The sequence below is a fragment of the Streptomyces iranensis genome, assembly GCF_017874715.1.
GTDB lineage: Bacteria > Actinomycetota > Actinomycetes > Streptomycetales > Streptomycetaceae > Streptomyces > Streptomyces iranensis.
Window position 1 is genome coordinate 1 of the sequence record NZ_JAGGLR010000009.1, and the last position, 56,709, is coordinate 56,709.

Sequence of the window (56,709 nt, forward strand, 5' to 3'; positions counted from 1 at the left end):
CCCCTCCGGCAATTGAAGAGCGGGGCCCGGGACGAAGCCCCGCCTACCACCCCCTCCGGCAATTGAAGAGCGGGGCCCGGGACGAAGCCCCGCCTACCACCCCCTCCGGCAATTGAAGAGCGGGGCCCGGGACGAAGCCCCGCCTTCCAGCCCCTCCGGCGATTGAGGAGCGGGGTCTGGGGCGGAGCCCCAGTTGAGGGAAGGGGCGGGGAGGGGGAAGCATCGATATGCGGCTCCGCCGCGTGGCTCGCCGCAGGCGTCACGATCCGCCCGCCCCCACGGCCCACGGCCGACGGCCCACGGCCCACGGCCGACGGCCGAGGCCACAGCCGCCCGTATCCCCGCTCGCCCGCACCACCGCGAGGGGGATACGGGCGGCTTTGTCGTAACGGGAGCGCATACGGGCCATCATGTGGACAGCGGTTGACGGAACGCACCCCTGAGGTGCTGAATGATGCGAGTGAGGACTGAGCTGGCCCTGGTCACCCGCGACCACATCGACTTCGGTCGGGTGTGGTCCGCCTCCTGTTCCGGCTGACCCGGCAGCGAGCCGCCCGACCGGCCGCCCTCCTCTGAGCCATCCCGGGCCCCTCGCCCGTCGCCTCCCGCGCCTGACGCGCCATCACCCCCGGTAGGCCAACGCCGCCTTCCGGGTCCGTGGCGCTTCCCGCTTTCTCGCCTTCCTCGGCTTCTCCGCCTTCCGAAAGGTCACCCCATGCCCGTGGAGTTCCTCGGCATCGCCGCCACCAACGACGGCTCCGAGACCGGGCCGCGCTCCGGCGCGGCCTTCGACAAGGAGTACACCCTGCGGCTCGCCCGAGCCCATGAGGACCACGGCTGGGACCGGGTGCTGTTCGCCTACGGCTCCGGCTCGCCCGATCCCGCGCCCGCCGCCGCGTACATCGCCGCCAGGCTGGACCGGCTCCAGCTCCTGCTGGCCCACCGGCCCAACGTCTCCTATCCGACGTACGCCGCCAAGACGTTCGCCACGCTCGACCGGATCAGCGACGGCCGGCTGACGGTGCACTTCATCACCGGTGGCAACGACCACGAGCAGCGGCGGGAGGGCGACACCCTCACCAAGGACGAGCGCTACGCGCGCACCCGCGAGTACATACAGATCGTCAAGAAGATCTGGACCACCCATGAACCCTTCGACCACAAGGGCGAGCACTACCGCTTCGACGACTTCGTCAGCGATGTCTTCCCGGTCCAGCAGCCGCGGCCGGGCGTCTCCTTCGGCGGCTCCTCCGCCGCGGCCTACGCGGCCGGCGGGGCCGAGGCCGACATCTACTGCCTGTGGGGCGAGCCGCTGGAGCGGACCGCCGAGCAGATCGCGGCGGTGAAGGCGGCCGCCGCCGCGGCCGGGCGGAGCGATGTGCCGAGGATCCAGGTGGCGTTCCGGCCGATCATCGCCCCGACCGAGGAACTGGCCTGGGAGAAGGCGCACCGCACGGTGGACGCCATCCGCGCCCGCAAGGAGCGGGGCGAGGCGACGACCGTGCGCCACCACCGCAGGGGCACCCCGGAGGCCCCCTCTCCGCAAAACACGGGCTCTCAGCGGCTGATCTCCATCGCCGAGTCGGGCGAGCGCTACGACCGGGCGCTGTGGACCCCGACCGCCGCCGCCACCGGTGGCGCGGGCAACTCCAACGCCCTGGTGGGCACGCCGGAGACGGTGGCGCAGGCGCTGCTGGACTACTACGACCTGGGCGTGGACATCCTCTCCGCGCGCGGCTACGACCTGCTGGGCGACGCGATCGACTTCGGCCGCCATGTCATCCCGATCGTCCGCGAAGAGGTCGCCAAGCGGGACGCCGAGCGCGCGGCCCGGGGCCCGCAGACCCTCGCGGCGGTGCGCTGATGACCTCCGTGGCCGAGCCGCAGCCCCAGCCGCAGCCACAGCCACAGCTGACGGTGGTCCGGGTGACCGTGGACGACCCACGGGTCGAGCCACTGCTGCGTGAGCTGGCGCATGAGTACTCCACCCGCTACGGCAGGGCGGCCGACGGTGAGCTGAACCGCTATCCGGCCGAGGAGTTCGCCCCGCCGCACGGGGACCTGCTACTGCTGCTGGACGGCGGTGAGCCGGTCGCCGGGGGCGCGTACCGGCGGTACGACGAGCGGACGGCCGAGCTCAAGCGGATCTGGACGCACTCGGGCCACCGGCGGCGCGGGCTGGCCCGCCGGGTGGTGACGGAGCTGGAGCGGTCGGCCGCCGAGCGCGGCTACCGCCGGATCTACCTCACCACCGGGCCCCGCCAGCCGGAGGCGCGCGGGCTGTATCTGGCCACCGGCTACACCCCGCTGTTCGATGTCTCGGCCGATCCGGAGAGTATCGGTCCGCTCCCGTTCGAAAAGGGGCTGTAGGCCCGGCGGAGCGCCCTCCGCCAACGGGTGTCCGTCCGTCCGCCCGGCCAATCCGGGCGGACGGGCGCATTCCCCCGTTTACGGTTGACCGTTCTGTGTCAACTGTTGCGGGGCGCCCGTGGGTGCGGTTTTAGGATGCGGTAATTCTGCCGCGACCCGACCGTCCGAAGGCATGCCATGACCAAAGTCCTGAACGTCGATGCACTACCCGAGCCGTCCGTGCTCAAACGCGTGAAGCGACGGCGTCCCGGACTTCTGGTGGCCAATGCGATCGTGCTGGTACTGGCCGCTATGGCGGTGACCACGATATTCACCAACCCTCGTTTCGAGTGGGAAACCGTCGGCAAATATTTCTTCGAGATCCGGGTGATGAAGGGCATCGGGGTCAGTATTGGAATGACCGCGGCGACCATGGTGCTCTCTTTGGTGTCCGGCACTCTGGTCGCGTTGATGCGCATGGGCGACTCCCGGCTCATGTCCACGGTCGCGGCCGCCTTCATCTGGGTTTTCCGCAGCATTCCCATGCTGGTGCAGCTGCTTTTCTGGTACAACCTCGCGGCCCTCTTTCCGACGCTGTCCCTCGGTATTCCCTGGGGTCCGCGTTTCATCACCTTCGATTCGAACAGCGTGATCGGCCCGCTGACCGCCGCGATCATCGGCCTGACCCTGCACGAGACCGCATACATCGCGGAGTTGATCCGGTCCGGGCTGCTCGCCGTGCCCGATGGACAGCGTCAGGCGGCATCCGCACTGGGGTTGACGCCGGCTCAGATCTTCTTCCGCATCACCCTCCCCCAGGCCCTGCGGGTGATCGTCCCCCCGATGGGAAATGAGCTGATATCTCTCCTCAAGGCCACCTCCCTGGTCAGCGTGATCACCCTGGCCGACCTGCTCTACTCGGTCCAGCTGATTTACGCCAAGAACTTCCAGACCGTTCCACTGTTGATCGTGGCCGCCATTTGGTACATGATCATCACTGGCGCCATTACTCTTCTTCAGCAGCGCCTGGAGCGACGTCTGGGACGACACACCCTGATTTCGGCCGACAAGGCCGGGAAAGTGAAGAGGATCGAGCACTCGGTATGACCGCGCCATCGCAAATGGAATCGCAGGCCATCGTCTCCCTGCGCGGGATCCGCAAGTCGTTCCGCGGCACCGAGGTGCTGCACGGCATCTCCCTGGATATCCACCGAGGTGAGACGGTCTGCCTGATCGGTCCCTCCGGCTCCGGGAAGAGCACGCTGCTGCGCTGTGTCAACCACCTCGAAGTGCCCGACCAGGGCGTGGTGGTGGTCGACGGCAGCGTGATCGGCTATCAGCTGCGCGGGCGCACTCTGCATGACCTCGGCGCCCGGGAACTGGCCGCCCAGCGCTCGGCGATGGGCATGGTGTTCCAGAGCTTCAATCTGTTCCCGCACCTCACCGCCCGCGAGAACATCGTGGAGGCCCCGCGCCGGGTCCTCGGGCTCTCCAAGGCCGCGGCGGACGCGCGGGCCGTGGAGCTGATGACCCGGGTGGGGCTCGCCCACAAGCTGGACAGCTATCCGGACAAGCTCTCCGGCGGCCAGCAGCAGCGGGTGGCCATCGCCCGCGCGCTGGCGATGCGCCCCAAGGTGATGCTCTTCGACGAGCCGACCTCCGCCCTGGACCCCGAGATGGTGCAGGAGGTCCTCAGCGTCATCAAGGACCTGGCCCGCGACGGCATGACGCTGGTCGTCGTCACCCATGAGATGCGCTTCGCCGCCGATGTGGCCGACCGGATCGTCTTCATGGACGACGGCCGGATCGTCGAGGAGGGCACCCCGGACGCGCTGCTGCGCGCTCCCTCACACGACCGCACCCGCATGTTTCTGTCGAAGGTCAGCCCATGAGCACCGAACTCCCCCTGCCCGCCAAGACCGCCCGGCGCCTGAAGCTGTGGGACTCCTACCGCTCGTACCAGTACCTGGCGGCCGGGGAGGACTACCGCGCCTTCGAGCTGGCGCCCGCGCTCGGACGGGTCCCCGGGGCCGCCCTGGAGTGGAGCCAGGACGTCGAGGTCCGCGCGCGGGACTTCGAGGAGCGCCATCTGGTGATCTCCGCCCATGACCACCTCTCGCTGCGCCCCGCCGATCCGGGCGACTTCGCCGCGTACCGCCGCCAGGGCCGGGAGTCGATCCCCTACGAGGGGATCGCCCACTCGGGGGTGGACCTGTTCTTCGACGGCGGCCCGGCCGCGGTGAGCATGATCCGCTCCCATGCCCCCTGGGACTGGGACGACGCGGTCAGCGACCTGGCCATGCGCCAGGCGGACCTCGCCCATCAGCGGCTGGTGGCGCCCGTCCGCACCCTCGAGGACGCCGACCGGGCGCGGTCCGGCCACCAGGTGGGGGTGGTGCTGACTCTGGAGTCTGCCTCCCCGATCGGCAATGACGTCGACCGGCTCGATCTGCTCTACGGTCTGGGCGTACGACTGCTCGGCCTGGTCTACAGCGAGAGCAACCAGCTGGGTTCGGGGCTCGCCGACGCCGGGGACACCGGTCTGACCCTGCTCGGCCGCCGGGCGCTGCGCCGGATGAACGACCTCGGGATCATCGTCGATGTCTCGCACAGCGGGGACGCGACGGCCCTGGACGCCGTGCGCCGCTCCACCGCCCCCGTGGTGATCACCCATGCCGGGTCCCGGGCGCTGTGGCCGACCCCGCGGATGAAGCCCGACGACGTGATCCGGGCCTGCGCCGGGTCCGGCGGGTTCATCGGCGTCGAGGCGGCGCCGCACACGACCGTCACCGCCCGGCACCCCCGGCACGATCTGGACTCGGTGATGGAGCACATCGAGCGCTGTATCGATCTGGTCGGCATCGACCACGTGGCCTTCGGGCCGGACACCAATTTCGGCGATCACACGGCCTGGCACCGGACGTTCGCCCCGCTCTTCGGCAAGGACGACGCGCACGACGGCAAGGCCCCCGAACTGCCGCCGCACGAGGAGGTCGAGTACGTACGGGGCTGCGAGAACCCCGCGGAGGCCGTGGGCAATATGATCCGGTGGCTGTTCGACCGCGGCTACTCCGAAGCGGACGTGGCCAAGCTGGCCGGGGGCAACGTACGGCGCGTCGCCGAGACCGTCTGGGGCCGCTGACCGGTCCCGTACTTCCGCACCCCCACCTCCCGGAATGGAGCACCCATGCGCAACCGTCCCCATGTCGCCGCATGCGCCCTGCTGGCCTGTCTGACCCTCGGCCTGTCGGCCTGTTCGGTGGACGACACCCCCGAGGACGGCAAGGACGGCAAGAGCAGTCCGGCGGTCACGCTCGCCCCTGAGCCCAAGGACAACGCGCTGGCCGCCGAGGTGCCCCAGGCCTACACCAAGAAGACGCTGATCATGGGCGTCAGCGAGTACGCGCCCTATGTCACCTTCGAGTCCGACGGGAAGATCACCGGGCTGGTCCCCGAACTGGCCGCGCAGCTCTCCTCGTTGCTCGACATAAAGATCAAGGTGGAGCGGACCAACTTCGACGCGGTCATCCCGGGGCTGAAGTCCGGCCGGATCGACCTCAGCGCGCCCTCCGGTGACTTCACCGAGCGCCAGAAGGAGGTGGACTTCGCCGACTTCGCGCAGAGCAGTGTGACGATGATGGTGCTCGCGGACGGCTCCTTCCGCCCCAAGAACGGCCTCGAGGTCTGCGGCCACAAGGTCGGCGTCGAGAAGGGCGCCGGAACGCAGAACGTGCTCGCGGCGCAGAACAAGCGCTGTGCCGCGAAGGGCAAGCCGTCGGTGGACGTGAAGCTCTACACCGATCTGCCCGCCGCCTCGCTGGCGCTGCAGAGCAAGCGGGTGGAGGCGGTGGCCGCGCCCAGCGCCTCCAACACCTCGGTGAGCCAGAACTCGCACGACCGCTTCGAGACGCTCGAACTGAAGGACATGATGGATCTGCCCGCCGCGACGGCCATCTACGGCATCCAGGCCAAGAAGGGCGTCGGGCTCGCGCCCGTGATCGTCAAGGGGCTGCGGAAGCTGTACGAATCGGGCACCTACGCCAAGCTCTTCGGCCAGTGGGGGCTGCCGCTGTCCACCGTCACCCGGGACCAGATCGCCCTCAACGGCTCCAAGCAATCCCAGACCCAGTGAGATCTTCCATGGCACGAACCAGTCAGACCGAAACGACCGGCGACAGAGGGCGGGCGGCCCGTGAGGAGCCCGCCCGCCCGCTGGACGAGCGGGTGTGGCGACGCACTCTGCGCGTCCCGATGCGGGACGGGATCGTCCTGGCCGCCGACCTCTTCACCGACCGGGAGCGGCCGGGGCCCCGCCCGGTCATCCTGGAGCGGACCCCCTACGGCCGCCGGCAGCTGCGCGACTCCGACCGCAGCCGCCACGACGAGCCGGTGCCCACGCCCGAGGAGACCTCGGCGTTCTTCGTCCGCGCGGGGTACCACGTGGTGCGCCAGGACTGCCGGGGCCGCGGGGACTCCGAGGGCACCTTCGTGAAGTACCTCGGCGAGGGGCCGGACGGGGCGGACACCATCGACTGGATCGCCGCCCAGCCCTGGTGCGACGGCCGGGTGGCCATGATGGGCGTGTCCTACTCGGCCCACGCCCAGACGGCCGCCGCGGCCGAGTCCCCGGCCGGGCTGTCCGCGATGTTCATGGACTCCGGCGGCTTCGCCAGCGCCTACGAGGCCGGGATGCGGATGGGCGGCGCCTTCGAGCTCAAGCAGATCACCTGGGCCTTCCGGCACGGTGAGGAGAGCCCCGAGGCGGAGCGGGACCCGCTGGTGCGCAAGGCGTTCGCGGGGACGGATCTGCGCGACTGGTTCACCGTGCTGCCGTGGCGGACCGGTGTCTCACCGCTGCGCCAGGTGGACAGTTACGAGCGCTATCTGCTGGACCAGTGGCGCCATGACGCCTTCGGGGCGTACTGGCGCCAGCCGGCCATCTACGGGCGCGGCCACTACGACCGCTTCCCGGATGTACCGACCCTGCACATGTCGAGCTGGTACGACCCGTATGTCCGCTCCACCATCGAGAACTTCACCGCCATGGGCCGGCTCAAGCGGTCCCCGGCGTATCTGGTGATGGGGCCGTGGAAACACGGGCTGCGCTGTGTCACCTTCGCCGGTGACGTGGACTTCGGGCCCGCCGCGACCCTCAGCGGCAATGTGGACACCTCGTATCTGTCGTTCCGGCAGCGGTGGTTCGACGCGGTGCTGGGGGGCGGCGACCCGGAGTCGATCCCGCGGGTCCAGTACTTCCTGATGGGCGGCGGGGACGGCCGGCGGGACGCGGCCGGGCGGATGCGGCACGGCGGCCGCTGGCACACCGACACCCAGTGGCCCCCGGCCGGGACCCGGGAGACCGCGTACTACTGCCGTCCCTCGGGCGAGCTGAGCCGGGAGCGGCCGACGGCGACACGGGCCTGGGTGGAGTACGACTTCGACCCGAACGACCCGGTGCCCACGCTCGGCGGCCAGGTCACCTCGGGCGAGCCGGTGATGGTCGGCGGCGCCTTCGACCAGGTGCCGGACGAGCGGTTCTACGGTGCCCGCCCGCCGTATCTGCCGCTGAACTCCCGGCCCGATGTGATCTCGCTGGCCACCCCGCCGCTGGAGGAGCCACTGGTGGTGGCCGGGCCGGTCACCGCGCGGCTGTTCATCTCCTCGTCCGCGCCGGACACCGACTTCACGGTGAAGCTGGTCGATGTGCATCCGCCGAACGAGGACTATCCGCACGGCTTCGCGATGAACCTCACCGAGGGCATCTTCCGCTGCCGCTTCCACAAGTCCTTCGAGCGCCCGGAGCCGCTGGAGCCGGGCGAGGTCTACGAGATCGAGATCCCGGCGCCGGACACGGCCAACCGCTTCGAGGCCGGGCACCGGCTGCGGGTGGACATCTCATCGAGCGACTTCCCCCGGTTCGACGTCAACTCCAATACGGGGGTGCCGGAGGCGGTGAGCCGCCGCAAGGTGGTGGCGACCAACCGCGTCCACATGGACGCGGACCACCCCTCGGCGGTGCTGCTGTGGACCCAGCCGGGCTGATGGGCGGCCGGCGTACGGCCGTCACCGCATGATGGTCGTCAGCACGTCCTGCCCCAGCCGGAGCAGGGTGCTGGTGGCCAGCCGGTGGTAGACGTACTTGCCCTCGCGCTCGGACTCGATGAGCCCGGCGTCCCTGAGCTGGCGCAGGGTGCGGGAGACCTGCGTATCGGCGAGCCCCAGCCGCTGGGCCAGTTCGGAGGTGGTGATGGGCTCGCCCAGCAGATGGCGGCACAGCTCCATCCGGCCCAGGGAAGCCAGCGCGGACATCCGGGCCCGCAGCTCGGCCTGGGTCAGCTGATCGGTTGTGCCGCCCTCCTGGGCGGCGAACTGGAGCACCACGGGGTGGCACTCCTCGTCCTTGACGGTCAGATGCGGCCAGACATGGACGGAGGGGAGCAGGAAGAGCGGGCGCGGGCCGATCTCGATCTCGGCGACGGCCAGCTTGTCGTAGCGCACCCGCGAGCCGCCCCGGGAGACCACCGCGGTGGGGCTGAGCCCGGCCAGCACCTCGGCCAGACCGCGCCGCCGGATGTCGGCACGGACCCGGCCGGCGGCCGACTCCAGCCGGTCGCGGACCGCGCGCCACTCGGAGGCGAAGAACGCCTCGGCGCAGGAGTCCAGGAAGCACAGGAGCCGGTCGCGCAGCCCCTCGGGCGAGGCCACCAGGTCGTGGGCCAGCTCGCCCCGCCGGAAGGAGCGCCGCTCGCACTGCTCCACATAGCGCTCGGCGGCCTCCGGATCGGTGAGCAGGCTTCCGGCCGGGGGCACGGCCTCACGGAAGCCGAGCACCCCTTGGGAGCACAGGCCCACGAACTCCTCGAGCGGCAGTTTCTCCAGATGGCGCAGCTCGTCCTCGAAGGGCTGGTCCAGCGGGAGCTCCAGCGGGAACAGCAGCCGGCAGCGGAGCCGGGCCCACAGCGGGGACAGGGCGCTCATCTCATGGGCGAGGGAGGGGGCGAGCGCCGTCCCGAGCCGTCGCGTCCAGCGCTGGGCCTCGGGGTGGTGGTCGGGCTCGGCCATGATGTGCAGCGTTGACATGAGCTCGGCCAGCGGTGACCGGCCGACGTGCACGTCGGCCGGTTGGGCGCGCTGGAGGTTGAGCGTGATCCCCACACCCGCACATTACTCGGCGGCTGCCGGACCCGGCCCGGGTGTCTCGCGAATCGGCACCGGACTGCCTGGTCAGCGGCAGGTCAGGGGCGGTGTTCGGGACTGGCCGGGCGGTCGGGGGGCTGGGAGCCGGTCAGCGGTCGCGGGGCAGCAGGGGGCCCAGTGGGCCCAGGTCCAGGTTGAGGTCGTCCTCGGTCAGCCCGAAGTGCTCCCGCAGCTCGGCCATGTTCCGCTCCAAAGCCATCAGCGTCAGCCCGAGCTCCTCGATCTGCTCATCGCTGATGCCGCCCTGCTCGACGCGGCGCAGCGCCTGCCGCTCCATGAGTTGCCGCAGCAACTCGACGATGGTGAGCACCAGACCGGCCAGGCTCCTGCGGACCGACTCCTCGTCCACCTCGATCCGCCGGCCGGGCCGCCGGGGAGCGTGGTCATCCGTCATCGCAGTCCCCCTTCGTGGCGATCATGGCGATCCCCCTCCCCTCCCTCCTCGTTCTCCACCCGTACGGAGGCGATCAGGGCGCGCAGCGAGATCCGCACCAGGTCGATGTCGGCGATGCTCAGGGTGATCTCCCCCGCGATCACCACACCCCCGGCGAGCACCCGGTCGAGCAGATCGACCAGGGCCACCTCCCGCCGCTCGATCGCCCGGGTCACGACGGCGTCTCCTCCGGCTGGGCCTCTTCCACCCGTTGCGGCGGGGCGGTGAAGGAGTACGGCGGCCAGGGGCCGCTGACCTCCAGGGTGATGGCGGGGTAGCGCTCCCCCAGGTCGGCCACCAGGGCGGTGAACTCATCCCCGAGGGCGTCGGGCACCAGATAGGAGTTGTTCAGCACCATCCACCCCTCGTACGCGGCCAGCGCGGTGTCCTGCGGCGGATGGGCGGCCGTGGCCACCGCCAGCGCGGCGAGCGAGGCATGGACCTCCTCCGCCCGCTCGGTCGCGCGCAGATGCGCGGTCTCCTGGTCCTGCCGCTGGGCCCGCCGCCGCAGCAGATAGGCGGTTCCGGGGCTCTCCTCGCCGCCGGTGGGCTCGTCCGGGTCGGGCAGGAAGGATCTGGGGTCGACATACGCCTTGACGCCCCACTCGGTGCGGCCCGCCACCCGCCGCAGCGTGGCCGTGAAGTCGTCCCGGCGCTCCTGGAGCATCGCGCGGACCCGGTCGTCGTCGTGGTAGAGCGTGGCGAAGCGCAGCGGGATGACCTGGCCGTGGCGGGCCGCGCCGTTGATCACCCGGTGGTGGGCGCGGGCGGTGCGCTCCAGCCACTCCAGATCCTCCAGATGGTCGCGCAGCGCGTCCTCGCCGAAGTCCTCCAGCGGTACGGAGCCCACGACGGCGGCCAGCCCCGCGCTCTCCACCAGGCGCACCGGCTCGTCCGCCACACCGGTGAGCCCCCGCGGCGGGGTGCCGTCCTCCGGGGCGGCCGTCACCGCGTACAGCCAGCTGGCGAGTGAACCGTTCACCGTTCGTCCTCCCGCTCCGCGCCGAGGGTCCCGTGGTCGTCCTCTTGGCGCGCGCCGCGGCCGTCCTCCAGCTCGCCGACGCGCCGCCGCAGCCGCTCGTTCTCCTCCAGGACGTCCCGGGCGCCGGAGGACAGCGAGGGGTCGTGCTCCCACCAGTCGATGCCCATCTCCTTGGCCCGGTCCACGGAGGCGACCAGCAGCCGGATCTTGATCGTCAGCAGTTCGATGTCCAGCAGATTGATCTGGATGTCGCCCGCGATGACGATTCCCTTGTCGAGCACCCGCTCCAGGATGTCGGCGAGGCTGGACGGCTCGGCGCCCCGGCGGGCGGGTTCGCTTGCGGCGCCGGTGCGCCGGACCGGTGGGTTCCAGTCGGAGCTCTGGTTCATGTCCGGTTCTCCGCCCTGCCCCGGTAGTAGCGCTCGGTGCGGCGGTAGGAGACGAGTTCGCCGCGGTCGTCCAGCTCGACCTGGTACTCGGCGAGGAGGTCGGTGGAGTCCGGGATCCGGTGGGTCTCGACCACCTCGATGCCGATGGTCCAGCCGTCCTCCGTGCGCTCCAGCGAGGTGACGCCCTCCGGGGTCCGCCCGGTCAGCGCCTGCACATGGCGGGCCGCGCTGCGCGCGGCGTCGCGGGCCACGAGGGCGGGACGCCGGGGGCGGGGGCGCTCCCGCTCGGGCTCGCGCCGCTCGGGCTCATGCTCGCGCCGCTCCCGCTCGGGCTCATGCTCCCGCCGGTCACGCTCGGGCTCATGCTCGCGCCGGTCGCGCTCCTCGCGGGGCCGTTCCTCACGGGACCGGGGGCGCGGCCTCTCCTCGCGGTGGCGTTCCTCGCGGGGCCGTTCGCGGGGCACGGCTCATACCTCCAGGCCCCCGCCGGGCGGCCCCTGGGACATCAGCCTGCGGACCAACTCGTCCTCCTCCCGGGCCGCCTCCTCCTCGGTGAGCTCCCCGCTCTCCCGGGCCTCCGCGACCTCCTCCAGCCGCTGCTTGATCACCTCGGGGTCGTACAGCTGCCGATGGGCCTCGTCATGGATGCGCTCGGCGATCCAGACGACGCCCCGCACCGGGGCCAGCGGCAGCGTGGCCAGGCCGGTGAACAGTCCCATGGCTACTCGTCGCCTTCCTTCCCTTCGAGTGTCGCGTCGGCCACGAAGTCGTACGGCGCCAGCGGGCCGAGCAGACGCATCCGGACCCGGCCGTGCCAGTGCGCGGCGAGCTCCTCCGCCGCCTCCTCGAACGCCTGCCGTTTCGCGTCCTCCACCAGGAACGAGGCGTTGACCAGCCCTTCGGAGGACGCCGGCTCCTCCGACACCGAGCCCAGCGCGTACGGCGCCAGCCGCCGGTCGAGCTCCAGCGCGTCCACGCTCCGCTTCGCGGCGATGCTGTCCATGACGAGCTGACCGAGCTCGATCCGCTGCTCGTAGCCCGCGTCCTCCGGCAGCCCCCGCAGCTCGTCGCGGAGCCGTCTGGCCTCCGGCTGTTCGGTCACCACCTCGCGCAGCACGGCGTCCTCGTCATAGCGGGCCCGCACGGTGAGCTGCGTACGGCCGCGGAGCCGGTCGAGGCCGCGGGCGAAGTCGTCGTGCCCCTCGGCCAGCAGCTCGTCCGCCACCGCCGCGGTGTCGCGCACCACGGTGCCGAAGCGGAACGGCAGCACCGGTGAGCCCTGCGCGGCCAGGTGGTCCAGCACCCTGGCGTGGGTGCGCAGATCCTCGGGGGTGCCCAGCGGCTTGTCGACGGGCACCTCGCTGACCACCGCGGCCTGGCCGCCCTGGCGGACCAGGGTCACCGGGGCCTCCGGGTCCCCGACGGCGGGCAGGTCCTTGACCGACTCATCGGGCCGGTCGTCCGTGACGACCCCGTAGACGTAGCAGGCACGTTCGTCCTCGGCCATCACCGCTCGCGCTCCCTGTGGCTGGGGGAACCCCTGGTGCGCCGGGGCCGCTCCCGCTCCTCGGCCTCGGGTTCCCGGTCCTCGTCGTCATCATCGTCCCGCAGCAGGTCCGAGACCGATTCCTTGACGCCCTCCAGGGCGCCCTTGGTCTTCTTCTTGCCGCCGCTCTCCTGGATCTCGTCCATGAGGCCGGGCAGACCATGGGTTTCGGTGCCGCTGCGGGCGAGGTCGAGTCGGTTGGTCGCCTCCGCGAACCGCAGATACGTGTCCACGCTGGCGACGACGATACGGGCGTCGATGGTCAGAAGCTCGATGCCCACCAGGGACACCCGCACATACACGTCGATGACCAGGCCCTTGTCCAGGATGAGGTCGACCACGTCGACAAGGGCGCTGGAACTCGCCCGGTCCAGATGCTGACTCTGCTGCTGCCGTGCTACGGTCACCGCGCTCACCCGTTCCGGGGGCGGGGTCCGTCAGCGACGCGCGCGGCGCCGTGCGGGCTCCTCGTCCTCGTACTCCTCTTCGTATTCGTCACGGGGCTCTTCGTCCTCGTACTCCTCGGGCTCTTCGTCCTCGTATTCGTCGTGGCGCTCGTCGTCCTCCTCGCCCTCCTCGGGCTCTTCCTCCTCGTTCTCCCGCCCCTCTCGCTCGTCGTCCTCCACGATCTCGCCGTCGCGCACCACACCGCGCCAGCCCACGACCTCGTCGGGGTCGAGCAGCACCTCGCGCATGAGGTGGCGGCGGAAGTGCTTCATCTCCAGGCGCACCCGGCGGCCCTGGGCGCGCCAGAGATTGCCGGTGCGCTCCATGAAGCCCTGCGGCCAGTACTCCAGGACGAACAGGATGCGGGTGAGGTCGGGGGCCAGCTCATGGAAGGTGATCGTGCCGTCCACATGGCCCTTTTCGGCCCGCGACTTCCAGATGATGCGCTTGTCCGGCACCTGCTCGATGACCTCGGCGCGCCACTTGCGGTGCGACCAGAAGACCTGGGCCTTCCACTCGGATTCCGTCCCGGCCTCGTCCTCGCGGTCCTCCTCGGCCTCGTTCTGGACGTCCTCGACCTTCTTCATGTACGAGGGGAAGTTCTCCCACTCCGTCCAGAGGTTGTAGGTGAGGGAGAGGGGCGCGCCGACGTCCATCTGCTCCACGATGTTGGTGACCTTGAGCTTCTTGCCGCCCTTGCCGCCGCCGTCGCCGCCGCCGCCGAGGCCCGGGATGATGCTCTTGGCCTTGTCGACGACCTTCTCCTTGATCTGCTCCTTGACCTTCCCCTTGACCTGGTCCTTCATCTGTTCCTTGGCCGTGTCGACGACCTTGTCCTTCACCTGCTCCAGACCGCCCTTCAGCGCGCCCGTCCCGGGGTTGCCCAGTGGGTTGCCCAGGTGGGTGACCGATTCCAGGGCCCGTTCGCCCAGCGCCGCCAGCAGGTCCTGCGCCTCCTTCAGCAGGCGGTCGGTGGGCAGCTCCGCGAACGCGCCGCGCCCGCCGGTCCGCCCCTTGGTTTCCTCAGCCATGGCCCTCACCTCCGGCTTCGCCGCGCGGGCCCTTCGGAGCCGGTCCGCTTCCTGGTCTGCGCCGGACGGTCGGCCGGTTTGCGTTGCTTTCCGGTGCGCTCGCGGGGCCGTGAGGCGCTCCCGCGTTCGCGCTCCTCGCGCTCCTCCGGCTCCTCGTTGTCCTCCGGCTCCTGGCGCTCCCCGGCCTCTGCCTCGCGGTCCCCCGCGCCGCCGGTGCGCAGCGCCGAGGCGCGGTGCTCCAGCCGGTCGCTCAGGGCGTCGACGCGGCGGCTGGCCGCCGACATGGCCGCCTCCCGGCCCGCGGAGACCAGCCGGCTGCCGATCTCCTGGCCGAGCCTGCCGAGCTCGGAGGACTTCAATTGCTGGGCGCCCGGTGGGCTGATACCGGAGCTGAGGCGCTTGCCCGCGGCGAGACCGGCGAGGCCGAGGACCAAGGTCCCCCTGTGGCCGCGCCCGAAGAGATAGCCACTGACGAAGGCCAGCGCCACCCGGGAGTTCTTCATGATCGCTCCTCCTCCCGGAGCCGAAAGAGACAGCCGTTCGGGTGCACATGACCAATTATGGTGCATACCACCCTATTCAGTGATGCATCAGGCGGCGAGCGCCGGATGCAGGACCACCTTGGTGTAGCCCTCGACCCGCTTGTCGAACTTCTCGTACGCCTGCGGGGCCTGGTCCAGCGGCAGTTCATGCGAGACCACGAAGCTGGGCCGGGCGCGCCCGGCGATGATCAGGTCGCGCAGCTGGCGGTTGTAGCGCTTGACGTTGCACTGGCCCGTGCCCATGCGCTGCCCCTTCTCGAACATCCGGCCGATGGAGACCAGCAGCTGACCGTGTTTGGCGTGCTCATCGGGGCCGCCGGGGTCGGACGGGACGTACAGCCCCGGCACGCCGAGCCGCCCGGTCGGCCGCACCGTGTCGACCAGCGAATTGAGCACCGACGCGGGCTCCTCATGGCTGGCGTCGTGCGCCTGGGCCTGGTAGCCCACCGCGTCGACACCCTTGTCGGTGCCCTCGCCACCGGTGCGGTCCATGATCTGCGGCACCGGGTCGCCCTTGCTGAAGTCGATGGGGACGGCGCCGATCTCCCTGGCCTTCTCCAGTCGCTCGGAGACCCGGTCGACCACGAACACCGTGGCGGCGCCGCGCAGCAGCGCGGAGTAGGCGGCCATCAGCCCCACCGGGCCCGCGCCGTAGACGGCCACGCTCTCGCCCGGGGAGACCTGGGCCAGCTCACAGCCGTGGTAGCCGGTCGGGAAGATGTCGGCGAGCAGGATGAAGTCGGTCTCGAGATCGCTCTGGGGCAGCTTCAGGCAGTTGAAGTCGGCGAAGGGCACCCGCAGCCGGTCGGCCTGGCCGCCCTTGTACGGGCCCATCGCCACATAGCCGTAGGCGCCGCCCGCGAAACCGGGGTTGACGGTGAGACAGAAGCCGGTGTCGCCCGCGAGGCAGTTCTTGCAGAATCCGCAGGCCACGTTGAACGGCATGACCACGCGATCGCCCTTGGACAGCGACACGACGCCGGAACCGGTCTCCTCGACCACGCCGAGGTTCTCGTGCCCGAAGACGATGCCGGGCTCGGCCGCCGTCCGGCCCTCGTACATATGCAGATCGGAGCCGCAGATCGCGCTGGAGGTGACGCGCACGATCACATCGTTCGGATGCTCGATCCGAGGATCGTCGACGTCCCTCACCGCCACCGAATAGGGCTTCTCATAGACGACGGCTTTCACCTGGATCACCTCCGCGTCGGTCACTGACAAGCGGCGGTGGTGGCGGACACGGCGCGTTCCCAGGGTGTCTCGGCCACCACCGGGTACTTCCAGCGAACCGCCACGGGACGCCCGGCGCAACCGGGTCCGGTCAGGGGCGGTCGTTTCGCCCCGGGCCCCGCCGGGCCTACTCGACCGTGACCCAGTCCAGGGTCCGCTGGACGGCCTTCTTCCAGCCCGTGTACCCCTCCTTCCTGGTCCTCTCGTCCCACTGGGGCTCCCACCGCCTGGACTCGCTCCAGTGGGAGCGCAGCTCATCGGTGTCCCGCCAGAACCCCGTGGCCAGCCCCGCGGCGTAGGCGGCGCCCAGGGCGGTGGTCTCGGCGATGACCGGGCGGCTGACCGGTACGCCCAGCACATCGGCCTGGATCTGCATGCACAGATCGTTGTCGGTGACCCCGCCGTCCACCCGCAGGACGTCCAGGTGGATGTCGGCGTCCCGCTCCATGGCCTCGACCACGTCCCGGCTCTGGTAGCAGATGGCCTCCAGGGTGGCGCGGGCGATATGGCCGTTGGTGTTGAAGCGGGTGAGGCCGACGATCGCGCCGCGGGCGTCGGAGCGCCAGTACGGGGCGAAGAGCCCGGAGAAGGCGGGCACGAAGTACACCCCGCCGTTGTCCTCGACGGTGAGGGCGAGCCGCTCGCTGCCCGCGGCGTCGTCGATCATCTTCATCTGGTCGCGCAGCCACTGGACGGCCGAGCCGGTGACGGCGATCGAGCCCTCCAGGGCGTACACGGGAGGGCTGTCGCCGAACTGGTACGCCACGGTGGTGAGCAGCCCGCTGGCCGAGCGGATCAGCTCCGCTCCGGTGTTGAGCAGCAGGAAGTTGCCGGTGCCATAGGTGTTCTTGGCCTCGCCGGGGGCGAAGCAGACCTGGCCGACCGTGGCCGCCTGCTGGTCGCCGAGGACGCCGGTGATGGGGGTGGCGGTGCGCAGCGGGCGGGAGGTGCGGGCCTGCCCGTACGCCTCGGGGTGGGAGGAGGGGTTGATCGTCGGCAGCATCGCCCGCGGGATGCCGAAGATCTCCAGCAGCTCGTCGTCCCAGTCCAGCGTCTCCAGATCCATCAGCATGGTGCGGCTGGCGTTGGTGACATCGGTGGCGTGGATGCCGGCACCGGGGCCGCCGGTGAGGTTCCACAGCACCCAGGCGTCGGTGTTGCCGAAGAGGGCGTGGCCGGCCTCCGCGGCCTCGCGGACGCCCTCGACATTGTCCAGAATCCACTTGATCTTGCCGCCGGAGAAGTAGGTGGCGGGCGGCAGCCCCGCCTTGCGGCGGATCACCTCGCCCTGGCCGTTCCGTTCCAGCGCGGCCGCGATGGTGTCGGTGCGGGTGTCCTGCCAGACGATGGCGTTGTAGTACGGGCGGCCGTTGCGCGGATCCCAGATCACCGTGGTCTCGCGCTGATTGGTGATGCCGACCGCGGCCAGGTCGCCGGGGGACAGCCCGCCCGCGCGGAGGGCGTTCTGCATCACCGAGTTGGTGCGCTCGTAGATCTCCACCGGGTCGTGCTCGACCCACCCCGCGCGCGGCAGGATCTGGCGGTGCTCCAGCTGGTACCGCGCCACCTCGTCACCGTCGTGGTTGAAGATCATGAAACGGGTGCTGGTGGTTCCCTGGTCCACCGCACCGATGAATTCCGGCATGCTGCCGCCTCTCGTGGGTGGGGTACGGCCCGGATCGGCTACTCGGGGGTCGGGGTGCGGCCCACCTCCGTTTCGGCCGCCGGGAGGAAGCGGCTGATCAGCACCTTGTAGAGGGCGGCGCCGACGAGCCCGCCGATCAGCGGGCCCACGATCGGCACCCAGAAGTACAGATCCCCGTACTGGTCCCGCCACGCGCTGCGGTATCCGGTGAGGTAGCTGGCCAGCCGGGGGCCGAAGTCACGGGCCGGGTTGATGGCGTACCCCGCGTCGGCCCCCCACGCCATGCCGATCGCGACCACGATCAGCCCGATGACGAAGGGCCCCAGATTGGCCTTCGGGGCCGAGTTCAGCACATCGGTGACGGCGAAGATGAGCAGCACCAGGATCGCGGTGCCGATGATCTGGTCGCGCAGCGCGCCCCATTCGCTGACCGGAAGGGCTCCGTTGCCCGGGAGGGTGGAGAAGACGAACTGGGTCTTGAAGGTGTGCCCCGGGTCGGCGTGCCCCAGTGCCTCGGTGTAGTTCCAGCGCACCAGCAGGGCCCCGACGAACGCGCCGACCGTCTGGGCCACGGTGTACGGCAGGACCTTGCTCCAGGGGAAGCCCTTGAAGGCCGCCAGGGAGAGGGTGACCGCCGGGTTGATATGGGCCCCGCTGAGCCGCGCCGCCACATACACACCGAGGGTGACGCCCAGCCCCCAGGCCCAGGCGATGGAGTCGTGATCGCCGAGTGCGCCCGGGGGCTTGGTGAGGTCGCCGCCCGCCACGACCTGCGCCACCACACCGCAGCCGAAGAGGATCAGCACCATGGTGCCCGCGAACTCCGCGCAGAGCTCGCCGAGCAGTGCCGACCTCGGGCGTTGTGGTTTCGGGGCGGTCATGGGCCCATCGTCGGGGCGCTTCGGCACGGCGGCCCGTCCTGCTGGGCCGTCCGGGTCATGTGCGGGTCGTGGACCAGTCATGGACCGGCCATGGACGGCGAAACCGGGTCTGTACGGATCAGGGTGCGGGCCTGTACGAAGGTGCTGACCACATCACCCTTCGCCCTCCCATCACCAATCACCCAACACCCATCGCCCATCGCCCTCCAGCCGAAACAGGACGACACGGATGCCGACCACCCAAGCCCCGACGAACTGGGCCGGGAACATCACCTTCTCCGCCGCCCGGCTGCACCACCCGGACAGCGTCGACGAGCTGCGGCGGATCGTCAGCTCCGCCGACCGGGTACGGGTACTGGGCACGGGCCACTCCTTCAACCGCATCGCCGACACCGAGGGCGATCTGGTGAACCTGGACCGGCTGCCGCACCGGGTGGAGACAGACCCCGGGAAGTCCACCGCGACCATCGCGGCGGGCATGCGCTACGCCCATGTGGCCCAGGCCCTGCACGCGGAGGGCTTCGCGCTGGCCAACCTCGCCTCGCTGCCGCACATCACGGTCGCGGGGGCCTGCACCACCGCCACCCATGGCTCGGGGAGCGACCAGCGCTGTCTGGCGGCGGCGGTCGCGGGGCTGGAGCTCGTCGGCCCCGACGGCGAGGTGACCCGAATCGGCCGGGACGAGGATCCGGACCGGCTGAACGGGGCCGTGGTCGGGCTCGGCGGTCTTGGCGTGGTCACCGCCATGACGCTGGACATCGAGCCCACCTTCGACGTGGCCCAGTGGGTGTGGACCGGGCTGCCGCTCGACCGGCTGGACGACAGCTTCGAGGAGATCTTCGGCGCCGCCTACAGCGTCAGCGTCTTCACCGACTGGCGCTCGGGCGAGGGCGTGGTGTGGCTGAAGTGCCGCACCGACCTGCCCGGTCCCCCCGACCCCGGGCAGCCGTGGCTGGGGGCCCACCCGGCCAACCGCCACCACCACCCGGTGCCCGCGATGCCACCGCTGCACTGCACCGAGCAGCTGGGCGCGCCGGGGCCGTGGCATGAGCGGCTGCCGCACTTCCGCCCGGACTTCACCCCGAGCAACGGCGATGAGCTGCAGTCGGAGCTGCTGCTGCCGCGCGAGTCGGCCTCGGCGGCGTTCGCCGCGCTGCGCGGCCTCGGTGACCGGATCGCGCCCGTGGTGCAGGTGTCCGAGGTCCGTACGGTCGCGGCGGACGAGCTGTGGCTGAGCCCCGCGTACGGCCGGGACAGCGTGGCCTTCCACTTCACCTGGGTCCCCGATCACGATGCGGTGATCGAGGTGGTGGCGGCGATGGAGGAGGCGCTGCTGCCGCTGGGGGCGCGGCCGCACTGGGGCAAGCTGACGACGGCCGCGCCGGAACGGATCCTCTCCTCGTACGACCGGGCCGGCGACTTCGCGCGGCTGCTGGCCGAGCACGACCCGGCGGGGAAGTTCCGCAACGCCTATCTGGAGGGCTACTTCCCCACCGGGTGAGAGTCTGTGTCATATCCCCGGCCGGATCAGCGTGCGGCGTCAGGGGGCACCTCCCAGCGGTAGCTGGGGGAGCGTGCGATCGCAAGGCGCCGGAGCGCCCTCGTGGCGGAGCCACTTGGGCGTTTCGGCAACGCGGCGAGAGGGGGCACCTCCCAGCGGTAGCTGGGGGAGCGTGCCAGACGCCGCACGCCCGGCCGGGGATATGACACAGACTCTGCGAGCGGCACCGGCCGGTGTTCAGCCGGTCCAGGACCATTCGGCGACCTCGGGCATATCGGTGCCGTGCTCGCGGATCCAGGCCTGGTGGCGGGTGCGGGCGTCCTGCATCCGCTGCCGTACGGCCGTGGCGCGCACCGCGAGCCCGGGGGTCCGGTCGATGACGTCCATCACCAGCCGGTAGCGGTCCAGGTCGTTGCGGACCACCATGTCGAACGGCGTGGTGGTGGTGCCCATCTCCAGATAGCCGCGCACATGGAGGTTGGGGTGGACGGCCCGGCGGTAGGACAGCCGGTGCACCAGCCAGGGATAGCCGTGGTAGGCGAAGATGACCGGCCGGTCGCGGGTGAACAGGGCGTCGAACTCATGGTCCGTCATCCCGTGCGGATGCTCCTCCTTCGGCAGCAGCCGGGTCATGTCGACGACGTTGACCACCCGTACGGCCACATCGGGCAGATGGCGGCGGAGGATCCCGGCGGCCGCGATGACCTCCTGGGTGGGCACGTCGCCCGCGGCGGCCAGCACCACATCCGGCTCCCCCGCGCCGTTCTCGGTTCCGGCCCAGTCCCAGGTCCCGGCGCCGCGGGCGCAGTGGGCGCGCGCCTGGTCGAGATCGAGCCAGTCGAAGCAGGGCTGTTTGCCCGCGACGACCACATTCACGTAGTCCCGGCTGCGCAGGACGTGGTCGGCCACGCTGAGCAGGGTGTTGGCGTCCGGCGGCAGATAGACGCGCACCACCTCCGGGCTCTTGTTGAGCACATGGTCGACGAAGCCGGGGTCCTGGTGCGAGAAGCCGTTGTGGTCCTGGCGCCACACATGGGAGGTCAGCAGGTAGTTGAGCGAGGCGACCGGGCGCCGCCAGGGCAGTGAGCGGGACACCTTCAGCCATTTGATGTGCTGGTTGACCATGGAGTCCACGATGTGCACGAACGCCTCGTAGCAGGAGAAGAGGCCGTGCCGCCCGGTCAGCAGATAGCCCTCCAGCCAGCCCTGGCAGAGGTGCTCGGAGAGGATCTCCATGACCCGGCCGGTGCGGCTGAGGTGCTCATCGGTGGGGAGGGTGGACTCCTGCCACGCCTTGCCGGTGGCGCGGTAGAGGGCCTCCAGCCGGTTGGAGGCGGTCTCGTCGGGGCCGACCACTCTGAAGTCGCGGCGGTCGGCGGTGTCCTCCATGACCTTCTCCAGCAGCCCGCCGAGGACCCGGGTCGGCTCGTGCAGGGTCGCGCCGGGCTTGTCCACGGGGACCGCGTACCGCTCCAGGTCGGGCACGGGCAGCGAGCGCAGCAGCAGTCCGCCGTTGGCGTGCGGGTTGGCGCCCAGGCGGCGGTCGCCCTCCGGGACCTCGGCCAGCAGGTCCGGCCGGGGCCGCCCGTCGGCGTCGAAGAGCTCCTCGGGGCGGTACGAGCGCAGCCAGCGCTCCAGCTGCCGCAGATGCTCCGGGTTCTCCCGGACGCCCGGCAGGGGGACCTGGTGGGCGCGCCAGGTGCCCGCCACGGGATCTCCGTCGACCTCCTCGGGGCCGGTCCAGCCCTTGGGCGTACGGAGCACGATGACGGGCCAGCGCGGCCGCTCGGCGATGCCCTCCTCGCGGGCGGTGCGCTGGAGCAGGGCGATCCGGTCCAGCGCCTCGTCCAGGGCGTGCGCCATGGACCGGTGCACCTGAAGCGGTTCGTCCCCGGCGACGTGGATCGGCTCATGGCCGTACCCCCGCAGCAGGTCGTCGAGTTCGGGCTCCGGGAGCCGGGCGAGCACCGTGGGGTTGGCGATCTTGTATCCGTTGAGGTGGAGGATGGGCAGCACGGCACCGTCGTGGACCGGGTCCAGGAACTTGTTGGCGTGCCAGGAGCCGGCCAGCGGACCGGTCTCGGCCTCGCCGTCGCCGATGACGCAGGTGACCAGCAGCCCGGGGTTGTCCAGCGCGGCCCCGTAGGCGTGGGCGAGGGAGTAGCCGAGCTCACCGCCCTCGTGGATCGAACCGGGGGTCTCGGGGGCCACATGGCTGGGCACCCCGCCGGGGAAGGAGAACTGCCGGAAGAGCCGGGCCATGCCCGCCGCGTCCCGGCTGACGTCCGGGTAGACCTCGGAGTAGCTGCCGTCCAGCCAGGAGCCGGCGAGCACCGCGGGGCCGCCGTGGCCGGGGCCCCAGACGCAGATGGCGTCCAGGTCACGGTCCTTGATGACGCGGTTGAGGTGGGTGTGGACGAGGTTGAGTCCGGGTGAGGTGCCCCAGTGGCCCAGCAGCCGGGGCTTGATGTGATCCGGGCGCAGCGGCTCGGTCAGCAGCGGGTTGGCCAGCAGATAGATCTGGCCCGCCGCGAGGTAGTTGGCGGCGCGCCAGTGGGCGTCCAGGGCGCGGATCCGGTCGTCGGCGAGCCCGCCGCTGGGCGAGCCCGTCGTGGTCGGTGCGTCTGGCATGGACCTCTCTCCCTCGTGGTCTGCGGTGACGTGCCCGTCTCGTGGTGTCCAGTTGTGTACCCGCCGGTGGGGTCCGGTCGTGTACCCGCCGGTGGGGTCCGGTCGTGTACCCGCCGGTGGGGTCAGATCGTGTACCCGCCGGTGGGGTCCGGTCGTGTACCCGCCGGTCGTGCCGTCTGCCGTTCAGTCCCGCTCCGGCACGATCACCACCGGGCAGGGCGCGTGGTGCAGGGCCGCGTGGGCGATGCGGCCGAGCTGCAGCCCGGCGGTGTGACCGTGGCCGCGGCGGGCACCGAGGACCAGCAGATCCGCGGTGGCGGCCGCGTGGAGGAGCGCCTTGCGGGCCGTGCCCTCGACCGTCGCGCGGTGCACGGTGACCCCGGGGTGGTCCTGTCGGGGGGTCCGCACGGCGTCCTCCAGTGTCCGCTCCGCCCGTGCCCAGTGGGCACGCACCGGGTCCCCCTCCAGCAGCAGATCATCCGTCACCTCACCGGCGGGCGCGCGCCATGCCCGTACGGCCTCCAGCGTGCGGCCGCCCGCCTCGGCCTCGTGGAAGGCGAACCGGACCGCGGCCGACGGACCGCCCGCCTCGCCGGGCTCGCCCACGCCGAGCACGATCCGGCCGAAGGCGCCGCCCCGATTGGGCTCACCGCCACGTACGACCGTCACCGGGCAGGTGGCGCGGGCGGCGACCGCGAGGCTCACCGAGCCGAGCAGCAGCCCGGCGAGTTCACCGCGGCCGCGGGAGCCGACGACCACGCCCGAGGCCTCCCGCCCGGCGCGCAGCAGCGCGTCCACCGGGTCCTCCGGCAGGATCTCGGCGGCGACCTTCACATCGGGGCCGCGGCGGCGGGCGCGCTCCGCGGCGGACGCGGCGATCTCCTCGTCCCTGATCTGCTCCCACGGGCGCTCGGGGTCGGCGGCGGGCGCGATGCCCTCGTACCGCTCCCACAGCGAGGCGTGGACCAGCCGCAGCGGCACCGCGTGCCTGGCCGCCGCGTCCACCGCCCAGTCCACCGCCTGGAGGCCGTGGTGCGAGCCGTCGACGCCCACCACGAGGGGGAGCTCCACCGTTTCCCACCACCTTCCGCGCGGCGGTCCCGCGCTCGTGCGACACGCCTACGTCCCCTGTCCGATGCCTTCACCCTCGCGCCCGTGCGGGATTCCGCGCGAGGGGCGTTTCGGCCCCGCCAGGGGTCGTTCGGCCCAGGGCACCCGTGCGGGCCGAACGGTCCCGAGGGCACCCCGGGCAGCCCAAGAAGGGGGCCGGAGCACCGTCCCACCCTGGGAGCGGACCGGGGAGGCACGGATGAAGCACCGCAAGATCGGCAATGTGATGACCGACGACGTCGTCCGGGTGAGCTCCAAGACGTCGTTCGACGAGGTCGGTGCGCTGCTCTCCCGGCATCGCTTCAACGGGCTGCCCGTGGTGGACGCGGACGACAAGGTGATCGGCATGATCACCGGGACCGATCTCAGCGAACCCGCCCCGACGGCCGGAGAGCTGATGTCGCGCCCCGCGGTCACCGTGCGCCCCCAGGACAGCATCGTGGACGCGGCCCGCGCGATGGACCGCCATCGCGTCGAGCGGCTGCCCGTCGTCGACGAGGAGGACCGGTTGATCGGCATCGTCACCCGCCGGGATCTGCTTCGGGTCTTCCTCCGCCCGGACGACGAGATTCGCGCCGAGGTGATCGACGAGGTGCTGGTCCGGTCGCTGTGGCTCGGCCCGCAGTCGGTCGCGGTCACCGTGACCGACGGGGTCGTACGGCTGGAGGGGCGGCTGGACCGGCACAGCGAGATCCCCATCGCGATCAGGATGACCGGGCAGGTGGACGGCGTGGTGGCCGTGGTCGACCGGCTCAGTTACCGGGTCGACGACTCCGCGGGCCGGGGAGGTGCGCGGCGATGACCCGCCCGGCCGGCAAGCCGATGCGGGACGGCCGGGTGGTGGTGGGCCTGGACGGCTCCGACAGCGCCTGGGCCGCGCTGGACCGGGCGGTCGCCGAGGCGCGGCGCCGTGACGCCACGCTGGAGATCGTGCACGCCTGGCCGTGGGCCCGGACCGACCCGGTCGCCTTCGACCCGGACAGCGAACCGCGGCGGCCCGCGGTGGAGATCGCCAGGACCGTGCTGCGGCTGGCCATGTCGCGGGCCCAGGAGCGGGATCCGCACCTGCGCATCGTGCCCACCCTGACGGCCCAGGACGCGGTGCCCGAGCTGCTGCGGATCGGCGAGGACGCCTCGCTGATCGTCATCGGCACCCGGGGGCTCGGCGGCTTCACCGGGCTGCTGCTCGGCTCGGTCGGGCTGCGGCTGGCCGCCCACACCCGGCGCCCGCTGCTGGTGGTGCGCGGCGGGTCCCCGATGGCGTACGGGCCCGAGGGCCACGGAAAGGTGCTGGTCGGGGTGGAGAGCGGCGCGGACGCGGCGGCGGCCCGCTTCGCCTTCGAGGAGGCAGCCCGGCGCCGGGCCCGGCTGCGGGTGCTCTACGCCTGGCCGAAGTCGCGGGTCTTCGCGGGCGATCACGCCCTGCCCGCACGCGAGGTGGTGGCGCTGCGCGCCGAGCGCGAGCAGACGGTGGCGCACGGGATGGTGGCCGGGCTGCGCGAGGAGTTCGGGCATATCCGGGTGCGGGAGCACACCACCCACAGCGCCCCCGCGCAGGCCCTGGTGGAGGCGTCGCGGGCGGCGGACGTCCTGGTGCTGGCCGTCCACCGGCGGACGCCCCGGCTCGGCATGCAGCTCGGCCCCGTCACTCATGCGGCACTGCACCATGCGCACTGCCCGGTGGTGCTGGTGCCGGTGGAGTAGGCGCTGGTGGGGCGGGTGCCGGTGGGATGGGTGGCGGTGGAATGGGTGGCGTGTCGCACCGATCGGTTGTTGGGTGCGGATTTTGTTTCGCGCCTTCGACGTCGCACCCGTCGGTTGTTGGGTGCGGGTTTCGTTTCGCGCCTTCGGCGCCATTGAGCAGCGGGGCAGGGGCGGGGCGCGCGGGCCTCGCCGCCGACCGCCGGGCCGGTGGGAGCAGGGCCGGTGGCGGCTTCCGTACTCGGTGGCCGGAACCTCTCCGGGCTGCGGGTCGGCGGGCTCCGGCACCCCCTTCCGAAAAATGCTTGATCTGGCGCAACTACTTCATCAAGCGATCTCCAGGGGGCACCGGATCGTGTCCTGGGTCGGCGTTGGGCGGCGGAAAGGGCCGGAAGGCCTGGTCCCCGGGGCCTCCCCGGGACCGGTCGGCCCTGTCGGCGGGGGCCCGGTCGTGGTCCGCTGGAGATGGCACCGGGGGCAACCGGCAGACGCGGAGAAGCGGACGCTCCACTACCGCGCACCGCGCAATCAGGGCCCGCGAGAAGTGGGCGCCCCCGGCGCCGCGGCTGGAGGCGAACCGAGGTGCCGAGTGGGCCTGCCGGGAAGGAGGCAGCGATGGCGCGCCCCGTCACCGTCGGACTGGACGGTTCCGACGAGAGTCTGGCCGCCGCCGGCTGGGCGGCCCATGAGGCCCGTTCGCGCGGCGCGCCACTGCGACTGGTGAACGCGTGGCCGGGGCCCGAGCAGAAGGATCTGACACCGGGCCGGGAGGCCGCCTGGCAGTACTGGTCCGAGCGCGCCCTGCGCTCGGCACACGCCGAGCTGGACGCCGACCAGCCGGAGACGACGATCCTCACCGCCCAGATCTCCGGCCTGCCCGCGCCCGTCCTGCTGGCCGAGGCGGAGCGGGCCCAGCTGCTGGTGGTGGGGTCCCGCTCGATCGGCGTGGTCGCGGGCTTCTTCCTCGGCTCGGTCGGCCTGGAGCTCGCCGCGCGTTCCATGACCCCCGTGGTCCTGGTGCGGGCGGACGGGCACGAGGAGCGGCACGGCGATGTGGTGGTCGGCGTGGAGCCGCGCGAGCCGTGCGACGACATCCTGGAGTTCGCCTTCGACGCCGCGGCCCGGCGCGACGGTGTGCTGCGGGCCGTCTACGCCAACCGGGTCCCCGCCATCCGGGACGACGCCCCCTGGGTGGTGGACGTGGGGCTGAGCGACGCGCGCAAGGAGGCGGAGCACGCGCTGGGCGAGGTGCTGGCGCCGTGCCGGGACAAGTTCCCCGAGGTGCGGGTCTTCGAGGAGGTCGCGTCGGACAGCCCGGCCCGGCGGCTGGTGGCCGCGGCGGCGGGTACGGCGCTGATGGTCGTGGGCCGCGGTCCACGCCGGGTGGGGTTCGGGCCCCGGCTGGGGCCGGTCACCCAGGCCGTGGCGCACCACGCCGCCTGCCCGGTCGCGGTCGTTCCCCAGCGATGAGCCCCCGCCGCGTAACGAGGCGGCGGGGAACTGCGGCATGAGCCGAAGGCGGCCCAAGACAATCGGAGGAAACCGGAGGAAAGGGAAACGGCCATGAAAGCACTCGTCTTCCACGGGCCGGAGCGGTCCTCCTGGCAGGAGGTGCCCGACCCCGAACTCGAGGCCGCCACCGACGCGATCGTCCGGATCGACACCACGACCATCTGCGGCACCGATCTGCACATCCTCCGCGGCGAGGTGCCGGACGTCGAGCCCGGCCGGGTGCTCGGTCACGAGGGGGTCGGCGAGGTCGTCGAGACCGGTGCCGACGTCCGCGGGATCCGCCCCGGCGACCGGGTGCTGGTCTCCTGCATCTCGGCCTGCGGACACTGCCGCTACTGCCGGGAGCGCGGCTACGGGCAGTGCCGTGGCGGCGGGGGCTGGATCCTGGGCCGTACGGTCGACGGCACCCAGGCCGAGTATGTGCGGGTGCCGTTCGCCGATCTGTCCACGCATCCGCTGACGGGGTCGGTCGAGGGCCATGACGCCGTGCTGCTGGCGGATGTCTTTCCCACCGCGTACGAGGTGGGCGTCCTCAACGGCCGGGTGGGGCCGGGCGATACGGTCGCGGTGGTGGGCGCCGGGCCGGTCGGGCTGGCCTCGATCGCCGCGGCGCAGTTCTTCTCCCCCGGCCGGACCATCGCCGTCGATCCGGACACGGCCCGGCTGGACGCCGCCAAGCGGGTCGGCGCCGACGCGGTGGCGGACTCCGCCGAGGACCCGGAGCGGCTGGTCGACGATCTCACCGAGGGGCTCGGCGCCGATGTGGTGATCGAGGCCGTCGGGAGCCCGCGGTCCTTCGAGACCTGCACCCGGATGGTGCGGCCGGGCGGCCGGATCGCCAACGTGGGTGTGCACGCCCAGCCCGCGACGCTGCATCTCGAGGAGCTGTGGATCAAGAACGTGACGATCACCACCGGGCTGGTCGACACCTACTCGACCCCCACCCTGCTCTCCCTGCTGTCCGCCGGGCGGCTGCCCACGTCCACGCTGATCACCCATCTGTTCGAACTGGACCAGATGGAGGAGGCGTACGACGTCTTCGCCCACGCCGCCGACACCGGCGCGATCAAGATCGCGCTCGGCGAGTCCGCCCGTCCGCTGGTGGCCCGGGGGACGTGAGCGGGGAGGCGATGCGCATGGGAGCACCCATCACCGTCGGGGTCGACGGTTTCGCCGAGAGCCCGCCGGCCGCGCACTGGGCGGCGCGCGAGGCGCTGCTGCGCGATCTGCGGCTGCGTCTGATCCACGCCTGGAACCCGCCGTCGCCCCCGGCCCCGGCACTCCCCCACGAGGACGACCAGAGCTACTGGTCGCAGCGGCTGCTGACCGACCTGGTGGGCGAGTTGCGCGACACCCACCCGGGGCTGCGGGTCTCGGCCGAGCTGGTGCCGCGCGAGACCGTGCCCGCCCTGCTGGACGCGGCCCGGGACGCCGAGATGCTGGTACTCGGCTCGCGCGGCCGCGGCACCCCCGGCGGCTTCCTCCTCGGATCGACCGGCCGCCAGATCCTCGCGCACGGGGTACACCCGGTGATCATGGTGCACGCCGACGACAAACCGCTGACCGCCGATGTGGCCGTCGGAGTGTCCCTGCGACGGCCGAACGAGGAGGCGCTGCGGTTCGCCTTCGACGCCGCCGCCCGGCGCGGCGGTGTGCTGCGGGCCGTGCACGCGGGCACGAACGGGCCGGGGGACGAGGCGGCGGCGGGGGACGAGGAGGAGCCGGGGGCGGAGGGCGCGCTGGACGCGGCGCTGCGCCCCTGGCGGGAGCGATACCCCGGGGTGCCGGTGGCGGAGGCATTCACCGCGGAGCGCCCGGCGCTCGGCGTGGTGCACACCGCGCCGGGCTCGGGGCTGCTCGTGCTGGGCCGCGACGAGACGGAGCCGGGCCCCGTCCCCCACCTGGGCTCGGTGATCCACGCGGCGGTGCACCACGCGCCGTGTCCGGTGGCGGTGGTCCCGCGCGGCTGACGCCGGGGGGAGACGAGTGATGCCCGGAGGGAAGCGGGCGATGTCCGGAGGGAGGCGAGAGTGACGTGTCGGAGGCGATGACCACCGACCTCTACGAGGTGACGATGGCCCTGTCGTATGTGCGCGAGGGCATGACCGCCCCGGCCACCTTCGACCTCTACGTCCGCGATCTGCCGCCCGAGCGGGGCTTCCTGGTCGCCGCGGGCCTGGAACCGGCGCTGGACTTCCTGTCCGGCTTCCGCGTGGAGCCCGAGGACGTGGCGGCGTACGCCGCGGCGATGGGCCGTCCGTACGAGGACCTCGAACCGCTGCTGGGGCTCGGCTTCGACGGCGAGGTGCGGGCGGTGCCCGAGGGGCGGCTCGTCCTCGCCGGGGAGCCGCTGCTGGAGCTGACCGCGCCGCTGCCGCAGGCCCAGCTGGTCGAGACGTATCTGCTGGGGCAGCTCAGCCACCAGACCACCATCGCCTCCAAGGCGGCCCGGTGTGCGGTGGCCGCGGAGGGGCGCCCGGTGGTGGACTTCTCGCTGCGCCGCACCCACGGCCCCTGGGCCGGACTGCAGTCGGCGCGGCTGGCCGCGATGACCGGTTTCACGGCGACCAGCAATGTGGCGGCGGCCGCCGCCTACGGGATCGAGGCCACCGGAACGATGGCGCACTCGTACATCGAGGCGTTCCCGGACGAGGAGACCGCGTTCCGCGCGTTCGCCCGTACCCACCCCGGCCCGGTCACCTTCCTGGTGGACACCTATGACACGGCGACCGGCGTGGCCACCGCGGCGCGGGTGCTGCGCGAGCTGGGGTCCGGGCCCCTCGGCGCGATCCGGCTGGACAGCGGCGACCTGGGCGAAGAGGCGGTGCGGGCCCGGGAGATCCTCGACGCGGCGGGGCTGCCGGAGGTGCGGATCGTGGCGAGCGGCGGGCTCGACGAGTACGCCATCGAGGAACTGATCCACTCGGGCGCGCCGATCGATGTCTACGCCGTGGGCACCCGGATGGGCGTGTCGGCCGACGCCGCGTCCCTCGACACCGCGTACAAGCTGGTCGCCTACGACGGGCGGCCGGTGATGAAACTGTCCTCGGCCAAGGCCACGGCCCCGGGCGGCAAGCAGGTGTGGCGGCGCCCCGGTTTCGCCGATGTGATCGGCGAACGCGACGAACTTCCGCCCCACGGCGGCGCGCCGCTGCTGGAGACCGTGATGCGGGAGGGCGTACGGACCGGAGCCCCCGACACCCTCGACCGCGCCCGGCGGCGGTTCGGCACCGATCTCGCGGGGCTGCCGCCGCACGCCCGGCGGATCCGGCGCCCGGCCCCGCCCCGGCCCGCCACCTCCGCCGGGCTGGCCCGGCTGGCGGGGCAGGTGCGCCGCCGGATCGAGGTCCGGCTGGCGGCCGGTGCCGAGGCGGGCGGAAGACAGGCAGCGTGACGAAGGAGGATGCCGTGCCCCGGAGTGCGCACATCGTGAGCGATGTGATGACCCATACCGTCGTCGCCGTCGGCCGCGAAGCGCCGTTCAAGGAGATCGTCAGAACCCTGGAGCAGTGGAGGGTGAGCGCCCTGCCGGTGCTGGAGGGCGAGGGCCGGGTCATCGGCGTGGTCTCCGAGGCGGATCTGCTGCCCAAGGAGGAGTTCCGCGACAGCGATCCCGCGCGGGTGGCGCAGCTGCGCGACCTCCCCGGCGTCGCCAAGGCGGGCGCGGTGACGGCCGATGAGCTGATGACGTCCCCCGCCATCACCGTGCACGCGAGCGCCACGCTCGCCGAGGCCGCGCGGATCATGACCCACAAGCGGGTCAAGCGGCTCCCGGTGGTGGACGAGGAGGGCCGCCTGGAGGGCATCGTCAGCCGCGCCGACCTGCTGAAGGTGTTCCTGCGGCCCGACGAGGACATCGAGGACGAGGTGCGCCGCGAGGTGGTGACCCATCTCTTCCCGGCCCACGGGGAAACCGTCCGGGTGAGCGTGAACGAGGGCGTGGTCACCCTGACCGGACGGGTCAAGGAAGCCGTCCTCATCCCGGCGGCGGCCCGCCTCATCCGCGCGATCGAGGGCGTGGTCGACTTCGACAACCAGCTCACGGCGGCGCCCCATACGACCCAGCGGCGGTGAGAGCGCGGTCCGGCGGGCACGCTCGATCAGCTGCCGGTGCGGGTGCCGGTGCCGGTCGGTGCGCGCAAGGGTACCGATCGGTTGTTGGGTGCGGATTTCGTTTCGCGCCTTCGGCGCCATTGAGCAGCGGGGCAGGGGGCGGGGAGCGCGGGCCTCGCCGCCGACCGCCGGGCCGGTGGGGGCAGGGCCGGTGGCGGCTTCCGTGCTCGGTGGCCGGAGCCTCTCCGGGCTGCGGGTCGGCGGGGTCCGGCACCCCCTTCCGAAAAATGTTTGATCTGGCGCAACTAGTTCATCAAGCGATGTCCAGGGCCCGCCGGGGGCCTGGGCGTCCGGGCGGCACCTTTCGGGGGCGAAGCAGCCCGGATGACGGCAGCGGGCACGGATCCCGGCCGTCACCGGGAGGCCCCGGACGCCGGGGCCCGGGTTGGGGCGACCGGCGGGGCCGCATGGGCAAAACCCGGCCGGGCACGGCCATCGCGTCATCGGATGTGGCGGCTCCAGCGGGGGCCGACCTCGGCCCAGGCGCGGCCCCACTCCTGGGTGCGGGCGCGGTCCAGGCGCCAGCGCGCCACGCCGCGTCCGGCCAGCGACACCGCGCCCACGCCCGCCGCGGCTGACGTCCCGGCGAGCACCGCGCGGGTGGCGATCTGCTCGGGGGTGGGCGGCCGCTGGACCAGGCTGCCCCGGCCGTCGATCCAGATCTCGGTGGCGGTGCCCGCCTTGCGCCCCTCGTGGACCCGTGCCGTACCGGTGTGGACGGCGCCGTCCGGGCCGGTCCACCGGACGATCGCACGCACCTGGCCGGTGGTGGAGCCGTCGGCGGAGGGCTGTGCGACGGGCGCGTCCTCCTTGAGTACCGCGGGCACCCGGTGCCGGTCCGCCCGCTCCTGCCGCAGTGACGCGTCCACGGCGGTGCCCGCGGCCACCCCGGCCGCCGGGCCGCCGACCGCGATCACCAGGCCGGTCACGAGCACGACCCACGCCTCGATCACGTCCGAGCGGCGTCTGAGCGGATTGCGCCGCCACCGCCACATCCGCCGCCCGCGCACTTGCGTGCCCATGACGTGACCGTCGCATGCGCGGGGAGGGCGGGACGAGGGCCGGGCAGCCCCCTTGGGGGCCCGTTCGGCCCTGGTACCGCGCTGACCTGCTGCGCCAGGATTCCCACCGGGGGCCGGGCGGACGGCGGACGAACGGTGCGAGAGCCCATGACGGAGACCGAGACGACACGAGCGACACCGGCGACGCCCACCAGGGTGTTCGTCCTCGACGACCATGAGGTCGTCCGGCGCGGACTGCACGATCTGCTGGACGCGGAACCGGACATCGAGGTGGTCGGCGACGCCGGGACCGTGGACCACGCGATGGCCCGGGGGCCGGCGCTGCGGCCCGACGTGGCCATCCTGGACGTCCGGCTGCCGGACGGGGACGGCATCACGGTCTGCCGTGAACTGCGCTCCCGTATGCCGGGGCTGGCCTGTCTGATGCTGACCTCGTTCGACGACGACGATGCCCTGCTGGACGCGATCATGGCCGGGGCGGCGGGCTATGTGCTCAAGCAGATCAAGGGGTCGGACCTGGTCTCGGCGGTGCGCACCGTGGCGTCCGGCCAGTCGATGCTGGACCCGGCCACCACCGCCCGGCTGATGAGTACCCTGCGGGGCGACACCGCCCCGCAGGAGCCCAGGGACGAGGTGCTGGCCGGGCTGTCCCCGCGCGAGCGGGAGATCCTGGTGCTGATCGGGGACGGGCTCACCAACCGGCAGATCGGCAAGCGGCTCTTCCTGTCCGAGAAGACGGTCAAGAACCACATCTCCCGGCTGCTGGCCAAACTGGGCGTGGAGCGCCGCATCCAGGCGGCGGTGCTGGCGACCCACTCGTCCCCGCGCCCCGACGACGGCCATCCGGGATAACCCTGAATGGCCCGGGATGGCCCGGGGCCGGGGCCGTACGGCCCTGCCCGTACCGCTGACGGTCGACCACTCTGATGGACGACCCACCACGACTGACGGCCCACCGGCGAGGAGAGGACCCCATGCAGCCCGCCATGCTCGACGCGGCGATCCTGGAGAAGCTCATCTCCGCGGCCGTGGCCGCTCCCTCCATCCACAACACCCAGCCCTGGCGCTACCGGCTGAACCCCGACACCGTCACCCTGGAGGTCCGGGCCGCCCCCGAGCGGGCGCTGCGGTACACCGATCCGATGGGCCGGGCGCTGAGCGTCTCCGCCGGGGCCGCCGTGTTCAACCTGCGGGTCGCCGTGGCCCACTTCGGCTGGGACCCGGTGGTGCAGCTGCTGCCGTACCGGTCGCAGCCGGATCTGCTGGCCACGGTGCGCCTGGCCGCGGCGCCCGCCGACCGTACCGGGCGCCACGACGGGCACGACGACCTGTACGACGTCATCTGGCGGCGGCACAGCAGCCGCTCCCCCTACTCCGCGCGCCGACTGCCCGCACGGGTGCTGTGCGACCTGACGGAGGCGGCGCGCGCGAACGGGGCCACGCTGTGGCTGGCGGACCCCCAGGAGACCGCATGGCTGCTGCGGCTGACCGCCGAGGCGGAGCGGCGCGTCTCCGGGGACCCGCGCCGGCTCGCCGAGAGCCGTACCTGGATCCGCGACACCGGGCCGTACGGAATCCCCCCGGACGCCCTCGGCCCACGGGACGCCACCGGACGGCTGCCGATGCGCGATTACCTCGGCCCACAGCCCGACGGCCGCTGGGGCGACGATCGGCCCGCCGCCCCGTTCGAGCCCCATCCGACCATCGCCGTGCTGACCACGGCCCAGGACCGGCGCACCGACTGGCTGCGGGCCGGGCAGGCGCTGGAACACGTGCTGCTGCTGGCGACCTCGCACGCGGTCCGGGCGTCCCTGCTGCACCAGGCGCTGGAGTGGTCGGACCTGCGGTGGTCGCTGAGCGACGACCACCCGGCGCCCGGCCATGTGCAGATGCTGATCCGGCTGGGTTACGGGCCGGTGGGCCCGGCCACGCCGCGCAACGGGGCGGCCGAGGCGCTGGACCGGCACCGCTGACGCGCCCCGGGCCCCTGTCGCAGCGCCACCGGCCACCGCCTACCGCAGCGGTACCGCCCACACCAGGCGGGTGCCGCCGCCCGGCGGCTCGCCGAGTTCCAGCTCACCGCCGAGCTTCTCGGCGCGCTCGGCCATGTTCCGCAGTCCGCTGCGACGGCCGCCCTCGGGGATGCCCACCCCGTCGTCCGTGACCGTGAGGGTCAGCCGCCCGGACGCCACGATCAGGGAGATCTCGGCGGCGTCGGCCGCCGCGTGCCGGGCGATGTTCGACAGCGCCTCGGCCAGCACGGCGACCATGTCGTCCGCGACCGAGCGCGGCACATCGGTGTCGACCAGGCCCTCGGTGCGCAGCGAGGGGGTGAAGCCGAGCGCGGGCACGGCCTCCTCGATGGTCTTGGCGGTACGGACCCGCAGCCCCTGGACCGCGGGGCCCGCCTCGTGCGAGCGCAGCCCGAAGATCGTCGAGCGGATGATCTTGATGGTGTCGTCCAGGTCGTCCACCACCCGCAGCAGCCGTTCGGAGCCCTCCGGGTGCTGGACGAACCGCAGGGTGGACTGCAGCGTCATCCCGGCGGCGAAGAGCCGCTGGATGGCCAGGTCGTGCAGATCGCGGGCGATCCGGTCGCGGTCCTCGAGCAGGGCGAGTTGTTCGGCGTCGCGCCGCCGCTCGGCCAGTTTCATCGCGATCGCCGCCTGGCCCGCGAAGCCCAGCAGCGTGTCGGTCTCGACCTGGGTGAAGGCGTGGCTGCCCGCCACCCGGGCCAGCGAGAGCACCCCGCCCACCCCGTCCCTCGTCCGCATCGGCACCGCGACGGCCGGGCCGAGCCCGTCCCAGCGCTGCGGGCCGACCGTGATCCGCGGGTCGTTCTGGACATCGGTGCTGGTGACCGGCTCGGAGGCGGTGAAGGCCGCGCCGCCGAAGGTGCCCTGGCGGGACAGCACCAGACCGCGGTGGGCCTCGGCGTCGGTGCCCGCCGCCAGCGCGACCTGGAGCTCGTCGGTGCCGGCCACCGGCAGCATCAGCACACCGAGGTCGGCGGAGAGGATCCGGCGGGCGTGCTCGACGATCAGCTCCAGGACCCTGGTCTCGTCCACTCCGGACAGCAGGCTGTGGGTGACCTCGGCGTTCGCCTCCAGCCAGCGCTGGCGGTGCCGGGCCTCCTCGTACAGCCGGGCGTTCTCGATGGCCACCCCGGCGGCCACGGCGAGGGTGGACAGCACCGTCTCGTCCTCGCCGTCGAACTCCTTACCGCCGCGCTTCTCGGTGAGGTAGAGGTTGCCGAAGACCTCGTCGCGCACCCGGATGGGCACTCCGAGGAAGGAGCGCATCGGCGGGTGGTTCGGCGGAAAGCCGTAGGAGGCCGGATGCTCGGAGAGCTCGGCCAGCCGCAGCGGCTGGGGGTGGCGGATCAGCTCGCCGAGCAGCCCGTGGCCCGACGGCAGCCGCCCGATCGCCTCGGCCCGCTCCTTGCCGACGCCCACCGGGAGGAACTCGGCCAGCCGCTGGTCGTCGCCGATGACACCCAGCGCCCCGTATTCGGCGTCCACCAGCACCACCGCGGCCTCGACGATCCTCCGCAGCACATGCGACAGATCCAGCTCCCGGCCGACCGAGAGCACCGCTTCCAGCAGGCTGTGCACCCGGTCCTGGGTGCCACGCACCCCGTCGATGCGCACCTGCAGCTCTTCCAGCAGCTCGTCCAGCCGCAGCCGGGGCAGGTACTCCGTACTCCTCGTGCTCTCCATACCCACGGTGCCTCCGTCGGCCCCACCGTGCTCGGCACGGCATTCCGCACGGCCCTCACTCCTTTCACGGTAGCCGTGCCGGGCCGACGGTGAGTGCTGCGGGACATCTTGGCGCGAGGGGGTGCGTTGGCTAATGTTCGGGCCTGTTCATTCTGGAGCGTTTGCACACCCCACAGAAGGGTGGACCACCAGATGCCCCGACGCCCCCGACGTCGCCTCCCCCTCCCCCGTTTCCCCTCGCTCTCCCGGCTCCCCCGGCTCGCCGCCGTCGCCCTGGCCCTCGCGCTCGCCGTCCCCGCCGCCCCGGCGACGGCGGCGGACACCCCCGATCCCCCCGCGAATGTGTACAAGCTGCTGGAGGACCCCGAGGTCACCGCGGTCGGGCAGGAGCCCGCGCACGCCCGGCTGACCCCGTACGACGACACCGCCGAGGCCCTCGGAGGCGGCACCAAGAGCCGCTGGACGGCCTCGCTGGACGGCACCTGGAAGCTCCACATGTCCGACCGCCCCGAGGAGGTGCCGAAGGACTTCTTCACCGAGGGCTACGACACCTCCAAGGGCGGCTGGCGCAGCGTGAGCGTGCCGCACACCTGGCAGACGGACGGCCTGGACCATCCGGTGTTCCGGAACATCCCCACCGAGATGTATCCGGACGACCCCCCGAAGGTCCCGCACGACGTCAATCCGACCGGTGCCTACGTCAAGACCTTCGAACTGCCGAAGAGCTGGGAGAAGCGGCGGACGTTCCTCCGCTTCGAGGGCGTCACCAGCGGCTATCTAGTGTGGGTGAACGGCTCCTACGCGGGCTATGACCAGGGTGGCTACACCCCCGCCGAGTTCGACATCAGCGACCGGCTGCACCCGGGCCGCAACACCATCGCGGTGCAGGTCCACCGCTGGGGTTCGGGGTCGCATCTGGAGGACTACGACCAGTGGCGGTTCTCTGGCATCTTCCGCTCGGTCGGGCTGTACTCCACCCCGGCCGACCATCTGCGGGACATCACCGTCAAGACCGACCTGGACGCCCGGTACCGCGACGCCCGGCTGACCGCCGAGGTCGATGTGGCCGCCAAGGGCCCGGAGCGCGCCTCGGACGACCGCAAGGTCCTCGGCACCCTCTACGACGAGCGCGGACGCAAGGTGACAACGATGTCGGGAACGGTGGGCGGCGGCGGTGGCTCCACCACCCTCACCGCCGATGTGGCCGACCCGGCCAAGTGGACCGATGAGACGCCCCACCTCTACACCCTCGTCGTCCGGCTCACCGGCGCCGACGGCTCGGTCACCCACACCACCGCCCAGCCCGTGGGGTTCCGCGAGATCGAGATCAAGGACAGACAGCTCCTCGTCAACGGCGAGCGCATCCTCGTCAAGGGCGTCAACCGCTCCGAGACCGACCCCGACACCGGCCGCCACGCCGCCCGTGAGCGCACCGCCTCCGACGTCTCGCTGATGAAGCAGCTCAACGTCAACTCCGTGCGCACCTCACACTACCCCTCGGATCCGTACCTCTACGAGCTGGCCGACGCGCGCGGTCTGTGGATCGACGACGAGGTGGACATCGAAACCCATCACCACGACGCCTGCCCGGACGACTGTCTGGCGGAACGGCCCGAGTGGCAGGCGGCGTTCATGGACCGCCTCACCGCGATGTACGAACGGGACAAGAACCATCCCAGCGTGCTGATGTGGGACACCGGCAACGAGGCCGGACTGGGCAAGGCCCACTACGCGATGGCCGACTTCCTGGACCGTGCGGACCCGGCCCGGCCGGTCTACCACCAGCCCAACAGCCCCGACGGCGACGCCCCGTTCGCCGATGTCTGGGGCCCGCGCTACCCCTCCCCCTCGGGTCTTGAGGAGAAGGCGAAGGCCACCACCAAGCCGATCATCATGGGTGAGTACGCCCACGCCATGGGCAACTCGCTCGGCAACTTCCGGGAGTTCTGGGCTGTGGTGCGGAAGTACCCCCAGGTCCAGGGCGGCTACATCTGGGACTGGGCGGAGCAGAACATCACCCAGCCGCTGCTGACCACCCCCGACACCTCCGGCAACGACATCCTGTCGTACGCCTCCGGAAAGCCCGGTCTGGTGGCGGGCCACCAGGGCAAGGCGCTGGAGCTGTCCGGCCTTGACGACTTCGTGGAGGTCTACCGCGACCCGAAGCTGGACGCGGTGTCGGACGCGCTCACCCTGGACGCCTGGGTGAAACCCGCCGACTGGACCGGCTCCTTCACCGTGATCGCCAAGGGCGACCACAGCTATGCGCTGAAGATGCGCGACAAGGACACCCTGGAGTTCTTCGTCTACGGCGACGGGGACTGGCACACCGTATCGGCGGATGTCCCGGAGGGCTGGTACGGCTCATGGCATCGCGTCTCCGCCACCTTCGACGGCCGGACACTCCGGCTGCTCATCGACGGCGAGCAGACCGCGTCGGCCGGCTGGACCGGCAGCGTGGGCTACTCCGCGCAGCCGGTGAACATCGGCCGCAACCCGGAGACCGACCAGGAGAACATCCGCACCCGGATGGCACACGGCACCGTCGACCAGGTCCGCGTCTACCACAAGGCGCTGAGCCCCGATCAGCTCGCCGCCGACCCCAGCGGGGACGCGGTGCTCGCCCTCGACTTCGACCGGCTCGACCGCAAGGGGGACTTCCTGTCCTACGGCGCCGGGACCGGCGGGGTCGACGGGGTGGTCTCCTCCGACCGCACCGTCCAGCCGGAGGCCCGCACCATGGCGGCCGTCCACGCCCCGATCCGGATCTCGGGCGACGAGGCCCGCGCGGGGCGGATCGAGGTGCGCAACGAGCGGTCCTTCACCGGCACCGGCGACCTCCGGCTGCGCTGGCGCGTCACCGAGGGCGCCCGCACCCTCGCTCAGGGCAGCCGCGGCCTCGGCCTCGCCCCCGGCGAGCGGAGCACCCTCCAGCTGCCCAAGCCGCCCGCCAACCCCAGGGACGCCGACCGGCAGCTGACCGTGGAAGCGGTGCAGGCGGCGGACACGGCCTGGGCGAAGGCCGGACACCGGGTGGCGGTCGAGCAGTTCGACATCGGCGGCCGCCAACTCGCGGGCACGACACCCGCGCGGGCACCGGGGAAGGTGAAGGCCATCACCTCCGACGACCGCCTTGACGTCACCGGCGACGGCTTCTCGTACGGCTTCGACCGGGCCAGTGGCGAGCTGGTCTCCATGAAGTCCGGTGGCCGGGAGCTGCTCGGCTCCGGCCCGGAACTGGACGCCTGGCGCGCCCCGGTCAGCAATGAGATCGGCTCCGAGGAGGGGCCCTGGCGCGAGGCGGGCCTGGACCGGCTGCGCACGGAGCCGGGCAAGGTCACGGTGGACGAGCGGAACGGCGAGGTCGTCGTCACCGTGCCCTCCTCCGCCGCCGCGCCCGGCGTCAAGGACTCCTCGTTCGCCCAGACCCTGCGGTACACCGTCAGCGGCACCGGGGAGCTGCGCCTCGACCACCGCGTGGAGGCCCGGGGCGCGGCGCGCAAGGTGCCCTATCTGCCCCGTATCGGGCTCTCGCTGCGCATACCCGACCGCTACGACCGGTTCAGCTGGTACGGGCGCGGGCCACAGGAGAACTACAACGACCGTAAGGACGGCGCCCCCGTGGGGGTGTACTCCACCGACGTGGACGAGCAGTTCGCCGGATACACCAAGCCACAGGACTACGGGAACCACGAGGACGTCCGCTGGGCCTCGCTGTCCGACGGCAGCGGCGGGCTCCTGGTGTCCGGGGACCTCTCGGCCGGGGTGACCCCCTACACCGGGATCGACCGCGCCGCCTACCCGTTCGCCCTCCGCAAGGACCCGGGAGGCAACACCCTGCACCTGGACCACGCGGTGAGCGGGGTGAGCGAGACGTTCCACACCGTGCTGCCCGAGTACCAGGTGCGGCCCGCCAAGGAGTACGCCTACACCCTGCGGCTGCGCCCGCTGAGCGGCGCCGAGGCCCGCACCGGCACCCCGCGCGGCCCGGTGGTCTGCGCCCCCGAGGCGAAGCTCACCGCCGCCGACACCACGGTCCCGGCGGGCGGCTCCACCTCGGCCGAGCTGACCGTCACCAACCCCTGCGACACCCCGCTGCGTGATGTCACCGCCGCCTTCGGCCTGGCCGAGGGGTGGACCGCCGAGCCCGGCACCTTCGACCTCGGTGACCTCGCCGCGGGCCGGACCGCGACCGTACGGACCACGATCAGCCGTGGTGAGGGCAGCCCGGACGGTCTGCGGCCCGCCGTGGCCGATGTCCGCGCGACCTCGGCCGGTGGCGCGCGGGTGAGCGGCTCGGCGTCGGCCGAGCTCGACGGCACGCCTCCCCCGCCACGCGGTGAGGCGGCGGTGTCCACGCTCGACTTCATCACCGCGGACAACGGCTGGGGCCCGGTCGAACGCGACCGCAGCAACGGCGAGTCCGCGCCGGGCGACGGCAAGACCCTCACCATCGACGGCACGGCCTACGAGCGCGGCCTCGGCACCCACGCCGACTCCACGGTCGAGGTCTTCCTGGGCGGCGACTGCTCGACGTTCACCGCGCAGACGGGCGTGGACGACGAGGTGGGGGCCGACGGCAGCGTCGTCTTCGAGGTCTACGCCGACGGCGAGCGGGTGTACCGGGGTGAGACGGTGCGCGGCTCGGACGCGGCCGTACCGGTGGAGGCCCGGGTCGAGGGCGCGCAGCGGCTCCGGCTGCGGGTCACCGACGGCGGCGACGGCAACGCGCATGACCACGCCGACTGGGGAGCGGCGACGGTGCACTGCGGAACGGGAGGGAAACGGTGAGATGAGGGCGGAAGGGCGCGGGTCCCGGTCATTCGCCGCCGGGGCCCGCGCCCTCCGCGCCCTCCGCACCCTCCGCACCCTCCGCGCTCCGGAGCCACTCCTCCAGCCGGTCCAGGAACACCCGCTGCTTCGTCACCATCTTCCGGCGGGCCTCGTCCAGGCCGAACCAGGCGACCCGGTCGATCTCGGGGAACTCCCGCATCCGGCCGGACCCCTTCGGCCACTCCATGGCGAACATGCCGGGAGTGATGCCCGCCGGATCCAGTTCGCCCTCCAGCGCCCAGGCGATGACCAGCTTGCCCCCGGTCTGGGTCACGGAGCCCAGCGGAACCGGCTCCCCGCCGGGCGGGGCCACGCCGAGTTCCTCCTGGAACTCCCGGCGCGCGGCGGCCTCCGGGGTCTCGTCCTCGTCGTACTCCCCCTTGGGCACCGTCCAGGCGCCCTCGTCCCTGGTGGCCCAGAACGGGCCTCCCATATGGGCGAGCAGAACCTCAACGGCCGGGGCCGGGCCCGCACCCCGGTACAGCAGGAGTCCGGCGCTGCGCTTACGAGTCACGGTGCCCAGTGTGCGCCCACGCGGCCGGGGCGGGGCGCGGGGCGGGGCACCGGGCTCACGGCTCAGCCCTTTCGGGCGTGGCCGAGGTAGGTGACCAGTGGCCGGGCGTCCGGGGCGAGGACGAAGTCGACGATCGGCGGGATCTGCTCATCGGTGATCCGCCCCCGGCGCCGCGCCATGGTGGCCTTGACCAGGCTGCGCGGATCCTTGGGCTTGAAGTCGCAGATGTCCTCGTTGCGCAGCCCCTGCCGCTCCAAGGCGGCGGTCAGCTCGGCAGGGGTGCGCAGCCGGGCCGCCGTGTAGCGGCCGGCGGGCATGATCCGGGTCATCGGGACGCGCTGGAAGGCGCCGAGGTAGATCAGCCGGGAGAGCAGGGTGCGGTTGACGGTGTCGTAGATCAGCACCCCGCCGGGCCGCAGCACCCGGGCGGCCTCCGCGAGCACCCGGTCGAGATCCGGGGTGATCTCGAAGGTGTCCGCGTAGTAGGCGAGGTCGAACGCGCCGTCGGCGAGGCCGAGTTGCTCGGCGGGCGCGGTGCGGTAATCGATCCCGGGGTGTTCGCGCTCGCCCGCCTCGCGCGCCATCTCGGTCGCGGTGGCGGAGGGGTCGACGGCGACGACGTCGAAGCCGAGACCGGCCACCCCGCGAGCCAGCAGCCCGCGGCCGCTGCCCACGACCACGGCGCGGTTTCCGGACGCGGAGAGGTCCACGCTCTTGAGCGTGGTGCGGACGTACTCCAGACGGCTGTCCTGGAAGGTGACGGCCCTGATCTGACGGCCGTCGACGGCCTCGGGTGACCGTGAGTCCAGTTCGATGTGCGGAGCGGCGGCCATCGTCTTCTCCCTCACGGGTGCGCGGATTCGCGGATTCGCGGATTCACCGGTGCCTGGGGCGCCCCGGGCTCGCTCGCCGGGTTCCCCGAAGAAACCTAACACCCATAAGTTCCCTCAGGGAACTCGGGTAGGGTCGGGTCATGACCCGTACTCCGCTCGCCGATGTGGCCTGTTCGATCGCCCGTGCCACCGATCTGTTCGGCGACGCCTGGACGGCACTGATCATGCGGGATGTGCTCACCGGGGTCACCCGCTTCGACGATCTCGCCCATGACCTGGGTATATCCCGTAAGGTTCTGGCCGCCCGGCTGTCCCGGCTGGTCGAGGAGGGGGTGCTGGTCCGGGAGCGATACCAGGAGCGGCCGCCGCGTGAGCACTATCGCGCCACTCCCAAGGGCGAGGAGCTCTATCCGGTACTGCTCGCGCTGATGGAGTGGGGCGACCGCTGGTACGCGGGCCCCGCCGGGCCCCCGGCCCGGATCCGCCACCTCGGCTGCGGGCGGGACACCACGCCGGTGTCCGCATGCGCCCACTGCGGAGAGCCCCTGACAGTCGGCAACACCACCCAGCTCCCGGGCCCCGGCGGGCGCACCGGCCCCGGCACCCGGGTACTGGGCCCGCTGCTCACCGCGCGGGAGGACGCCCCGGGGGCCGAGCGCCCGGCGGAGGTTTGAGCCAACGGCACGGGGCACTCGGCACAGCGAGCCGGGCACCCGACGACGAGGAGCGCCGACCATGCGCTACGAAGAAATGACGGGCCTGGTCCAGACCCGGGCCCAGCTCCCCGACCGGCAGTCCGCCGAGCGGGCGGTACGGGCGACGCTCGAAACGCTCGCCGAGCGCATCCCGGACGGACTGGCGGGCCATATGGCGGCCCAACTGCCGCAGGAAGCGGCGGAGCCGCTGCGGCGCGTCGCCGCCTCCCATGAGAGCTCACCCGAGGAGCGGGCATACCGGCGGGACCACGGCGAGCGCTTCGACCTCACCGGCTTCGCGGGCCGGATCGCCTGGCGCACCGAGCACACCGAGGAGGAGGCGCTGCGCGAGGCGGCCGCCTTCTTCGAGGTGCTGGACTCGGCCGTGGACCCGGAGCTGATGGAGAAGCTGTACGGCGTGCTGCCGAACGACATCCGGGAACTGCTGCCGGAGTCACGCGCCGAGCAGAACACGCCACCCGAGCCGAACTCGCGAACCGAGTAGGACTCACGGCCCGCCCACAGGTCGCCCGACGGAACCACATATCGACGCATTCCCCTCCCCGCAGCATGCCTTCGCGACTCCGCCGCACGCCAGGAACTCCACCCCCGGACCCCGGGGCCTGAGGCGGCCCCCCCCCACCACCACCCGACAGAGCCGCATATCGACACCGCGGGAGGGGGCGAAGCCCCGACCCGAGGTCCGGGTGAAGCCCGTTGCAGGGTTTGGGGCGGAGCCCCGGCTTCGGGGGCTGGGGCGAAGCCCGGACGCGCGGCCTGAGGCGAAACCCGGTCCGGGATCCGGAGCGAAACCCACTTGCAGGCCTGAGGCGAAGTCCTGTCCGGGGCCTGGGGCGAAGCCCCGGTTGCGGGGCCTGAGGCGAAACCCGGTCCGGGATCCGGAGCGAAACCCACTTGCGGGTCTGGGGCGGAGCCCTGTCCGGGGCCTCGGGCGAGGCCCCGGTTGCGCGGCCTGAGGCGAAACCCGGTCCGGGATCCCGAGCGAAACCCACTTGCAGGCCTGAGGCGAAGCCCTGTCCGGGGCCTCGGGCGGAGCCCCGGTTGCGGGGGCGGGGGCGGAGTCCCGGTTGTGGGAAGGGGCGGGGAGGGGAGCAGCCCGCCGCAGGCGCCAAGCTTCGCCGGACACTCCCTGTGGCCGGGAAGGCTGCCGCCCCGCCGTACACAACGGGGAGAGCACCGCGGAGCGGCAGCGGCCGATCCGGGAGACTCGGCCGAGCCGCGCGGGGGCGTGGGAAGTTCCCCGGCGGCTCCTCAGCGTCTACGGACCCCATCGATGCCCTGTTCACCTTTGTCCGATGGTGAGCACCCGTACGCGCGGGCGCCCTGACTCCGGCCCCCCGCCCCCGCCCCGAATTGCCGTGGCGTGATCGTCTTGCCAGGCTGTCCCCCATGCCGACCACCACCCTCTCCGAGCTCGTCGACGAACTGCTCTCCGGGACCCGCCCGCTGCCGATCCTCTCCGCGGGCGTCCCCGTGCTCCGGCGACCGGCCCTGCCGTACGAGGGCCAGCTGGCCGCGGGCCAGCTGGACCGGCTGCTGACGGCGATGCGGGAAGCCATGCACTCCGCGCCCGGAGTGGGGCTCGCGGCCCCGCAGATCGGTGTGCCGCTGCGGTTGGCGGTGATCGAGGACCCGGCGGAGGTGACGGACGAGGTGCGCGAGGCGCGCGGGCGGGTGCCGCAGCCGTACCGGGTGCTGGTCAATCCCCGCTACGAACCGGTCGGCGACGGCCGGGCGGCGTTCTTCGAGGGGTGTCTGAGCATCCCCGGCTGGCAGGCCGTGGTCGGCCGCCCGGACCGGATCCGGCTGCGCGGGCAGGACGAGACGGGGCGGGAGCTGGACGAGGAGTTCACCGGCTGGCCCGCGCGGATCGTCCAGCACGAGACCGACCACCTCGACGGCGTCCTCTATCTGGATCTGGCCGAAACCCGCTCCCTGTCCTCGGCCGAGGCGGTAAGCGACTACTGGTCCCAGCCCACCCCCGCCACCGCGGCCCATTCGCTGGGCTTCCCGCTCCCGAGCGCCACCGGCGCCACCGGCGCCACCGGCGCCACCCGCGCCACCGATGACCGCGGCGGCCCCGGCGCTACCGCTCCGTAACCACGGCCGACCTGCGGCATGTTTTCGTCATCGACTGGCAGTCGCCGAATCACCGCACGGACACTGTGACGTACGTCGCCACGGCAAGACTGGTGGACGCCCCGGTACGCGCCGCCTCCGCGTACCGCACGGCGAGTGAGGCGTTTCTTCCGCTCTTCCCCAGTCCCCACCGCTCCTGACTTCCCCCGAACGGAGAACAGGAATGCCCGTGCTCACGACGTCCACGACGGCGCCCACCAGCTCCTACGTCACCTCGATCGCCCACACCCAGGAGCAGATCCACGCCGCGCAGCGGCTGCGCTACCAGGTGTTCGGCGAGGAGAGGGGCGGTCGGCTGGACGCGGCGGTCGACGGCCGCGACGTGGACGAGTTCGACGAGGTCATGGACCATCTGATCGTCACGGACACGGCGACGGACACCGTGGTCGGCACCTACCGGCTGCTTCCCCCGGGGCGCAGTGAGCGGCTCTACTCGGACACCGAGTTCAATCTGCACGGGCTTCCGGCCGAGGTCCGCTCGTCCATGGTCGAGGCCGGCCGCGCGTGTGTGCACGCCGACCACCGCTCGGGTGCCGTGATCAACCTGATGTGGGCCGGCCTGGCCCGCTATGTACTGCTGTCCGGCCACCGCTATCTCGCGGGCTGCGCCTCGGTGCCGCTGGCCGAGGGCGAGCAGGCCGCCGCCAACGCCTGGCTGCTCGGCACCACCAAGCACGCCGCCCCGCCGGAGATGCGGGTCCACCCGCTCGACCCCTGGATACCCTCGCGGCCGCTGGACGGCGTGCCCAGCTACGCCGATGTGCCGCCGCTGCTGCGCGGGTATCTGCGGGTGGGGGCCTGGATGTGCGGATCCCCGCAGCACGACCGGGCCTTCAACGACGCCGACTTCTTCGTGCTGCTGGACACCGAGCGGATGAACGACCGCTACCGCCGCTACTTCCTGGGTGAATCCCAGTGACCGTCCCGGCCTCGATGAGTCTGCCCGCTCATGCCTGGGCGGCCTGGTCGCCGTGCACCACCGGCTGTGTCGCCCACGCCGCCGACCGCGTCCCGGCCACCCGGGTCGCCCGGCGGGCCGCGGTCTTCGGCCGGGCGGTGCTGGGCGCGCTGGTGTCCGGCCGGCGGATCGCCGAGCCCGAGACGCTGCGGGCGCGTGCGGCGACACTGCTGGACTCCCTGGGCGTCCGGCTGGAGGTGGTGGGCGACAGCACGCTCAGCGCCCCGGGGACCACCGGCACGCTGATCGTGGCGAACCACATCTCCTGGATCGACATCATCGCGCTGCTGTCGATGGAGCCCGTGGTCATGCTGGCCAAGCGGGAGATCGCGGGCTGGCCGCTGATCGGCCCGATGGTCACCCGCGCGGGGACGCTGTACATCGACCGCGACTCGCTGCGCGAACTCCCCGCGACCGTACGGGAGATGGCGGCCCGGCTGCGCGACGGCCAGTCGGTGATGGCCTTCCCGCAGGGCATCACCTGGTGTGCGGGCACCGGCGGCAGCTTCCGCCGGGCCACCTTCCAGGCCGCGCTGGACGCGGGCGCGCCGGTGCGCCCGGTGACCCTGGACTACGTCCAGCACGGCGCCCCGACCACGGTGGCCGCCTTCGTCGGCGAGGACGACTTCGGCCACTCGCTGCGCCGGGTGATCCGCGCCGACGGGCTCACGGTGCGGGTGAACGTGCACCGGCCGATGCGGCCGATGCGGGACGTCGACGACCGGCGCCGGGTCGCGGCGCAGGCCCAGGCGACCGTGTGCGGGGCGCGGCTGCCCCTCCATCACGAGGTCGCCGCCCTCGGGCTGGCGCGCTGAGAGCTGAGAAAGGCCTCGGGCCGACACACCGAGCCCATGTGCCCCGGGTCCCGTCCTGTCCACGGACGGCGCTCGGGGCGGCTCGGCCTGGCGCCCGCTCAGCCCTCGCTCACGTCCGCCCAGCCCTCGCTCGCATCCGATCAGCCCTCCACCCGCAGGTCCTTGACCCGGCGGATCTTGCCCACGGAGCGCTCAAGCGTCTCCGGGTCCACGACCTCCACCTCGACCGTGAGCCCCACCCCGTCCTTGACTCCCCGCGCGATCGCCGTGGCGGCGTCCGCGCGCCGCTCGGGGCCGACCCCGGGGCGTGCCTCGATCCGCACCGTCATATGGTCCATCCGGCCGCGCCGGGTCAGCTCGAGCTGGAAGTGCGGGGCCACCGACGGGACCCGCAGCACGATCTCCTCGATCTGGCTGGGGAAGACATTGACCCCGCGCACGATGAGCATGTCGTCGCAACGGCCGGTGATCTTCTGGATGCGCCGGAAGGCGGGGCGAGCGGTGCCGGGCAGCAGCCGGGTCAGATCCCGGGTGCGGTAGCGGATGACGGGGAGCGCCTCCTTGGTGAGAGTGGTGAAGGTCAGCTCCCCCTCCTCGCCGCCGGGCAGCACCTCGTCGGTGAGCGGGTCCACGATCTCGGGGTAGAAGTGGTCCTCCCAGACGTGCAGCCCGTCCTTGGTCTCCACGCACTCCTGGGCCACCCCCGGGCCCATCACCTCCGAGAGCCCGTAGATGTCCACCGCGTGGATGTCCATGCGCTCCTCTATCTCCCGGCGCATCTCCTCCGTCCAGGGCTCGGCTCCGAAGATGCCGACCTGGAGGGAGGTGGAGCGGGGATCGACGCCCTGCCGTTCGAACTCGTCCAGGAGCGTCAGCAGATAGGAGGGTGTGATCATGATGATCTCGGGCCTGAGGTCCTGGATGAGCCGCACCTGCCGGGCGGTCATCCCCCCGGAGGCGGGGATGACGGTGCAGCCGAGCCGCTCGGCGCCGTAGTGGGCGCCGAGGCCGCCGGTGAACAGGCCGTAGCCATAGGAGATGTGCACCTTGTGGCCGGGGCGGCCGCCGGCGGCGCGGATCGAGCGGGCGATCACCTCCGCCCACACCGACAGGTCGTGCTCGGTGTAGCCGACGAGGGTGGGGCGGCCGGTGGTGCCGCTGGAGGCGTGGAGCCGCCGTACCTCGCTCTGCTCGACGGCGAACATCCCGAAGGGGTAGCTGTCGCGCAGATCGGCCTTGGTGGTGAAGGGGAACCGGGCCAGGTCCTCCAGGCTGCGGCAGTCCTCGGGGCCGACCCCGGCCTCACGGAACTTCTTGCGGTACACCTCGACATGGTCGTACGCATGGCGCAAGGTGGCGCGCAGCCGGGTGAGCTGAAGCGCCCTCAGCTCCTCGGGGCTCATCCGCTCGGCGTCGTCGAGCGGAGCCGCGCTCAGCGATTCCACCATGGGCCGTCCACCACCTCCGGATGCCGACCGAACATTCGGTTACCGTTCGGGCGCGGTCCAGTAATCCAGCATCCGACCTGGCTGTCAAGGGTCCGGACATGCCCGTACGCGCCCGGCCCGGCAGAGAACGGCGCGGTACGGCGCGGTACGGCACGAGGGCGGTGAACGATCGGCGCCCTCCATCCGTACCCGTAGGCGCGAGGGACGCAGCCGCACCCCGGATCCGACGATGCGAGAGGGCCTTTCATGTACGACGCCGCCGACGATGCCGCCGACGCCGACGCTCCGCACCCCGTCCGGACCGCCGACCGCGCCCCGCGCCGCCACGGCCCGCGCGCGGTGGCGGTCGTGGCGGCGGTGGGCGCGCTGCTCGCCATCGCGGGATGCGGCGGCGGGGACGGTAAGGCGGACGCCAAGGCGGAGACCGGAGGAAACGCCGCCCGGCCGAGCGCGAGCGTCAGTCCCACGCCCAAGGCCGCGCGGGTGGAGCAGCTCGCCTCGGCCGCCGGCTGCAAGCCCGAGTTCACCACCAAGGTGGACGACTACCGCCAGGCCGTCTGCAAGAACTCCAGGGGCAAGTTCCTCTTCCTCGACTTCGTCACCGCGAAGAACCAGCGCGACTGGCTGGAGACGGCGCAGATGTACGGCGGGGTCTATCTGGTCGGCAACCGCTGGGTGCTGTCGTCCTCGCCCCGGAAGAACATGGAGAAGTTCCGGGAGCGGTTCGGCGGCACCATCGAGGAGGGCACCTCCTACGGAGGCGCCTCCGGCACCCCCCGGTGAGGATTTTTTCCCCTCCCCGCCCCTTCCCGTTACCAAGGGCTCCGCCCCTGGACCCCGGGACCTGAGGCAGAGCCCCACCACGCGGCGGAGCCGCATATCGACGCCCCGAGAAGGGGCGGGGGCCGGGGGCTGGGGCGGGGTGCCGGTTTCGGGAAGGGGTGGGGAGGGGAGCAGCTCGCCGTAGGCGTACGCCTACCGCCGGACATCCCCTATACGTCGGCGAGCGCCCGCTATACGTCGGCGAGCGCCCGCAACGTGGCCGCCTCCCGGGGCAGCAGCCGCTCCTCGTCCTCCGGTACGAACTCCAGCAGGACATCCAGCGGCGGGCCGTCGGCGGACACCTCGGAGCGGTGCGCGAGCAAGCGCTCGAAGGCGTTTCGCCACAGCGGGGCGCGGGCGGTCAGCGGCAGCCGGGTGGTCCCGGGCCACCAGGAGAAGGCGTGCACCGCGGCTATCCGGTCCCCCAGCGCGTCCAGCCCCTTCAGCGCCTCGGCGTCGGGCATGTCGACGGGCGGCTGCCAGTAGGTGGCGACGTCGGTACGGTCCACCTCGTCCAGCAGCCGGAGGGTGTGGTCCGCGCCGTCGGTCAGGGTGTTGCGGTGGAACTCGTACGCGAGCTCCACCCCCGCGTCCGCGGCGAGCGCGGCGGCGCGCCGGGTGTCCTCGACCACCGCGCGGCGCCCCTCGGGCGGGGTCTCCTCCGTGCCGGTGGCGCCCGCCCAGATCCGGATGCGCGGGGCGCCGAGCGCCACGGCGGAGCGGAGCACCGCGTCGAACTCGTCCGGATCACTGTGCCCGGCACGGTAGTAGGAGCCGTACGAGGCGACGGCGAGCCCGGCGTCCAGGGTGGCGTCGCGGACCCGCCGGGCGGTGACCTCGTCGCCGTGCGGCACATGGACGTCGCCGCCCCATTCGACGCACTCCAGGCCCGCTCCGGCCACGGCGGCGATCACCCGGTCCGGGTCGAGCCGGCGCAGGGTCACCGAGCAGATGCCGAGCCGCGTCATGCCCCCACCTCCGTGGCCTCCGTGACCTCCGTGGCCTCCGTGACGGTGGGCGCGTCGCCCGCGCCGAAGTCCACCACGAAGGCCCGGCCGTCCGCCGGCCGTACGGTGACCGCGAGCCCGTTCACCTCGGCGGTGGCGAGATCGGCGAGCGGGGCCGGGTCGCGTTCCCCGGTGAGCGAGGCCAGGGCGACGAAGAGGGTGCCGGAGGGGTCCTCGCCGACGGTGCCGGTGAGTTCGGGGACCAGGGCCCACGGCCCGTACGCGGTGCCCTGCGGCGCACGGACCGCGGTGGCGGTCTCCCAGCCGTGCAGTCCGAGGAGCTGACCGGTCACCTCTCCCCCGTCCAGCCGTATCTCGGCGCTCTCCTCGGTCTCCGCGGGAGTGCCGGGGGGCAGGGCGACGGCCCAGCCGCTGTGGTGGATCCGGGTCCCGGCGGGGACGCCCACGGTGCGGTGGACGCGCACTTCGAGGCGGCCGCGGACGAGGGTCAGGCTGTCGATGCGGATCGAGGGCACCTTGGGGCCGCCGTCGGGGAAGGCGGGGGTGTGGGAGGAGGCGAGCCAGTCGGGGCCCGCGGCCAGCGGGTGGATGCGCAGCCGGGCGGTGCGCACACCGCGTTCTTCCAGCGCGATGTGGTTGTCGGGGGTGTTGTCCGCGCTGGTGGGGCCGGTGCGGGTGGAGTAGGCGAGCCGGGCGTAGAGCGGGTCGGCGGGCGCGTGTTCGGCCTCCCAGGGGCGGAGCTTGTAGCTGCCGTGGTTGTGCAGCCGCACCAGCCCGTCCCGGCCCGTGGTCTGGACGAGGAATCCGGCGGCGGGCAGCGCCAGCGCCCGGTCAGGACCCTCGGCGGGCGCGGCCTCCTCCGTCGCGGTCCACACCGGGTGGTCGGGCGGGAGCAGCAGGGCGAGGAACCCCTTGGAGGCCCAGTAGGGCGAGCCGGGCCCGGAGTAGCGCTGGAGGGTCGCGGCGTGCGGCCCGTACCAGCCCAGGCTCAGCACCCCGTCCTCGGTCAGCGCCCCGCGGTCCAGGAAGTGGCGCAGCGCTCCGCTGAGGAGGCGGCGGGTGGCGCCGGGGGCGAGGGGGGTGTGACCGGTGAGGGCGCCGAGTGCCACCGAGGCTCCGGCGGCGAAGCGGTAGGTGAGGGAGCGGCCGTGGTGGATGGGGGCGCCGTCGGCGTCGAAGAGCAGTGAGAAGCCTTCGAGGAAGGTGTGCAGCCGGGGGCCGAGCCGGTCCAGGAGCTCCCCGTCGCCCGCGAGATGGGCGTGGAGCAGCGGGTACATGTGCAGCGCCCAGCCGTTGTAGTGGTCGAACGACCGCCCGTCGCCGTCGGAGTACCAGCCCTGGCCCTGGTACCAGCCCTCCAGCAGGCCGAGCCCCCGCTCGAAGGCGCGGGCCGTCTCGGCGTCGCCGCGTCCGACGGAGTCGAGGAAACCGGCCACGGTGAGCGGGAAGAGGTACCAGTTGTTGGGGGCGGGCTGATGGCGCAGCGCGCCGCGCAGCCACTCCTCGGTGCGGTCCTGGGCGTCGGAGGGCAGGGCCTCCCAGGTCCAGGGCGCGGTCAGCCGCAGGCTCAGGGCCACGGACGCGGACTCCACCATGGGCTGGCCCTGGGCCCCGTGATGGCCGATCACCGGCCAGGACTCGGCGTCCCCGCGCCCGGGGGTGAGGGTGCCGCGGGCGATCCCCTGGGTGTAGCGCTCCAGGATGCCGTGCTGGTCCTTGCCCGAGGCCCCGGCGGCGCGGAAGGCGGCGAGGAGGAAGGTGCGGGCGAACCCTTCGAGCCCGTCGGAGCGCACCCCGGACCTGGACGGCGGGCCGGGCAGGTCGATCAGGGCCTGGCCGGGGGTGGCGTAGCGGAGGGCGGCGTGCAGCATGCCGTCCGCGGCGGCCTCCCAGTGGGCGCGGGTGTAGCCGGTGTGGGGGCTGAGGGTGCGGTCGTCGGCGGGGAGGAGGAAGGGGAGCTCGGGCATGGTGGGGTGGGCCTCCTGGGGTCGCGGGACGTTAGAGGGCGCGCGGACGGGTGGGGTGGGGGAAGGGGCGGGGCGAGGGGCGAGCATGGCAAGGCGGAGGAGGGAGGCGACGTGGAGGGGCACCTCCCAGCGGTAGCCGGGGGTAGTCGTCGACCGACGACAACGCCGCCGGGCGCCGCCCATCGCCCCGCGACTCCGCCCCACCCATCCGCGCGCCCTCTCATGCCGAGCGGTCGAGGATCTCCGGTCGTACGGGGTGGGCGAAGGGTCGGCCGGTGACGTAGTGCTCGATCTCGCCGATGGCGAGGTCGGCCAGGCGGCGCAGCTCACCGCTCTTGGATCCGGCGATATGCGGGGTGATGAGCGCGTTGTCGCAGTCGTAGAGCGGGGAGTCGGCGGGCAGCAGCTCCGGCACGGTGACGTCGAGGACGGCGCGGATCCGCCCGGCCACCACCTCCTCGGTCAGCGCCTCCTGGTCCACCACCGCCCCGCGCGCGGTGTTGACGAGCGTGGCGCCGTCCGGCATGGCGGCCAGCAGCTCCCGGCTGACCAGCCCCTGGGTGGCGGGCAGCAGGGGGGTGTGGACGCTGATGACATCGCTGCCGGCGAAGAGTTCCCGCAGGGGCACCTGGCGCGCCCCGAGCTGCTTCGCCTCCTGAGCGGTGACATACGGGTCGTACAGCAGGAGGTCGAGGTCGTACGGGCGCAGCAGCTCCATCACCCGGCGGCCGATGGCGGAGGCGCTGAGGATGCCCACCGTCCGGCGGTAGTTGCCCGCGTCCGGATAGCGCTCGTTCCAGTCGATCGTGCGCCGCTCGGCGCGGTAGTCCCGGGCGATGTCCAGGACGCGCTTGTTGGACAGCAGGATCATGGCGACGGTGTACTCGGCGACGGGCACGGCGTTGGCCGCGGCCGCCGAGGAGACCGCGATGCCGCGCTCCCAGCAGGCGTCGGTGATGTGGTGGCGCACGGTGCCCGCGGTGTGGACCACGGCGCGCAGCCGGGGCGCGGCGTCGAGCGTGCGGCGGTCCAGGGGCGGGCAGCCCCAGCCGGTGACCAGCAGTTCGGTGTCGGCGAGGGCGCGGCGGGCGGCCGGGGTGGTGAAGTCGTCGAGGACGAGGCCGGGGTCGAGGTCGAGGAGGTCGATGAGCCGGTCCAGGCTTACCGGCCCGAGCACCTGCCGGGCGGACCGCTCGGCCATGGCCAGGGCGGCACGGGGGCGGCGGCGGGCGGAGAGGTGGGTTGCGGTCACTTGACGCTCCCTGCGGTCAGTCCGGACTTCCAGTAGCGCTGCAACAGGACGAACGCCAGGATCAGCGGCACGACGGCGAGCAGTGAGCCGATGACCACGAGGGGGTAGTACTCGGGCGAGACGGTGGCGGCGCTGTTCCAGGTGTAGAGGCCGAGACTGAGCGGATACAGGTGCTGGTCGGAGAGCATCACCATCGGTAGGAAGAAGTTGTTCCAGATGGCCGTGAGCTGAAAGAGAAAGACGGTCACAAACCCGGGCCCGAGCATCCGCAGGCTGACCCGCACATAGGTCTGCAGCTCGCCCGCGCCGTCGACCCGGGACGCCTCCAGCACCTCGTTGGGCACATAGCCGCTGCTGAGCAGGCGGGCGAGATAGACGCCGAAGGGGTTGAAGAGCACCGGGACGAAGACCGACCAGAAGGTGTTGACCATCCCGATCTCGGAGGCCACCAGATAGAGCGGAAGGGCCAGCACGGTCGGCGGCACCATGACGCCGGTGAGGACGAGCCCGAAGAACTTCTCCTTGTGCCGGAACTCGTACTTGTCGAAGGCGTAGCCCGCGGCGACGCTGATGAGCGAGCCGGCCAGGGCCCCGACGACCGCGTACAGCAGGCTGTTGACGTACCACTCGCCGTAGAGCCCGCCGTCCATGGAGAACAGGTCGGAGAGGTTGCGGGCGAAGGAGAAGTCGCCGAGGGAGAAGATGTCGCTGCCGAAGAGGGCGTCGGCGTTCTTGGTGGACGCCAGCACCAGCCACAGCGCGGGCAGCATGGTGTAGAGGGCGGCGATCAGGACCACGGCGTTGGCGATGCCGCGGCTGGTCAGCTTGGAGCCGCCGAAGGGTTTGCCGAGCGGCCTGGACGGTCCCCGGGAGGGGTTCACGGGGGTGGTGGGTGTGGTCGTGGTCATCACGCTCTCCGTTCCCGGCGGCCCGACCAGCGCGTCACGGCGTACGACAGGACGCAGGTGACGATCAGGAGGATGACGGAGGCCGCGGAGGCGAGTCCGTAGTTGTTGCGGCGGAAGGCCGCGTCGTAGATGTACATGTTCGGGGTGAAGCGGGAGTTGACCATCGGGGTGGCCTGGTTCATCAGCATGGGCTCGGTGAACAGCTGCAGCGCGCCGATCAGGGAGAACATGCACACCATCACCACGGAGGCCCTGATGATGGGCACCTTGACCTGGAGCGCGGTGCGGATGCCGCCGGCGCCGTCGATGGTCGCCGCCTCGATCACCTCGCGCGGCAGCGCCTGGAGCGCGGCATAGAAGATGATCATGTTGTAGCCGAGGCCGCTCCACAGGGCGATGTTGACGATCGACGGGAGCACGGTGTGCAGGCCGAGGAAGTCGATGGTGATGTCGGCCTGGGCGAAGAGCTTGATCACCGGGCTGAGCCCCGGGGTGTAGAGGTACAGCCAGATGACGGCCGCGATGATGCCGGGGACGGCGTGCGGCAGATAGAGCAGCATCTGCGAGGTCCGCCGCAGCCGGATGAGACCCGAGTCGAGCAGCAGGGCGAGCGCGAGGGCGCTGACGACCACGGTGGGAACGAAGATCACGCAGTAGAGGGCGATGGTGCCGAACCCGGAGAGGAAGCTGGGGTCCTGCAGCACCGCCAGATAGCTGCGCAGTCCGGTGAAGACGGTCTCCCCGCCGCCGAAGCCCAGCCCGCTGTGGTCCTCGCCGAAAAAGCTGAGGTAGATGGCGTAGCCGACGGGGACGAGGAACACGGCGATGAGCAGTGCCGTGAAGGGGGTCAGCAGGACGGTGGCGGCGATCCGCTGCTGGCGCCGTCCGATTCTGCGGGGCGGGTCGGCGGCGGCCGCCTGTGGCGGCGCCGTCCGTCTTGAGGACGTGACTGTGCTCACGGGATACCTCGGCTCAGGCGTGGTGAGTGCGGCTTTTGAAGGTGCGGTGCGAGGTGGCGGAGCGGGCTCAGTCGGTGGTGACCGACAGGCCGAGGCTCTTCAGGTCGGGCATGGTTCTGCTCTGGGCTTCCCGCAGGGCCTCCAGGACGGTGCCGCTGCCGGCTCCGGCCCGAGCGAGCCCGTCGTCGCCGGAGGTGGTGGTCGAGACCATCCGCGGCCCCCACTTCCAGCTGGAGGTGATCATCTCGGCCTGCTTCCCGAAGAGACCGAAGATGTCCTGTCCGGAGTAGTAGCTGGTGTCCATCTCCTTGCGGGCCACCGGGACCAGGCCGGGCACGGACGGGAAGGCGCTGCTGACCCCGCTGGCGAGCTTGGCGCGCAGGGCGTCGGGGCTGGTCACCATCCAGGAGATGAACTCCATGGCCTCCTTGGGGTGCCGGCTGTCCTTGGTGACCATGAAGGTCGACCCACCCTGCGTGCTCACCTTGGGCTTCGCCGGATCCCACTGCGGCATCGGCGCGATGGCCCATTTGCCCTTGCCGTCGGGGGTGGACGCCATCATGGAGCCCGCGGCCCAGGCGCCCGCCAGATAACCGGCCGTCTCGCCGCTGCGCAGATGGGCCCGCCACTGCTGGCTGGAGCCGGGTTCGACGCGCACCAGGTCGTCGTCCATCAGCCGCTGCCAGTAGCCGGCGACCTTGCGGGTGGGGGCGTCGTCCATGGAGACGCGCCAGGTGTCGTTGGAGGTCTGGTACCACTGGGCCCCGGCCTGCCAGGCGTACCCGGCCATATAGAGGGTGCCGCCGGTGGTGAAGAGGCTGGCGATCCGGGAGCGGGGCTGTTCCTTCTTGAGCTTGCGGGCCGAACTCTCGAACTCCGCCCAGGTCTTGGGGACCGGGATGTGGTTCTTGGTGAAGATGTCCTTGCGGTACAGGAAGACCATCGGCTCGATGTCCACCGGTACGGCGTAGGTGCGCCCGTCGAAGGTGGTGAGGTCCAGCGCCTGCGGCAGGATCTTGCGGCGTACCGAGTCGGGCAGCAGCTTGGAGATGTCCCGGGGTACGCCGTCGATGGTGAAGCTGGGCAGCTGGGGGTATTCGATGGTGGCGACATCGGGGGCGTTGCCCGCGCGGGCGGCGTTGCTGAGCTTGGCCCAGCCGCCCTGCTCGCCCGAGGGGACCTGCTGGAAGTTCACCTTGATGTCGGTGTGGGTGCGGTTGAACTCGTCGACGACCTCCTGACTGCCGCGCAGCGCCGACCAGAAGGTGAGGCGCACGGGACCGTCACCGGCGGTGTCGGACCCGCGGCTGGTGGAGCAGCCCGCCAGGACGAGGACGAGCAGCGTGAGCAGTGCGGTGGTGCCCGCCGTAGCCCGGTGTCCGGGCATCGGGCGTCCTGGGAGTCTATGACCAGGCATGGACCCTCCCCTGATTCAACGGTGGAGTCAGAGGGAATCCTGAGCGCTTGACTGAAATTCCGTCAATACATCGAACAGTAGAAACTAAATCGGTCAAACGCTCAGAGGAGCTGGGCGGTGGAATCCCGGACCACCAGGTCCGGCAGCAGCTCCAGATGGCGGGCGGCGCCGGCCCACCG

Annotated in this window: 52 protein-coding genes (1 of these 52 only partly in view); 24 read left to right on the plus strand and 28 right to left on the minus strand. The window is 72.1% G+C overall.

Going from position 1 to position 56,709, the window contains the following annotated elements; all coding sequences use genetic code 11:
* Positions 1-715: 715 nt before the first annotated feature.
* The 7 genes from J2Z30_RS17460 (at position 716) to J2Z30_RS17490 (ending at position 8,391) form a co-directional block, all read left to right on the plus strand.
* Positions 716-1,864, plus strand: coding sequence for an LLM class flavin-dependent oxidoreductase (locus tag J2Z30_RS17460; RefSeq protein ID WP_044568015.1), 1,149 nt, complete (start codon positions 716-718; stop codon positions 1,862-1,864).
* A complete protein-coding gene (locus J2Z30_RS17465; protein ID WP_044568016.1) occupies positions 1,864-2,370 on the plus strand; it encodes a GNAT family N-acetyltransferase in 507 nt (168 codons plus the stop codon). The genes J2Z30_RS17460 and J2Z30_RS17465 overlap by 1 nt, the downstream gene beginning before the upstream one ends.
* 177 nt (positions 2,371-2,547) lie before the next feature.
* Complete coding sequence (locus tag J2Z30_RS17470) at positions 2,548-3,456, plus strand: amino acid ABC transporter permease (protein ID WP_044568017.1); 909 nt, start codon at positions 2,548-2,550, stop codon at positions 3,454-3,456.
* Complete coding sequence (locus J2Z30_RS17475) at positions 3,453-4,241, plus strand: amino acid ABC transporter ATP-binding protein (RefSeq protein ID WP_078956488.1); 789 nt, start codon at positions 3,453-3,455, stop codon at positions 4,239-4,241. The genes J2Z30_RS17470 and J2Z30_RS17475 overlap by 4 nt, the downstream gene beginning before the upstream one ends.
* Positions 4,238-5,491, plus strand: coding sequence for a dipeptidase (locus J2Z30_RS17480; RefSeq protein ID WP_044568018.1), 1,254 nt, complete (start codon positions 4,238-4,240; stop codon positions 5,489-5,491). Before J2Z30_RS17475 ends, J2Z30_RS17480 begins: the two co-directional genes overlap by 4 nt.
* Positions 5,492-5,536: 45 nt before the next feature.
* Positions 5,537-6,481 (plus strand): transporter substrate-binding domain-containing protein, encoded by a 945-nt coding sequence (locus tag J2Z30_RS17485; protein ID WP_044568019.1) that lies wholly within the window; start codon positions 5,537-5,539, stop codon positions 6,479-6,481.
* Positions 6,482-6,489: 8 nt separating this feature from the next.
* The gene (locus J2Z30_RS17490) at positions 6,490-8,391 is read left to right on the plus strand and encodes a CocE/NonD family hydrolase (RefSeq protein ID WP_044568020.1); all 1,902 of its coding nucleotides are present in this window, start codon (positions 6,490-6,492) and stop codon (positions 8,389-8,391) included.
* 21 nt (positions 8,392-8,412) lie between these two features.
* On the opposite strand, the gene J2Z30_RS17495 is transcribed toward J2Z30_RS17490, so the two are convergent.
* The 14 genes from J2Z30_RS17495 to J2Z30_RS17560 all read right to left on the minus strand — a co-directional run bounded on the left by J2Z30_RS17495 (position 8,413) and on the right by J2Z30_RS17560 (position 18,672).
* A complete protein-coding gene (locus tag J2Z30_RS17495; protein WP_044568021.1) occupies positions 8,413-9,504 on the minus strand; it encodes a helix-turn-helix domain-containing protein in 1,092 nt (363 codons plus the stop codon).
* 130 nt (positions 9,505-9,634) lie between these two features.
* Complete coding sequence (locus J2Z30_RS17500; RefSeq protein ID WP_044568022.1) at positions 9,635-9,940, minus strand: gas vesicle protein K; 306 nt, start codon at positions 9,938-9,940, stop codon at positions 9,635-9,637.
* Positions 9,937-10,155, minus strand: coding sequence for a gas vesicle protein (locus J2Z30_RS17505; RefSeq protein ID WP_044568023.1), 219 nt, complete (start codon positions 10,153-10,155; stop codon positions 9,937-9,939). The genes J2Z30_RS17500 and J2Z30_RS17505 overlap by 4 nt, the downstream gene beginning before the upstream one ends.
* Positions 10,152-10,961: a GvpL/GvpF family gas vesicle protein gene (locus tag J2Z30_RS17510; RefSeq protein ID WP_052701210.1), complete on the minus strand. Its 810-nt coding sequence runs from the start codon at positions 10,959-10,961 to the stop codon at positions 10,152-10,154. Before J2Z30_RS17510 ends, J2Z30_RS17505 begins: the two co-directional genes overlap by 4 nt.
* On the minus strand, positions 10,958-11,350 hold the full coding sequence (locus tag J2Z30_RS17515) for a gas vesicle protein (RefSeq protein WP_044568024.1): 393 nt from the start codon (positions 11,348-11,350) through the stop codon (positions 10,958-10,960). Before J2Z30_RS17515 ends, J2Z30_RS17510 begins: the two co-directional genes overlap by 4 nt.
* Complete coding sequence (locus J2Z30_RS51365; RefSeq protein ID WP_044568025.1) at positions 11,347-11,814, minus strand: gas vesicle protein GvpO; 468 nt, start codon at positions 11,812-11,814, stop codon at positions 11,347-11,349. The genes J2Z30_RS17515 and J2Z30_RS51365 overlap by 4 nt, the downstream gene beginning before the upstream one ends.
* A gap of 3 nt (positions 11,815-11,817) precedes the next feature.
* Positions 11,818-12,069 carry a gas vesicle protein GvpG gene (locus J2Z30_RS17525; RefSeq protein ID WP_044568026.1) on the minus strand — a complete coding sequence of 84 codons (252 nt, stop codon included), beginning with the start codon at positions 12,067-12,069 and terminating at the stop codon, positions 11,818-11,820.
* A 2-nt stretch (positions 12,070-12,071) separates the two neighbouring features.
* Positions 12,072-12,857 (minus strand): GvpL/GvpF family gas vesicle protein, encoded by a 786-nt coding sequence (locus J2Z30_RS17530; protein WP_044568027.1) that lies wholly within the window; start codon positions 12,855-12,857, stop codon positions 12,072-12,074.
* The gene (gvpJ, locus tag J2Z30_RS17535) at positions 12,857-13,303 is read right to left on the minus strand and encodes a gas vesicle protein GvpJ (protein WP_078957255.1); all 447 of its coding nucleotides are present in this window, start codon (positions 13,301-13,303) and stop codon (positions 12,857-12,859) included. The genes J2Z30_RS17530 and gvpJ overlap by 1 nt, the downstream gene beginning before the upstream one ends.
* 30 nt (positions 13,304-13,333) lie before the next feature.
* On the minus strand, positions 13,334-14,374 hold the full coding sequence (locus J2Z30_RS17540) for an SRPBCC family protein (protein ID WP_044568028.1): 1,041 nt from the start codon (positions 14,372-14,374) through the stop codon (positions 13,334-13,336).
* Between the two features lie 5 nt (positions 14,375-14,379).
* Entirely contained in the window at positions 14,380-14,877 is a 498-nt protein-coding gene (locus J2Z30_RS17545) for a hypothetical protein (RefSeq protein WP_052701211.1), read from the minus strand.
* 87 nt (positions 14,878-14,964) lie between these two features.
* Positions 14,965-16,107 carry a glutathione-independent formaldehyde dehydrogenase gene (locus J2Z30_RS17550; protein ID WP_044580964.1) on the minus strand — a complete coding sequence of 381 codons (1,143 nt, stop codon included), beginning with the start codon at positions 16,105-16,107 and terminating at the stop codon, positions 14,965-14,967.
* Positions 16,108-16,273: 166 nt separating this feature from the next.
* Entirely contained in the window at positions 16,274-17,791 is a 1,518-nt protein-coding gene (gene glpK, locus J2Z30_RS17555; RefSeq protein WP_044568029.1) for a glycerol kinase GlpK, read from the minus strand.
* A 38-nt stretch (positions 17,792-17,829) separates the two neighbouring features.
* On the minus strand, positions 17,830-18,672 hold the full coding sequence (locus J2Z30_RS17560; RefSeq protein ID WP_044568030.1) for an MIP/aquaporin family protein: 843 nt from the start codon (positions 18,670-18,672) through the stop codon (positions 17,830-17,832).
* Positions 18,673-18,901: 229 nt separating this feature from the next.
* Between J2Z30_RS17560 and J2Z30_RS17565 the strand changes: the two genes are divergently transcribed.
* Entirely contained in the window at positions 18,902-20,173 is a 1,272-nt protein-coding gene (locus tag J2Z30_RS17565) for an FAD-binding protein (protein ID WP_044568031.1), read from the plus strand.
* 237 nt (positions 20,174-20,410) lie between these two features.
* Here the strand turns inward: J2Z30_RS17565 and J2Z30_RS17570 are convergent, their stop codons facing one another.
* Positions 20,411-22,804, minus strand: coding sequence for a phosphoketolase family protein (locus tag J2Z30_RS17570; RefSeq protein WP_044568033.1), 2,394 nt, complete (start codon positions 22,802-22,804; stop codon positions 20,411-20,413).
* 183 nt (positions 22,805-22,987) lie between these two features.
* Positions 22,988-23,875, minus strand: a complete 888-nt coding sequence (locus J2Z30_RS17575; RefSeq protein ID WP_044568034.1) for a universal stress protein — start codon at positions 23,873-23,875, stop codon at positions 22,988-22,990.
* 238 nt (positions 23,876-24,113) lie between these two features.
* Here J2Z30_RS17575 and J2Z30_RS17580 point away from each other — a divergent pair, with 238 nt between their 5' ends.
* The 7 genes from J2Z30_RS17580 (at position 24,114) to J2Z30_RS17610 (ending at position 31,201) form a co-directional block, all read left to right on the plus strand.
* A complete protein-coding gene (locus J2Z30_RS17580; RefSeq protein ID WP_044568036.1) occupies positions 24,114-24,716 on the plus strand; it encodes a CBS domain-containing protein in 603 nt (200 codons plus the stop codon).
* Positions 24,713-25,618 carry a universal stress protein gene (locus tag J2Z30_RS17585; protein ID WP_052701212.1) on the plus strand — a complete coding sequence of 302 codons (906 nt, stop codon included), beginning with the start codon at positions 24,713-24,715 and terminating at the stop codon, positions 25,616-25,618. Before J2Z30_RS17580 ends, J2Z30_RS17585 begins: the two co-directional genes overlap by 4 nt.
* 612 nt (positions 25,619-26,230) lie before the next feature.
* Positions 26,231-27,085, plus strand: coding sequence for a universal stress protein (locus tag J2Z30_RS17590; RefSeq protein ID WP_044568037.1), 855 nt, complete (start codon positions 26,231-26,233; stop codon positions 27,083-27,085).
* A gap of 93 nt (positions 27,086-27,178) precedes the next feature.
* Positions 27,179-28,246: an alcohol dehydrogenase catalytic domain-containing protein gene (locus tag J2Z30_RS17595; RefSeq protein ID WP_044568039.1), complete on the plus strand. Its 1,068-nt coding sequence runs from the start codon at positions 27,179-27,181 to the stop codon at positions 28,244-28,246.
* A 17-nt stretch (positions 28,247-28,263) separates the two neighbouring features.
* On the plus strand, positions 28,264-29,097 hold the full coding sequence (locus J2Z30_RS17600; RefSeq protein ID WP_044568040.1) for a universal stress protein: 834 nt from the start codon (positions 28,264-28,266) through the stop codon (positions 29,095-29,097).
* A 65-nt stretch (positions 29,098-29,162) separates the two neighbouring features.
* Complete coding sequence (locus J2Z30_RS17605) at positions 29,163-30,521, plus strand: nicotinate phosphoribosyltransferase (protein ID WP_044568042.1); 1,359 nt, start codon at positions 29,163-29,165, stop codon at positions 30,519-30,521.
* A gap of 14 nt (positions 30,522-30,535) precedes the next feature.
* A complete protein-coding gene (locus J2Z30_RS17610) occupies positions 30,536-31,201 on the plus strand; it encodes a CBS domain-containing protein (RefSeq protein WP_044580966.1) in 666 nt (221 codons plus the stop codon).
* 479 nt (positions 31,202-31,680) lie between these two features.
* Here J2Z30_RS17610 and J2Z30_RS17615 read toward each other — a convergent pair whose 3' ends face one another.
* Complete coding sequence (locus J2Z30_RS17615) at positions 31,681-32,262, minus strand: Rv1733c family protein (RefSeq protein ID WP_044568044.1); 582 nt, start codon at positions 32,260-32,262, stop codon at positions 31,681-31,683.
* A 147-nt stretch (positions 32,263-32,409) separates the two neighbouring features.
* On the opposite strand from J2Z30_RS17615, the gene J2Z30_RS17620 reads away from it, so the two are divergent.
* Both J2Z30_RS17620 and J2Z30_RS17625 read left to right on the plus strand, forming a co-directional pair.
* Complete coding sequence (locus J2Z30_RS17620) at positions 32,410-33,114, plus strand: response regulator (RefSeq protein WP_107073247.1); 705 nt, start codon at positions 32,410-32,412, stop codon at positions 33,112-33,114.
* A gap of 122 nt (positions 33,115-33,236) precedes the next feature.
* On the plus strand, positions 33,237-34,235 hold the full coding sequence (locus J2Z30_RS17625) for an Acg family FMN-binding oxidoreductase (protein WP_044568049.1): 999 nt from the start codon (positions 33,237-33,239) through the stop codon (positions 34,233-34,235).
* Between the two features lie 39 nt (positions 34,236-34,274).
* Here the strand turns inward: J2Z30_RS17625 and J2Z30_RS17630 are convergent, their stop codons facing one another.
* Entirely contained in the window at positions 34,275-35,981 is a 1,707-nt protein-coding gene (locus J2Z30_RS17630; RefSeq protein WP_052701213.1) for a sensor histidine kinase, read from the minus strand.
* 192 nt (positions 35,982-36,173) lie between these two features.
* Between J2Z30_RS17630 and J2Z30_RS17635 the strand changes: the two genes are divergently transcribed.
* Positions 36,174-40,772 (plus strand): glycoside hydrolase family 2 TIM barrel-domain containing protein, encoded by a 4,599-nt coding sequence (locus J2Z30_RS17635; RefSeq protein ID WP_063790860.1) that lies wholly within the window; start codon positions 36,174-36,176, stop codon positions 40,770-40,772.
* A gap of 28 nt (positions 40,773-40,800) precedes the next feature.
* Here the strand turns inward: J2Z30_RS17635 and J2Z30_RS17640 are convergent, their stop codons facing one another.
* Together J2Z30_RS17640 and J2Z30_RS17645 are read right to left on the minus strand one after the other, a co-directional pair.
* Entirely contained in the window at positions 40,801-41,328 is a 528-nt protein-coding gene (locus J2Z30_RS17640) for an NUDIX hydrolase (protein WP_044568050.1), read from the minus strand.
* A gap of 62 nt (positions 41,329-41,390) precedes the next feature.
* On the minus strand, positions 41,391-42,161 hold the full coding sequence (locus J2Z30_RS17645) for a class I SAM-dependent methyltransferase (RefSeq protein ID WP_044568052.1): 771 nt from the start codon (positions 42,159-42,161) through the stop codon (positions 41,391-41,393).
* Positions 42,162-42,301: 140 nt separating this feature from the next.
* On the opposite strand from J2Z30_RS17645, the gene J2Z30_RS17650 reads away from it, so the two are divergent.
* The 5 genes from J2Z30_RS17650 to J2Z30_RS17670 all read left to right on the plus strand — a co-directional run bounded on the left by J2Z30_RS17650 (position 42,302) and on the right by J2Z30_RS17670 (position 46,789).
* The gene (locus tag J2Z30_RS17650; protein WP_044568054.1) at positions 42,302-42,835 is read left to right on the plus strand and encodes a winged helix-turn-helix transcriptional regulator; all 534 of its coding nucleotides are present in this window, start codon (positions 42,302-42,304) and stop codon (positions 42,833-42,835) included.
* A gap of 61 nt (positions 42,836-42,896) precedes the next feature.
* Positions 42,897-43,361 carry a DUF2267 domain-containing protein gene (locus J2Z30_RS17655; protein ID WP_044568055.1) on the plus strand — a complete coding sequence of 155 codons (465 nt, stop codon included), beginning with the start codon at positions 42,897-42,899 and terminating at the stop codon, positions 43,359-43,361.
* A gap of 905 nt (positions 43,362-44,266) precedes the next feature.
* A complete protein-coding gene (locus J2Z30_RS17660; RefSeq protein WP_044568056.1) occupies positions 44,267-44,977 on the plus strand; it encodes a peptide deformylase in 711 nt (236 codons plus the stop codon).
* 202 nt (positions 44,978-45,179) lie between these two features.
* Positions 45,180-45,935: a GNAT family N-acetyltransferase gene (locus J2Z30_RS17665; protein ID WP_044568057.1), complete on the plus strand. Its 756-nt coding sequence runs from the start codon at positions 45,180-45,182 to the stop codon at positions 45,933-45,935.
* A gap of 14 nt (positions 45,936-45,949) precedes the next feature.
* On the plus strand, positions 45,950-46,789 hold the full coding sequence (locus J2Z30_RS17670; RefSeq protein WP_078957256.1) for a lysophospholipid acyltransferase family protein: 840 nt from the start codon (positions 45,950-45,952) through the stop codon (positions 46,787-46,789).
* 140 nt (positions 46,790-46,929) lie between these two features.
* On the opposite strand, the gene paaK is transcribed toward J2Z30_RS17670, so the two are convergent.
* Positions 46,930-48,237: a phenylacetate--CoA ligase PaaK gene (paaK, locus tag J2Z30_RS17675; protein WP_044568058.1), complete on the minus strand. Its 1,308-nt coding sequence runs from the start codon at positions 48,235-48,237 to the stop codon at positions 46,930-46,932.
* A gap of 246 nt (positions 48,238-48,483) precedes the next feature.
* Between paaK and J2Z30_RS17680 the strand changes: the two genes are divergently transcribed.
* Entirely contained in the window at positions 48,484-49,020 is a 537-nt protein-coding gene (locus J2Z30_RS17680; RefSeq protein ID WP_052701214.1) for a hypothetical protein, read from the plus strand.
* Positions 49,021-49,250: 230 nt separating this feature from the next.
* Here the strand turns inward: J2Z30_RS17680 and J2Z30_RS17685 are convergent, their stop codons facing one another.
* From J2Z30_RS17685 to J2Z30_RS17715, 7 genes are all read right to left on the minus strand, one after another.
* The gene (locus tag J2Z30_RS17685) at positions 49,251-50,027 is read right to left on the minus strand and encodes a sugar phosphate isomerase/epimerase family protein (protein ID WP_052701215.1); all 777 of its coding nucleotides are present in this window, start codon (positions 50,025-50,027) and stop codon (positions 49,251-49,253) included.
* Positions 50,024-51,994 carry a DUF2264 domain-containing protein gene (locus tag J2Z30_RS17690; RefSeq protein ID WP_044568059.1) on the minus strand — a complete coding sequence of 657 codons (1,971 nt, stop codon included), beginning with the start codon at positions 51,992-51,994 and terminating at the stop codon, positions 50,024-50,026. The genes J2Z30_RS17685 and J2Z30_RS17690 overlap by 4 nt, the downstream gene beginning before the upstream one ends.
* 220 nt (positions 51,995-52,214) lie before the next feature.
* Entirely contained in the window at positions 52,215-53,195 is a 981-nt protein-coding gene (locus tag J2Z30_RS17695) for a hydroxyacid dehydrogenase (protein WP_044580973.1), read from the minus strand.
* A gap of 47 nt (positions 53,196-53,242) precedes the next feature.
* On the minus strand, positions 53,243-54,154 hold the full coding sequence (locus J2Z30_RS17700; protein ID WP_044568060.1) for a carbohydrate ABC transporter permease: 912 nt from the start codon (positions 54,152-54,154) through the stop codon (positions 53,243-53,245).
* Complete coding sequence (locus tag J2Z30_RS17705) at positions 54,154-55,113, minus strand: carbohydrate ABC transporter permease (protein ID WP_044568061.1); 960 nt, start codon at positions 55,111-55,113, stop codon at positions 54,154-54,156. The genes J2Z30_RS17700 and J2Z30_RS17705 overlap by 1 nt, the downstream gene beginning before the upstream one ends.
* A 67-nt stretch (positions 55,114-55,180) precedes the next feature.
* The gene (locus J2Z30_RS17710) at positions 55,181-56,500 is read right to left on the minus strand and encodes an ABC transporter substrate-binding protein (protein WP_044568062.1); all 1,320 of its coding nucleotides are present in this window, start codon (positions 56,498-56,500) and stop codon (positions 55,181-55,183) included.
* 131 nt (positions 56,501-56,631) lie between these two features.
* Positions 56,632-56,709 carry the 3' portion of a LacI family DNA-binding transcriptional regulator gene (locus tag J2Z30_RS17715; protein WP_044568063.1) on the minus strand. It continues 1,005 nt past the right edge of the window, so only the last 78 of its 1,083 coding nucleotides appear in the window; the start codon falls outside the window, past its right edge; its stop codon occupies positions 56,632-56,634.

Bases quoted from the DNA above. Each gene is read 5' to 3' on its own strand.
- J2Z30_RS17460 (WP_044568015.1), top strand. From the start codon at position 716: ATGCCCGTGGAGTTCCTCGGCATCGCCGCCACCAACGACGGCTCCGAG.
- J2Z30_RS17465 (WP_044568016.1), top strand. From the start codon at position 1,864: ATGACCTCCGTGGCCGAGCCGCAGCCCCAGCCGCAGCCACAGCCACAG.
- J2Z30_RS17470 (WP_044568017.1), top strand. From the start codon at position 2,548: ATGACCAAAGTCCTGAACGTCGATGCACTACCCGAGCCGTCCGTGCTC.
- J2Z30_RS17475 (WP_078956488.1), top strand. From the start codon at position 3,453: ATGACCGCGCCATCGCAAATGGAATCGCAGGCCATCGTCTCCCTGCGC.
- J2Z30_RS17480 (WP_044568018.1), top strand. From the start codon at position 4,238: ATGAGCACCGAACTCCCCCTGCCCGCCAAGACCGCCCGGCGCCTGAAG.
- J2Z30_RS17485 (WP_044568019.1), top strand. From the start codon at position 5,537: ATGCGCAACCGTCCCCATGTCGCCGCATGCGCCCTGCTGGCCTGTCTG.
- J2Z30_RS17490 (WP_044568020.1), top strand. From the start codon at position 6,490: ATGGCACGAACCAGTCAGACCGAAACGACCGGCGACAGAGGGCGGGCG.
- J2Z30_RS17500 (WP_044568022.1), bottom strand. From the start codon at position 9,940: ATGACGGATGACCACGCTCCCCGGCGGCCCGGCCGGCGGATCGAGGTG.
- J2Z30_RS17515 (WP_044568024.1), bottom strand. From the start codon at position 11,350: ATGAACCAGAGCTCCGACTGGAACCCACCGGTCCGGCGCACCGGCGCC.
- J2Z30_RS17525 (WP_044568026.1), bottom strand. From the start codon at position 12,069: ATGGGACTGTTCACCGGCCTGGCCACGCTGCCGCTGGCCCCGGTGCGG.
- J2Z30_RS17530 (WP_044568027.1), bottom strand. From the start codon at position 12,857: ATGGCCGAGGACGAACGTGCCTGCTACGTCTACGGGGTCGTCACGGAC.
- J2Z30_RS17540 (WP_044568028.1), bottom strand. From the start codon at position 14,374: ATGGCTGAGGAAACCAAGGGGCGGACCGGCGGGCGCGGCGCGTTCGCG.
- J2Z30_RS17545 (WP_052701211.1), bottom strand. From the start codon at position 14,877: ATGAAGAACTCCCGGGTGGCGCTGGCCTTCGTCAGTGGCTATCTCTTC.
- glpK (WP_044568029.1), bottom strand. From the start codon at position 17,791: ATGCCGGAATTCATCGGTGCGGTGGACCAGGGAACCACCAGCACCCGT.
- J2Z30_RS17560 (WP_044568030.1), bottom strand. From the start codon at position 18,672: ATGACCGCCCCGAAACCACAACGCCCGAGGTCGGCACTGCTCGGCGAG.
- J2Z30_RS17565 (WP_044568031.1), top strand. From the start codon at position 18,902: ATGCCGACCACCCAAGCCCCGACGAACTGGGCCGGGAACATCACCTTC.
- J2Z30_RS17570 (WP_044568033.1), bottom strand. From the start codon at position 22,804: ATGCCAGACGCACCGACCACGACGGGCTCGCCCAGCGGCGGGCTCGCC.
- J2Z30_RS17580 (WP_044568036.1), top strand. From the start codon at position 24,114: ATGAAGCACCGCAAGATCGGCAATGTGATGACCGACGACGTCGTCCGG.
- J2Z30_RS17585 (WP_052701212.1), top strand. From the start codon at position 24,713: ATGACCCGCCCGGCCGGCAAGCCGATGCGGGACGGCCGGGTGGTGGTG.
- J2Z30_RS17590 (WP_044568037.1), top strand. From the start codon at position 26,231: ATGGCGCGCCCCGTCACCGTCGGACTGGACGGTTCCGACGAGAGTCTG.
- J2Z30_RS17595 (WP_044568039.1), top strand. From the start codon at position 27,179: ATGAAAGCACTCGTCTTCCACGGGCCGGAGCGGTCCTCCTGGCAGGAG.
- J2Z30_RS17600 (WP_044568040.1), top strand. From the start codon at position 28,264: ATGGGAGCACCCATCACCGTCGGGGTCGACGGTTTCGCCGAGAGCCCG.
- J2Z30_RS17615 (WP_044568044.1), bottom strand. From the start codon at position 32,262: ATGGGCACGCAAGTGCGCGGGCGGCGGATGTGGCGGTGGCGGCGCAAT.
- J2Z30_RS17620 (WP_107073247.1), top strand. From the start codon at position 32,410: ATGACGGAGACCGAGACGACACGAGCGACACCGGCGACGCCCACCAGG.
- J2Z30_RS17625 (WP_044568049.1), top strand. From the start codon at position 33,237: ATGCAGCCCGCCATGCTCGACGCGGCGATCCTGGAGAAGCTCATCTCC.
- J2Z30_RS17630 (WP_052701213.1), bottom strand. From the start codon at position 35,981: ATGGAGAGCACGAGGAGTACGGAGTACCTGCCCCGGCTGCGGCTGGAC.
- J2Z30_RS17635 (WP_063790860.1), top strand. From the start codon at position 36,174: ATGCCCCGACGCCCCCGACGTCGCCTCCCCCTCCCCCGTTTCCCCTCG.
- J2Z30_RS17645 (WP_044568052.1), bottom strand. From the start codon at position 42,161: ATGGCCGCCGCTCCGCACATCGAACTGGACTCACGGTCACCCGAGGCC.
- J2Z30_RS17650 (WP_044568054.1), top strand. From the start codon at position 42,302: ATGACCCGTACTCCGCTCGCCGATGTGGCCTGTTCGATCGCCCGTGCC.
- J2Z30_RS17655 (WP_044568055.1), top strand. From the start codon at position 42,897: ATGCGCTACGAAGAAATGACGGGCCTGGTCCAGACCCGGGCCCAGCTC.
- J2Z30_RS17660 (WP_044568056.1), top strand. From the start codon at position 44,267: ATGCCGACCACCACCCTCTCCGAGCTCGTCGACGAACTGCTCTCCGGG.
- J2Z30_RS17665 (WP_044568057.1), top strand. From the start codon at position 45,180: ATGCCCGTGCTCACGACGTCCACGACGGCGCCCACCAGCTCCTACGTC.
- J2Z30_RS17670 (WP_078957256.1), top strand. From the start codon at position 45,950: ATGAGTCTGCCCGCTCATGCCTGGGCGGCCTGGTCGCCGTGCACCACC.
- paaK (WP_044568058.1), bottom strand. From the start codon at position 48,237: ATGGTGGAATCGCTGAGCGCGGCTCCGCTCGACGACGCCGAGCGGATG.
- J2Z30_RS17680 (WP_052701214.1), top strand. From the start codon at position 48,484: ATGTACGACGCCGCCGACGATGCCGCCGACGCCGACGCTCCGCACCCC.
- J2Z30_RS17685 (WP_052701215.1), bottom strand. From the start codon at position 50,027: ATGACGCGGCTCGGCATCTGCTCGGTGACCCTGCGCCGGCTCGACCCG.
- J2Z30_RS17690 (WP_044568059.1), bottom strand. From the start codon at position 51,994: ATGCCCGAGCTCCCCTTCCTCCTCCCCGCCGACGACCGCACCCTCAGC.
- J2Z30_RS17695 (WP_044580973.1), bottom strand. From the start codon at position 53,195: ATGGCCGAGCGGTCCGCCCGGCAGGTGCTCGGGCCGGTAAGCCTGGAC.
- J2Z30_RS17700 (WP_044568060.1), bottom strand. From the start codon at position 54,154: ATGACCACGACCACACCCACCACCCCCGTGAACCCCTCCCGGGGACCG.
- J2Z30_RS17710 (WP_044568062.1), bottom strand. From the start codon at position 56,500: ATGCCCGGACACCGGGCTACGGCGGGCACCACCGCACTGCTCACGCTG.